This is a genomic window from Herbaspirillum sp. (assembly GCF_035644555.1).
GTDB lineage: Bacteria > Pseudomonadota > Gammaproteobacteria > Burkholderiales > Burkholderiaceae_D > Herbaspirillum.
In genome coordinates this window covers 57,672-115,342 of record NZ_DASQOH010000079.1, presented here as the reverse complement: position 1 = coordinate 115,342, position 57,671 = coordinate 57,672, and the positions used below count along the sequence as shown (strand labels likewise).

The following is a 57,671-nucleotide window of genomic DNA, read 5'->3' as shown; positions in this document are numbered from 1 at the left end:
GCAGCACCGACAATGCTGCAGTGGACGCCACGATGCCCTTGCTGCCCATGCCGGCCTCGGTCAGGCCCAGGTGCAGCGGATAGTCGCAGCGGCGGGCCAGTTCGCGATAGACCGCGATCAGGTCCTGCACACCGGAGACCTTGCAGGACAGGATGATCTTGTCGCCGGCCATGCCCAGCTCTTCTGCGCGCTGGGCGTTTTCGATGGCCGAGGTCACCAGCGCCTCGTACATCACCGCCTGCGCCGACCAGGGTTCGGCACGCCCGGCGTTCTCGTCCATGATGCGCGCCAGCAGGGCCTGGTCCAGGCTGCCCCAGTTGACGCCGATGCGCACTGGCTTGTCGTACTTGCAGGCCACCTCGATCATCTGGGCGAACTGGGTGTCGCGCTTGGCGCCCTTGCCGACGTTGCCGGGGTTGATGCGGTACTTGGACAATGCCTGGGCGCACTCCGGATAGTCGGTCAGCAGGGTGTGGCCGTTGTAGTGGAAATCGCCCACCAGCGGCACATCCACGCCCATGCGGTCGAGCTGCTCGCGGATGGCGGGGACGGCGGCGGCCGCCTCGGGTGTGTTGACGGTCAGGCGAACGATCTCGGAGCCGGCGCGGGCCAGGTCCTTGATCTGGATCGCCGTCCCGATGGCATCGGCGGTATCGGTGTTGGTCATGGATTGCACCATCACCGGTGCGCCGCCGCCGACAACGATTTCCCGCGCACCGTGGCTGATGACCACGCGGCGGCTGTTGCGGCGGGCCAGCGGCCCGGAAGCGATCGGGGAGGAAGACATGATAGGCAGACGGTTCAGTTCAGGTTCAGGCGCGCAACATTGCTGCCGCCCGGCGTTTTCAGGTCCAGCGCCTGACCGCGCAAGGTCGCATCCACCCCGGCGGCATTGCCGATGATCAGGGTGGTGGCGTCGGAGACGTCGAAGGTTTCGGTGGTCCCGGCCTTCAACAGGCGCGAGATCACGGTGCTCTTGTCGGCGCGGCGGATTTCGACCCACGAATCTTCACGGAAGGTCAGGCGCAGCAAGTCCTTGCTGTTGACGATGTTGAGGCCGCTTGGCACGGTCGTGGAAGCCATCTGGCCGGGCGGCACGGCGGCCGGGGCCGCGCTGGTCGCGGCCTGGGACACCGCCGATGCCGGCTGCGAGGCGGCCGGGGTGGCCGCTTCCACCGGAGCCGGCGACGCCGCTACCGGGGGCGCCGGTGTGGCTGCGACCGGGGCGGTTTCCTTGGTGGCCTCCTTGCTGCTCTCCTCGGCAGCCGGCGGCACGATGGTTTCCACCCGCGCATTGACCGGCGTATCGGCGGACGCCACTTCGGCACCCTGCGCGGCGGTTTCAGGCGCTGCCGCCTCGCTCTTGTGGGACTTCAGCCAGGCCAGTTGCGGCACGGCTGCGCCCAGGTCGGTCCAGCGCACTGCAGCCGCACCTGCCAGCAGCGCCACCACCACCACGCCGGCGATGACGGGCAAGGCCGAGCTGTTGCCCCGGGTACTCATCATCATGGCCGGCAGCGGGCCTTCCGAGAAGGGTGTGGACAGCGAATGCTGCGGCACGATGTGATCGCGCTGCGCCATCGCCGACTCCTGCGGCATGGCAGCCGTCATGACGTTGGCGTCCAGACCCAGCACCTTGGCATAGCTGCGCACGAAACCACGCGCCACGGCCAAGCCCGGCAGGGCAGCATAATTGTCGGCCTCGATGGCCTGGATCTGGCGCGGCGCCAGCTTGACCAGGCTGGCCACCTGCTCCACCGACCAGCCCTTCTTCTGACGTGCCGCAGCCAGCATGGCACCAGGCATGAGGGCGGTCTGGGACGGTTGACCGGCCTCTTGCGGTTGTTGCGACGACATTTCGTTCATTTGTTGATCACTCATCAAATGCTCCACATGGAAAAGCTTTTTTTAACCGGCCCGGGCCGGATTCTTCTGGAGCGTCCCTGCGCGACCCGTGTCGCGCCCCTCCCGGGAATTTCGACCGCGCCGGCCTGTCCTGACGATGCGTGACAAGGCCGGCGATCACTTCAACAAAAACACAAAAAGGACGTGCGATGCCTGCGCCCCAGCGCAACATCGACGCCCCTGCAACACATTCGAACAAAAGAGGTGCATCTGCCCTCGCCAAGCTGGCAAAGGCTGGTGTAACACGACCAGCAAGGGCATTCACGCACCCTGCCGTCACCCGGAGATCTCCACGATGCGGCCGAAATCGCGGCCGTACTTGTCCTGGTACTCCGCCATCTTCTGCATGCGCTCCTGCACGCGTGTGCGGTCCTTGACCTCGCCGGCCAGCTGCCCGCAGGCGGCATCGATGTCATCCCCGCGCGTCTTGCGGATGGTGGTGACGATGCCGGCATCCATCAGGATCTGCGCAAAGGCCTTGATGCGGGGATTGTGGGAGCGCTTCAGGCCCGACTCGGGGAAGGGATTGAAGGGAATCAGGTTGAACTTGCAGGGGATGGCGGTCTCGCCTTCCTTCACCAGCGCGACAAGTTCGCGGGCATGGGTGTCGGTGTCGTTGACGCCATCGAGCATGCAGTACTCGAAGGTGATGAAGTCGCGCGGCGCGAATTCGAGATAGCGCTTGCAGGCCAGCATCAGCTCGCGCAGGGGGTGCTTGCGATTCAGCGGGATCAGCGAATCACGCAGCGCGTCGTTGGAGGCATGCAGCGACACCGCCAGCGCCACCGGGCACTCCTGGGACAGCTTGTCGATCATCGGCACCACGCCGCTGGTGGACAAGGTCACGCGACGGCGCGACAGGCCATAGGCATTGTCGTCCAGCATCAGGCGCAAGGCGGTCACGGTCGGCTCGAAGTTGAGCAGCGGCTCGCCCATGCCCATCATCACGACGTTGGTAATCTGGCGCTCGCCCTTGGGACCGCCCTCGATACCCTTGGTCTTGCGCAATTCGAACTCCGCCATCCACAGCTGGCCGATGATCTCGGCGACCGTCAGATTGCGGTTGAAGCCCTGCTTGCCGGTGGAGCAGAAACGGCAGTTCACGGCACAGCCCGCCTGCGTGGAAACGCACAGCGTGCCGCGGTTTTCTTCTGGGATGAACACGGTTTCCACCGCATTGCCCTGGCCCACGTCGACCAGCCACTTGCGGGTGCCGTCGGTGGAGGTATGGTCGCTGATGATGGCCGGCGCACGGACTTCGGCGCGGGTCTTCAGCTTGTCGCGCAGCGATTTGGCCAGATCGGTCATCTGATCGAAATCAGACACGCCGAACTGGTGTATCCAACGCTGCAACTGCTTGGCACGAAACGGCTTCTCACCCAACTCGCCGCAGTAGGCGACGAGTTGCGCGGGATCCATATCCAGCAGATTGGTGAGAGCTGTAGTCATGATGCTTGCGGCCGGGACCAAGGCAGAAAGACGCTGCAGGGATTGCGACGCCGGTTTCCGCCCCGATCCGGAAGACCGATGAAAAACAGGAACAGATTAACGCGAATAAACGTTCAGTGCCGGGAAGAAGTAGCTGATTTCGACCTTGGCGGTTTCTTCAGCGTCCGAACCGTGCACGGCGTTGGCATCGATGGAGTCGGCGAAGTCGGCGCGGATGGTGCCCTTTTCAGCCTTCTTCGGATCGGTCGCGCCCATCAGGTCGCGATTCTTCAGGATCGCGCCTTCGCCTTCCAGCACCTGGATCATCACCGGGCCGGAGACCATGAAGTCCACCAGATCCTTGAAGAAGGGACGCTCGCGGTGCACGGCGTAGAAGCCTTCTGCCTCGGCGCGCGACAGTTGTGCCATGCGGGCGGCGATGACCTTCAGGCCAGCGTTTTCGAAACGGGTGTAGATCTGGCCGATCACGTTCTTGGCGACGGCGTCGGGCTTGATAATCGACAGGGTGCGTTCAATTGCCATGAGAAAAACTCCAATAAAAATAATGGCTTAAAGCCAAGAATTGATAATTCAATTAACCTTGTATTTTAGCATGAAACCATCAGATAACATCTCAATTCACCTCCTTTGACACGCCATACGCCCGAGTTTTGCGCAACGCACCACGCCGGAGCACGAACCGGCCAGAGCAAGCAGCGGCAGAATGTCGAACCAGAGCGAGGGAAGACTTGTCTTAGTGACGAGCCGCCGTGCTATTCTCTGGCTCGCATTCAACGCTTCGGAGGACATATGAACCAACTGGACACGACCTTCGGCCACTCGACCACGAGCCTGGCCACCCGCAACCGTGTGCTGCGCAATACCTACTGGCTGCTGGCGCTGTCGATGATCCCGACCGTGCTGGGCGCCTGGCTGGGCGTGCAGATGCACCTGAACCTCTTCGCCGCGAGCCCGATGATCGGCTTCGTGCTGTTCCTGGCCATCGCCTTCGGTTTCTTCTTTGCCATCGAGAAGACCAAGAACTCCGGCTGGGGCGTGGCCTTCCTGCTGGGCTTCACCTTCTTCATGGGCCTGATGCTGTCGCGCCTCATCGAGTTCACGCTGGGCTTTTCCAACGGCGCCGGTCTGATCATGACGGCCTTCGGCGGTACCGCCATCATCTTCTGCGGCATGGCCACCATCGCCACCGTCTCCAAGCGGGATTTCTCGGGCATGGGCAAGTTCCTGTTTGCAGGCGTGCTGGTGATCCTGGTGGCCTCGCTGGCCAACATGTTCCTGCACCTGCCGGCGCTGCAACTGACCATTTCGGTGGTGGCCATCGCCATCTTCTCGGCCTACATCCTGTTCGACGTGCAACAGGTGGTCAACGGCGGCGAGACCAACTACATCTCCGCAACGTTGGCGATCTATCTGGACGTCTACAACGTCTTTGCCAACCTCTTGTCCATCCTGGGCATCGTGGGCGGCAACCGCGACTGACGCAGTTGCATCCTGAGCAATCAAAAAAGCCGGCGCAAGCCGGCTTTTTCATTGATGGGCCCGATGCCTATTGCGGCAGGTCAAATACCGCAATCGACTCGACGTGAGCCGTGTGCGGGAACATGTTCACCACCCCGGCGTACTTGAGGGCGTAGCCGCCCAGATGCACCAACATGCCGGCGTCACGCGCCAGCGTAGCCGGATTGCAAGACACGTAGACGATACGCCTGGGCTTGAGGTGCTGTTGCTCCGGCGGCAACTCCACCAGGGCCTTGCAGACTTCCATGGCGCCTTCGCGCGGCGGGTCGATCAGCATGCGGTCGAACTTGCCCAGGGCGATAAAATCCTCGGGCTTGGCCTCGAACAGGTTGCGGCAGTAGAAGCTGGTCTTGGCATCCACGCCGTTGACCTTGGCGTTGTCCAGGGCGCGCTCGGTCAGCGCCGTGCTACCTTCGATCCCGACCACTTCGCGCGCCAGCGTGGCGATGGGCAGCGTGAAGTTGCCCAGACCGCAGAACAGGTCGGCCACGCGGTCTTGCGGCTGCACATCCAGCAGGCGCAGTGCACGCGCCACCAGCACGCGGTTGATCTGGTGGTTGACCTGGGTGAAATCGGTAGGCTTGAAGGGCATGCGGATGCCGAATTCAGGCAGTGTGTACTGCAGCTTCGACTGGGCCGGGTAATACGGGGCGGCGGTGTCCGGGCCCTTGGTCTGCAGCCACCACTCGATCTGGTGCTGATCCGCGAAGCTCTTGAGCAAGACCTCGTCGGCCGCAGACAAGGCTTCCATGATCCGCAGCACCAGCACGGTAACCTTGTTACCCGCATCACCCTCACCCACCGCCAACTCGATCTGCGGCATCCGGTCGCGGATGGACAGGGCCGCCACCAGCTCACGCAACGGCACCAGCATGGCCGAGACGTTGGCCGGCAGGATCTCGCAGGTCTTCATGTCGGCGATGAAGGAGGAGCGCTTTTCGTGGAAGCCCACCAGCACCCCGCCCTTCTTGGCCACATGGCGCACCGAAATGCGGGCGCGATAACGATACCCCCAGGTCGGGCCATAGATGGGCCGCAGCATCACCTCGGCCTTGGTCTTGCCGAGGTGCCAGAGATTGTCCTCCAGTACGCGCTGCTTCATGGCGACCTGGGCTGACGGCTCCAGATGCTGCATGGCGCAGCCGCCACAGGTGCCGAAATAATCGCAGCGCGGCTTCACGCGCAACGAGGATTCGCTATGTAGCGTCGTCATGACGCCCGCTTCCCACTTGGGCTTCTTGCGATAGGACTGGAAACCGACCCGTTCGCCCGGCAGCGCGCCTTCGACGAAGATGACCTTGCCTGGCGTGCCATCCTCGTTCTCGAGGTGACCAACGCCGCGCCCGTCCATGTCGAGCGACTTGATTTCAATGATGATGTCTTGTTGCATGAGGGAAACCACTGGATGGGACCGCAGTCCGCTGCCAAAAACAAAAGCGGTATTGTCCGCGATCCTTGCGCGCGAGGGAAGCGCATTGCACGGCCGGGTGAGGCGGGAACACGGGAAACCGCCCCCGAGCGGCGCTACTGCGCTGGCCCGGGCGCCGGCAGCGCCTCCGGAGGACTCAGAACAGGGCGTCGCGCCCCACTCCGCGCGCGGTCAGCAGGCGCTTGAGCTTGACCAGCGCTTCCTGTTGCACCTGGCGTACGCGCTCGCGGGTGATACCCATCTCGCCGGCCAACTGCTCCAGCGTGGACGGGTCGTCATTGTCCAGACCGAAGCGGCGCGCCACCACCACGCGTTGCTTTTCCGACAGGCTCTTCAACCATTCGCGGATCAGCACGGCCATTTCCTGGCTTTCGGCACGGGTATCGGGATGCTCCTCCACCGCGCTGGGCAGCAGGTCCATCAGACTGGCCTGGGGGTCATTGTCCAGCGGCGTATCGAGCGAGGCCGCATGCTCGGACAGGGCCAGCACGTCCTGCACCTCTTCCACCGGACGGTCCACCAGATGGGCGATGTCCTCGGCGCTGGCGTCGCGGCCGTCGCGCTGCTGTGCTTCCAGGTGATATTTGGCGCGCAGGATCTGGTTCAGCTCGCGCACCATGTGCACCGGCAGGCGCACCGTACGCGCCTGATTCATGATGGCGCGCTCGATGCTCTGGCGTATCCACCAGGTAGCATAGGTCGAAAAACGGAAACCGCGCTCAGGCTCGAACTTGTCGATGGCGCGCATGAGACCCAGATTGCCCTCCTCGATAAGGTCCAGCAGGGCCACGCCGCGGTTGATGTAGTGCTTGGCGATCGACACCACCAGCCGCAGGTTGTGCTCGATCATCTTCTGCCGCGCTACGAACTCGCCCTGCTTGGCCAGGGTGGCGAAATGCAGTTCCTCGGCCGCTGTCAGCAACGGCTTGGCGCCGATCTTGTTGAGGTAGTGCTGGGTGGTGTCGGTGGACAGCTCGGCGGCCAGCACCTTCTTGAGTTCGTCCACCCCTTCGGCTGGCGCCGCCTCCTGGGGAGCATCGGCCGCCGCATCGCCATCGATCACTTCCGGTTCATCGATCTCATCAATGGGATCGTCGATGTCCTCTTCGCGAGGGTCCTGGTCTGGCAAGTGATCGCGGCGATTGCTTGTCATACGCTAGCGTGGCGGTAAGTATTTGGAAGGATCAACAGGTTTGCCCTGTTGCCGGATCTCGAAGTGCAACTTGACGCTGTCGCTGTCGGATTTACCCATCTCAGCGATCTTCTGTCCCTTGGTCACGCTCTGGCCTTCCTTGACCAGGATGGTCTTGTTGTGGGCATAGGCCGACAGCAGGTTGTTGGTGTGCTTGATGATCACCAGGTTGCCATAGCCGCGAATGCCGCTGCCGGCATACATGACCTTGCCACCGGCTGCCGCCAGCACTGCCTGGCCATCCTTGCCGGCGATGTCCACGCCTTTCTTGCCGCCTTCGAAGGTGCCGACCACCTTGCCTTCGGCCGGCCACATCCACGAAACGCCTTCGTCATCACCCGCGGGCGCCGCGCTGCCTGCTGCCGGCTTCTCGACGGCATGCGGCGCTTCCGGCTTGGCCGTACCCGCCGCCGGGGTCGCCGGTGCCGGGGCACTGGCTGCCGGGCTGGCATCGGGCTTTTCCAGTTCGGCCAGGGCGCTGTCCGAATAGGCGCGCTTGTCGCCACGCGGACCTGTCTTGTTGCCACCCGAGGCCATCGGTGCCGCCGCCGGTGCGGAGCTGCCCGGCGCGCCCAGCGGCCTGACATCAAGCCCGGCACCCGGCGCGGCCACCACGGCCGCCGTCTGCGGCGCGCCGGCAGCGCGGTCGGGGGGAGCCACGCGCAATACCTGATCGACCTTGATGTCGTTCGGGTTGGTCAGGTTGTTCCAGGCCACGATGTCGCGCCAGTTCTGTCCGACGTCCAGGGCGATGCGATACAGGGTGTCGCCCTTCTTGACCGTGTAGTAGCCACGCCCGGACGGCACCGGCGCGGCCGGCACCACGGCATTGTCGACCGGCTTGACGGTGCTGGTGGTGCGCTCGACCACCGGCGCCGGCTGCTGATTCGGTGTCGAGCCGCAGGCGGCCAGCAAACTGACGACACTGCCCAATACAGCCAAACGAATTTTCTTCATGCTCTTACGTAAGATTTTGTACGACGCTAGTTGACATGCAGCCAGCGCCAGAAGTTCATCAGGGAAATGCGGCCCCCTTGCCTGCCCATCCGCTCTCTTCATCGACCCGCGGCTTGGATGCTTGTGCTTGTTGCCGCCCGTTCCCTGTTTCGATGATGCTTGGCGGATCCTGACACCCGCCGGTATTGCCTTGCTGCCCGTGGCCTACCGCCTTACACCGTTCCCGGTCGCAAGGGCACGAAATGGCACTGTTCCAGGGTACTGCGGCGCCAGTCGCGCTGGCCCACGCGTTCTATCAGTTCCAGAACCTGCTGCTTTTCGCCCACCGGGGCCACCAGCCTGCCGCCGATGGCCATCTGCTCCAGCAGGGCCTGCGGTACTTCCAGTCCGGCTGCCGCCAGAATGATGCCGTCGAAAGGCGCTACCTGCGGCAGGCCAAGCATACCATCTCCGTAATGCAAGCGGATGTTTGCAATCCGCAAGGGACGCAGATTGGTCTTGGCCAGCTCGTGCAGGGGCTTGATACGCTCGATCGAATACACCTCGCCGGCCACCCGCGATAGCACCGCAGCCTGGTAACCGCAGCCGGTGCCGATCTCCAGCACCCGGTCCAGGCGCCCGCCGTGACGGTTCTGGCGCATGATCTCGATCATGCGCGCCACGATGTAGGGCTGGGAAATGGTCTGGTGATGGCCGATCGGCAAGGAGGCATCGATATACGCCTGGCTGGCCAGTCCCGGCTCCACGAACATGTGGCGCGGCACTGCCTCCAGCGCGGCCAGCACCTTGACGTCGGCCACGCCCTGCTTGGCCACGCGCGCCACCATGGCCTTGCGCACGGCCTCCGAGGCCAGCGGGGAGGCGTGGTGGGAGTGGTTGGTCTGGGTCACCGTCATGACGTTCTTGATCGCCGTACGCGGCGCCGGTGCGGCGCTCAGCAGGCGCTGGGCCGGTGCGACCGGGGCACGTGGCGGCACCGGTGGCGGTCGCAAGGCCTGCGCCAGACCCTGCTGCACCGGCTTGAGCGCGGCCCGCTGCGACGACTGGGCGGCATTCTTGGCCGCCGTCTGGGTGGTCGCCTGCGGGCGGCCAGCCGCATCCCGCCCGGCGGACTTCTTCTTGTCGACCACCGAAGACAGGGAGAGCGGAAAGCGGCTGGACTTGTCGCTCATGCAAGCGCTTTCTTGAGGTTGTCCAGCTGGGTGGTGTGGGTCAGGTCGATCTGCAGCGGCGTGATCGAGACATAGCCATGGGCGGTGGCATGGAAGTCGGTACCCTCGCCGCCATCCCGTGCCGCACCGGCCGGGCCGATCCAGTACAGGTCGCGTCCATGCGGATCGGTCAGCTTGTGCACCGGCTCGGACATGTGACGCTTGCCCAGGCGCGTCGCCAGACTGCCCTTGATCTGCGCGTACGGCAGGTTGGGAATGTTGACGTTGAGCAGGTAGGGCTGTGGCAAGGCGTCGAAGCGGCGCTGCACGATCTCGCGGGCGATACGGGCCGCCGTGTCCAGCTCGGCCCAGCCTTTGTGCAGCTGCGAAAACGCGATCGACGGGATGCCGAACAGGAAACCCTCGGTCGCCGCCGCCACGGTGCCGGAATACAAGGTATCGTCCCCCATGTTCTGGCCCTGATTGATGCCCGAGACGATCAGGTCGGGCCGCTCCTTGAGCAGGCCGGTCAGGGCCACGTGCACGCAGTCCGACGGCGTGCCGTTGAGATAGTAAAAGCCGTTGGCCGCCTGCTCCACCCACAGCGGACGATCCAGGGTCAGGGAATTGGAGCTGCCGGAACGGTTGCTGTCCGGCGCGACGACGGTGATGTCGGCGATGGGGGCGAGCGCCTCGGCCAGGGCATTGATACCCGGCGCCAGGTAGCCGTCGTCGTTGCTGATGAGGATCTTCATGGCCTGAATTTTAACCGAAGCCGGGCCTTGGGCAGCCACCGCGAGCGACATTCTCAGCGCTGCGCACCCCCGCTACTCCTGCAGACTCCATTCCTGGTAGACATAGGCTGACAGGACCAGCCTGTCGCGCACGCTGAGCCCGGAAAATTCCACGCCGTACTGGTGGAAATCCGCCTCGCCCAGGGCCTCGACGGTGCGCAGCACCACCTGCAGGTCCACGCTCAATTGCTGGTCGGCGACGGCGGCCACGAAGCGCAAGCGCCCGGTCACGCCTTTTTGCGCGGCCACCCTGCCCGACAAGGACGTCGCTACCAGCGAAGCACCACCCAGGCTGAGGTCGATCACGCTGGCCGGCAGCGGCTGGGCGCCATCCAGCGTCAGGTAGCCCTCGGCCCCGACCGGCACCCGCATGGCCTGGCGGATCACGGTGGAGCGTACTTCCCGGGGCAGCGACAGATGCAGATAGACGAATGGCGTCTGCTGGTACTTCAGCAACTGGGCAGCGAAGGCGTAGGCGCGTCGTCCGGACAGCGCACGTACCACGAACGCCTGGCCATCGCGCACGAAGAGCTGCTTGCCCTCCTTCTGCGGCGCAGTCACCAGGATGCTGCGATTGGGCAGGCAGCCCACCAGGGATACGGCATAGCGCTGGGCGGCATCGTCGGCGAATTGCAGCCACAAGGTATCGCCGATCTGCCAGCGTACCTCGTCCAGGGTGATCACGCTTTCCTGGCCGCGCTTGACGGCGCTCGGCTTGGCAGGCTTCTTGCCACCGTGCTTGCGGCGCAGCACGTCGCGCGCCTGCGGCAGCGGTACCGATTCGGTATCGGGCTCGGCCACCCAGTGGGCATTGCGGTAGAGACCGTTCTCGATCAGGCCGGCCAGTTGATCCGGCGTGTCGATCAGGGTGCCACGCGCCAGCAGCAGCTTGCCGGCTTCGTTGTAGATGGGCCAGGGAGCGGGCTTGCCCAGCATCAGCGCCGAGGCGCGCACCGGCACCAGGGAGGTATGGTCGGCCATCTCAGGCCTCTCCGGCTGAGTCGCCCCCGCCTGCGGCTGCACGGCGCGCATCCTGCTCGCGGAAGAAGGCCTGCACCACTTCCAGCTCACGGGTGCGCTTGAACGGCGGCAGGCTCTGCCAGATGCGACGGCCGTAGTTCTTGGTGATCAGGCGGGGATCGCAGATCATCAGCACGCCGCGATCACCCTCATCGCGGATCAGGCGGCCGGCCCCCTGTTTCAGATTGATGATGGCGGCCGGCAGCTGGTGGTGTACGAAGCCGTTGAGGCCCTGCTTTTCCATCTCGCTGATCCGCGCTGCCAGCACCGGGTCGTCCGGCGGCGAGAACGGCAGCTTGTCGATGATCACCAGCGACAGCGCATCGCCACGGACATCCACGCCTTCCCAGAAGCTCTGGCTGCCGATCAGCACGCCATTGCCGGCGGCACGGAAACGGTCCAGCAACTCGGTACGGCCGGCCTCACCCTGCACGAACAGGGGGAAGGCATGGCCGCGCGCCTCGAATTCCGCCCGCAGCCGTTCGGCGGCGCGATTGACCGCGCGCAGCGTGGTGCACAGGAAGAAGCAGCGACCGCCAGCGGCTTCGATGGTGGGCAGCGCGGCATCGATGACGGCGTCGGTATAGTCGTAGGAGTTGGGCTGCGGCAGATTCTGCGGCACGTACAGGAGGCCCTGTTCGCCATAGTTGAACGGGCTGGGCCAGGACTGGGCCGGGGCATTCCACAGACCCATCTGGGCCGCATAGTGATTGAAATCCTTCTTCACCGCCAATGTGGCCGATGTAAAGATCCATGAGCGTGGGGTTCCTTCGCGCTGCTTGTTGAAGATGGGCGCGATCGACAGCGGTGTGCGATGCAACTGCAGCGACGACTGGAAAGCCTCGATCCACAATACGTAGAAGGGCTTCTGGACCGGCTGGGCATCGGGATCGCCCGCCGGCTCGCCGGCCTTGGGCGCGGCCGGCGCCTTGGCGGCCGCTTCCGCCTGTGCCTTGGCGATCTCATCGGGCGTTCCCCAGTTTTCCAGCTGGCGCAACAGTTCGTTGGCGCGGTCGCGGCACTGTTCGATGGTCTCGGCCCGCTCGGCCTGTTTTTCCAGCACGGCGATCATGTCGTCCATGCAGTCCTTGAGCGTATCGAGAGCCGGGAAGAAAGCACTGGAGGAAGCGATCTGGCTAAGCGCCAGGCGGATCGAATCTTCCGGAAAGGCCAGCCGCAAGTCGCGCGCGGCGCGCTCCACCGGCGCCACCAGACGCGCCCAGTCGGCACCGTCGCGGGCGTGAGCCAGTCCCTCGGCCAGCACGTCGCGGCACAACTCCAGGATCTGCGAGGTGGAGATGGTCTCGCCGAAGAACAGCGTGGCGGTATCCGGCAACTGGTGCGCCTCGTCGAAAATCACCGTATTGGCCGAGGGCAGCAGCTCGGCGATACCGGTGTCCTTCAGGGCGACGTCGGCGAAGAACAGGTGATGGTTCACCACCACCACGTCAGCCTGCTGCGCCTCCTTGCGCGCCTTCATGACGAAGCAGTCCTGGTAATACTGGCATTCCGCGCCGAAACAGGTATCCCGCGTCGAGGTCACCAGGTTCCATACCGAGGCGGTTTCCGGGACCTTGGTGAGTTCGGCCTTGTCGCCGGACGAGGTGGATTTCACGAAGCGCGATATCTCGCGCAGGTAACCGACATCCTCGCGCGCGGTCAGGCGGCCGTTCTGCAGGGTGCGCTCCAGGTGGAAATGGCATACGTAATTGCTGCGTCCCTTGAGCAGCGCCACCGACACCGGTGCATGCAACGCCTTGCGCACGGTTGGAATGTCGCGGTTGAACAGCTGGTCCTGCAGGGTCTTGGTGCCGGTGGAGACGATGGTCTTGCCGCCCCACAGCAAGGCCGGCACCAGGTAGGCGAAGGTCTTGCCGGTGCCGGTGCCGGCCTCGGCGATCAGCGTACCCTGTTCGGCAATGGCTGTGGCAATGGCCTTGGCCATCTCGGTCTGGGCGTGGCGCGGCCGGTAGCTGCCCACGGCACCACCCAGCGGGCCACCGGCACCGAAGAGACGATCGATCTCGGCATCGTGCACGCCGGGCGATGCGAGCGCCGCGTCCTGCCCGTCGGCGGGAAGCTGGCGGGCGTTGCTATCGACGATATCGGTGGGGGCTTCTGGGGCAGTCACTGCGGCAAACCTGTAGAAAAAAACGTGGAAGACAGGCTTGGCCGGCGCCTGCACCTTCTGCACGTCGATGGGAGGAAGCCGCTATTTTACGCGGACTCGGCTGGCTGGCTGGCACCGGCCCGATATCGTCGCTGCCGGGCACGCGACAATTCGAGGAAGAGCCCCGCCGGCCGGCGTGTGCAGCGCGGCGATGCGGCGATCAGGCGGGAATGTCCGGGACCAGCTGCATCTTCAGCAGGGCGATATGGTCCTTCAATTGCAGCTTGCGCTTCTTGAGGCGGCGCAATTGCAGGTCTTCGGAACGGGCATCGCGGATGAGCATGTCGATCACGCTGTCAAGATCGCGATGCTCGACTTCGAGTTCGATGATGCGGCGCTGGATGTCTTCGCGATGCGTACTGGTCATGATGGCGGACTGGTTGCTGATGTGCTTGCTAGTGTAATGCACCGGCCCGCGCGCGCCAATCGGCCCGCGCGGGCGGCACGTAAGCCGTGCCGGGCAGACTACCTGGCGGCCGGCGCAGTGGTCTGCGAATCCTGCTGGTTCTTCTTGCGCGCGGCCCGCTCGCGCTCGTTTTCAGCCTTCTTGCGCTCCACTTCCAGGCGGTGTTCCTCGGCCTCCTGGATGCGGCGCTGGCGCTGCGCGGCATTGGCGGCGCGCTCCGGCGCGCGGGCGGCCTCTTCGGCCTGCTGGCGCCGCACCTCGGCCTCATGCTGGCGCACACGATAATCGGCCGGCACATCCTTGTTCTGGTCGATGCGCTGCTGGACTTCCTGGTTCTTGGCGTTGCTCTCCTGCACCTTGCGGGCCGAACTGGCTTCCTTTTCCTTCTGCTCCTGCAGGCGACGGGCCGCATCCTGCTCGTCCTTGGCGCGCTGCTCGGCCAGCGAACGGTCGCGGTCGTCCACCGTGGTCTGGCGCTGGAACACCTTGGCTTCGTATTCCACCTGCTTGATACGCTTTTCGGCCAGACGCTTGCGGTCGCGCGCCGCCTCCAGGCAATCGGCTACCAGGAACTTGGGATAGCAGGCACGCTGGTCCAGGATGTAGCGCAGTTCCACGGCCTGGCGGTCTTCTGCGGCCTGGTCCAGCGCCTGTTGCGCCACCTCGTCGGACTTGATGGAGCCGGCCGGGAAACGGGTGGTAATCGGTGCGCGGGCTTCCAGTTCATCGAAACGCTCGCGGCTCATCGGCGCGGCTGTGGTGGCCGGAGCAGCCGGCGCGGTGGCGCCCGGCGTCGTGGTGGCCGCGACCGCCGACGGGGCGCCGGCAGTCGCCGTCCCCTGGGCCTGCGCGGCACAAGCGGCACTGGCCAGGGCCAGCATCAGGCCGCACAGGGATGAGGTGACGCCCTTGGCATCGGCGAAAAGACCTTGCATGTGGTTCTTGTCCATCAGGTGATTGTTCAGGAGAGGCTGTCGGCAATCGAGCGCCGGTCCGCGTCCAGGTATTCCTTCGATTGCATCTCAATGATACGTGAAACGGTACGGTGGAACTCGTTGGACAGGGTCCCCACCGTGTAAAGCTCGTCCGGCTCTACGGCCGCCGACATGATCAGCTTGACCTTGTGGTCGTAGAACACGTCGATCAGCCAGGTGAAGCGGCGCGCCTCGGAGGACATGGCCGCCGACATGCGCGGGATGCCCGAGAGGATCACGGTCTGGAAGCGGCTGGCCAGTTCCAGGTAATCGTTCTGCGAACGCGGACCGCCGCACAGGGTCGCGAAATCGAACCAGATGGCGCTGCCGGCGCGACGCAGGGCGCGGATCTCGCGCGCCTCGATATGCACCCGTGGATCTTCATCGGCCGCCTCGGCCACGGCCGCGAAGGCGGTGCGCAATTCCTCATCGGTCTTGGCGTTCAAGGGTGTGTGATAGACCTTGACCTGTTCCAGCACGCGCTTGCGGTAATCGATGCCGGCGTCGATGTTCATGACGTCCAGCTTTTCCTTGAGCAGCGCGATGGTGGGCAGCATGCGGTCGCGGTGCAGGCCGTCCGGATAGAGCGTGCCGGGCTCGTAATTGGAGGTCATGACGAAGGAGACGCCATGATCGAACAAGCCCTTGAGCAGGTTGTAGAGGATCATCGCATCGGCGATGTCGGAGACATGGAATTCGTCGAAGCAGATCAGGCGGTATTTCTTGGCGATGCGCTTGGCGACCTCGTCCAGCGGATCGGCGATGCCCTTGAGCTCATCCAGCTGACGATGCACATCGCGCATGAATTCGTGGAAGTGCAGGCGCGTCTTGCGCACCACCGGCACCACGGAGTAAAAGCTGTCCATCAGGAAGGACTTGCCGCGCCCCACCCCGCCCCACATGTAGACGCCGCGCGGCACGGCCGGGCGGCTGATCAGGCGCTTGAAGGCGGAGGCGCGCTGGGCCTTGTAGGCGACCCACTCCTCGTAGGCGCGCTGTAGGCGCTCGATGGCGCGCAATTGCGCCTCGTCGGGTTGATAACCGCGCTGGGACAGCGACTGTTCGTAGAATTGACGGACATCCATGGTGTGGTCTTGTAAAACGACAATGGGCGAGCCAGGCTCGCCCATTGGGTTGGCATCTCAATGCTCAATACGCGTGCAACACAAGCGTGGCAGGTGCGGGCGACGCGTATTGTCGCATTGATCGCGCATCAGAAGTTCAATGCGCGCTTGTCGACGGCCAGGGCCGCTTCCTTGGTCGCTTCGGACAGCGACGGGTGAGCGTGGCAGATGCGGGCGATGTCTTCCGACGAAGCACGGAATTCCATGGCCACCACGGCTTCGGAAATCAGCTCGGAAGCCATCGGACCAACGATGTGCACGCCCAGGATTTCGTCGGTCTTGGCGTCCGCCAGGAACTTGACCATGCCCGAGGTATCGCCCAGCGCGCGGGCGCGACCATTGGCCAGGAACGGGAAGGTACCGGCCTTGTACTGCACGCCATCGGCCTTCAGTTGCTGCTCGGTCTTGCCGACCCAGGCGATTTCCGGCGAGGTGTAGATGACCCAGGGAATGGTGTTGAAGTTGACGTGACCATGCTGACCGGCGATACGCTCGGCCACGGCAACGCCTTCTTCTTCGGCCTTGTGGGCCAGCATCGGGCCGCGCACCACGTCACCCACCGCCCACACATTGGGCAGGTTGGTCTTGCAGTCGCCGTCCACGGCGATGAAGCCGCGCTCGTCCAGCTTCAGGCCCACGCCTTCGGCGTTCAGGCCGATGGTGTTGGGGGTGCGGCCGATGGAGACGATCAGCTTGTCGAATTCGCCGGTGTGGGCTTCACCCTTGGCATCGGTGTATTCCACGGAGACGCTGTTCTTGCCTGCCTTGATGGTACCGATCTTCACACCCAGGTTCACGGCCAGACCCTGCTTGGTCAGCAGCTTCTGGGCTTCCTTGGCGATCTGCTCGTCCACTGCGCCCAGGAAGGTCGGCAGGGCTTCCAGCACGGTCACTTCCGCGCCCAGGCGACGCCAGACCGAACCCATTTCCAGACCGATCACGCCGGCACCGATCACGCCCAGCTTCTTGGGCACTTCGGAGATGGCCAGTGCACCGGTGTTGGAGAGGATCAGCTTTTCATCGAACTCGGCGCCCGGCAGTGCGCGGGCGTTGGAGCCGGTAGCGACGATGACGTGCTTGGCGATGATGGTTTCTTCGGCAGCGCCGGCAACCTTGATCTCGTAGCCGTTGGCATCACCCTTGACGAAGGAGCCGCGGCCGTGGAAGAAGGACACCTTGTTCTTCTTGAACAGGTACAGGATGCCGTCGTTGTTCTGCTTGACCACGGTGTTCTTGCGGCCCAGCATCTTGTCCAGGTTCAGGCCCAGACCCTTGACTTCGATGCCATGCTCGGCGAAGCCGTGGCTGGCATGTTCGTAGTGCTCGGACGATTGCAGCAGCGCCTTGGAGGGGATGCAGCCAACGTTGGTGCAGGTACCGCCCGGTGCCGGGCCGCCCTTTTCGTTCTTCCATTCGTCGATGCAGGCGGTGTTGAAACCCAGCTGGGCTGCGCGGATGGCGGCGATGTAGCCGCCGGGGCCGCCACCAATGACGACGACGTCAAAATTCTTGCTCATGTGTGTATTCCTGATTCGTTGTGCACATCCGCTTTGATCTCTTGATCCAAAACGGATGCAAAAAGGCGCTGAATGCCTGGGGGCCGTTCAGCGCCTCGCTCACGCCGTGATGGCCGGTTGCTTACAGATCCAACAGAAGACGAGCGGGATCTTCCAGCGCTTCCTTGATCGCGACCAGCGACAGGACGGCTTCACGGCCGTCGATGATGCGGTGGTCATAGGACAGCGCGAAGTAGTTGATCGGACGCACCACGACCTGGCCGTTTTCGACCACTGCACGTTCCTTGGTGGCGTGGATGCCCAGGATCGCCGATTGCGGCGGGTTGATGATCGGGGTCGACAGCATGGAACCGAAGGTGCCGCCATTGGAGACGGTGAAGGTACCGCCCGACAGTTCTTCGATGGACAGCTTGCCGTCCTTGGCTTTCTGGCCGAATTCACCGATCTTCTTTTCGATGTCGGCGATCGACATCTGGTCCGCATCACGCAGGATGGGCACCACCAGACCACGGGGCGAGCCGACGGCCACGCCGATGTCGAAGTAGCCGTGGTAGACGATGTCGTTACCGTCGACCGAGGCGTTGACGATCGGGTACTTCTTCAGGGCGTGCACGACGGCCTTGACGAAGAAGGACATGAAGCCCAGCTTGACGCCGTGTTCCTTCTCGAACTTGTCCTTGTACTTGTTGCGCAGGTCGATGACCGGCTGCATGTTGATTTCGTTGAAGGTGGTCAGGATGGCGTTGGTCGATTGCGATTGCACCAGACGCTCTGCCACGCGGGCACGCAGGCGGCTCATCGGCACGCGTTGTTCCGGACGGCTTTCCAGACCAGCCTTGACCGGTGCGGCAACGGCAGCCAGGGCCGGCTTGGCAGCGGCAGCAGGAGCGGCGGCGGGAGCCGACAGCGCGCCCAGCACATCGCCCTTGGTCACGCGGCCATCCTTGCCGGTGCCGGTGACTTGCGAGGTCGACAGGTTGTTGTCAGCCAGCAGCTTGGCGGCGGCGGGCATGGCGACGTCGCCCTTGGAAGCCAGCTCGGGAGCGGCCACCGGGGTCGGTTCGTTGGTCGCTTGCGGAGCGGGAGCAGCCTTGACTTCGGTCGGGGCCACTTGCGCGGAGGCGTCGGTGTCGAGAATGGCGATGACTTCGCCGGCCACGACGGTAGCACCGTCAGCCTTGATGATCTGGGTGATGACGCCGGCGTCCGGCGAGGGCAGTTCCAGCACGACCTTGTCGGTCTCGATGTCGATCAGGTTTTCATCACGGGCGACAGGTTCGCCGACCTTCTTGTGCCATTGCAGCAGGGTTGCTTCGGCAACGGATTCCGACAACTGCGGGACTTTTACTTCGATTTGAGCCATTTTCAGGATTCTCCGATTTTCGGGTGATTTCGTTCTTATGGAAACAGGGACGCACTGCCCTCGCAGCGCGTCCCGTTTGCATCGATGATTACTTGGTCAGCACAAAGCCCTTGAGCTTGGCGAAGGCGGTTTCGATCAGTGCCTTTTGCTGTGCATAGTGCTTGTCGTAGTAACCGACGGCCGGCGAGGCGCTGGCCGGGCGGCCTGCATAGGCCAGCTTCTGACCTTCGGAGAGATTCTCGAAGATGTTGTGCTGGATCTGCAGCCATGCGCCCTGATTCTGCGGCTCGTCCTGCGCCCACACCAGTTCGTTGAAGTTCGGGAACTGCTTCAGTGCAGCCGCGAACGCCTTGTGCGGGAACGGATACAGCTGTTCGACGCGGATGATGGCGGTATCGGTCTGACCGCGTTCCTTGCGGGCGTTGACCAGGTCGTAGTACACCTTGCCCGAGCAGGCGACGATGCGCTTGACCTTCTTGGCGTCGATGGTTTCATCGACTTCCGGGATCACGGTCTGGAACGAACCCTTGGCCAGGTCGGACAGGGGCGAGCCGGCATCCTTGTTACGCAGCAGCGACTTCGGGGTCATGATGATCAGCGGCTTGCGGAACAGGCGGATCATCTGGCGACGCAGCAGGTGGAAGATCTGCGCAGCGGTGGTGGGCTGCACGACCTGCATGTTGTTGTCGGCGCACAGCTGGAGGTAACGCTCGATACGTGCCGAGGAGTGTTCCGGACCCTGGCCTTCGTAACCGTGGGGCAGCATCTGCACCAGACCGGAGGCACGGCCCCACTTCACTTCGCCGGAGCTGATGAACTGGTCCATGACGACCTGGGCACCGTTGGCGAAGTCGCCGAACTGGGCTTCCCAGATGGTCAGGGTGTTCGGTTCAGCGGTCGAGTAACCGTATTCGAAGGCCAGCACGGCTTCTTCGGACAGCACGGAGTCGATCACGGTGAAGGTGGACTGGTTCTCAGCCACGTTCTGCAGCGGGATGAAGGTACCGGCATCCCAACGCTCGCGGTTCTGGTCGTGCAGCACGGCGTGACGGTGGGTGAAGGTACCACGGCCGGCATCCTGACCGGTCAGGCGCACGGCATAGCCGGAGGAAACCAGGCTGGCGTAGGCCAGGTGTTCGCCCATGCCCCAGTCCAGGTTCATCTCGCCACGACCCATGGTGGCGCGGTCGTTCAGGACCTTCTCGACCAGCGAGTGAACCTTGAAGCCTTCAGGGACGGTGGTGATCTTGGCGGCCAGGCGCTTCAACTCGGCCATCGGCACGGCGGTCTCGGCAGCGTCGGTCCACTTGCGGTTCAGGAACGGCAGCCAGTCGACGGCGTACTTGCTCTTGAAGTTGGTCAGCACCGGGTCGATGGCGTGCTTGCCGGCATCCATCGCGGCGCGATAGGCCTTGACCAGTTCTTCGCCGCCATCGGCGGGAATGGTCTGCTGGGTGACCAGCTTGTCGGCGTACAGCTTGCGGGTACCCGGGTGCTGGGCGATCTTCTTGTACATCAGCGGCTGGGTCAGAGCAGGCGTATCTTGCTCGTTGTGACCCAGCTTGCGGAAGCAGATGATGTCGACCACGATGTCCTTCTTGAACTTCATGCGGTAGTCGACAGCGATCTGGGTGGCGAACACGACGGCTTCCGGATCATCGCCGTTGACGTGCAGCACCGGGGCTTCGATCATCTTGACCACGTCCGAGCAGTACAGCGTCGAACGGGAGTCGCGCGGGTCGGAAGTGGTGAAGCCGATCTGGTTGTTGATGACGATGTGGACGGTACCACCGGTGCCGTAGCCACGGGTCTGGGCCAGGTTCAGGGTTTCCATCACCACGCCTTGGCCGGCGAAGGCGGCGTCACCGTGCACCAGGATCGGCAGCACTTGCGAACCATCCTTGTCGCCGCGGCGATCCATACGGGCCTTGACCGAACCTTCGACCACCGGGTTGACGATTTCCAGGTGGGAGGGGTTGAAGGCCAGCGACAGGTGGACCGGGCCGCCTGGGGTGGAGACGTCCGAGGAGAAGCCCTGGTGGTACTTGACGTCACCGGCCGGCAGGTCGTCGGCGTGACGGCCTTCGAACTCGGAGAACAGTTCCTGCGGGGTCTTGCCCAGGATGTTGACCAACACGTTCAGACGACCGCGGTGGGCCATGCCGATCACGATTTCCTGCACGCCCTTTTCACCGGCGCGCTGGATGGTTTCATCCAGGGAAGCGATGAAGGATTCGCCGCCTTCCAGCGAGAAGCGCTTCTGGCCGACGTACTTGGTGTGGAGGTAACGCTCCAGGCCTTCGGCAGCGGTCAGGCGCTCCAGGATGTGCTTCTTCTTGTCCGAAGAGAAGCTGGGCACGGCACGGGTCGGCTCCAAGCGCTCTTCCAGCCAGCGCACTTCGGACATGTCCGAGATGTAGGTGAACTCGGCACCGATGGAGCGCGTGTAGGTATCGCGCAGCATCTGCAGCAGGTCGCGCAGGGACGCGGTTTCCGGGCCGAAGTAGGTGTTGTTGATGTTGAACACGATGTCCATGTCGGCATCGGTGAAGCCGTAGAAGGAGGGATCGAGTTCAGGGATGTTGGGGCGTTCCTGGCGTTGCAGCGGGTCCAGGTTGGCGAAACGGGAGCCGAGGTCACGGTAGCCGGCGATCAGCTGGGTGACGGCGACGCGCTTGCGACCCATGTCGGAGTCGGCGGATGCGATGACGGTGCGGATGGGGCCTTGCTTGGCACGTTCGGCGAAGGATGCGATCACCGGAGCGTGGGCCACATCGGGACGGGTGGAGCCGTCGGTGGCGGGGACGTGTTGCACGGCGTCGAAATAAGCACGCCAGTTATCGGGGACAGAGCCGGGGTTGTTCAGGTAGGCTTCGTACAGTTCTTCGATGTACGGAGCATTCCCACCGAACAGGTAGGAGTTGATGTTGTATTGCTCGTAGAGCTTTGTCATTTGCTCACCTTTCTTCGCGCTTCGCGAGATTAGCGGGTTTCTACACCTTCCGCGACACGGCCTGACCGGTTAGCGGATTGCATCAAGTTGTGGGGGAAGGACCTTGTCTACCTGAACTTCTGTACGTCATCCAGTCAGCGCATCGGAATTATATCTCCTAATATCAAATAAAAAAGCGAATCCTCCGGGATTCGCTTTTTTATTTGAAACATGAAGCAAAAGGCGTTTCCAGCCACCAACGCCGGCCCGCAAAGCCTTGCTGCGCGGGCCTCGCCACCCTCCCCCCGTCAGTCCCGGGAGGCGGGAAGCGCGGCATTACGGCCACCGTTGTTGTCCATCCGACAAGGCGGACGGACAACATCCGGCGATCAGCGCTTGTCCATCGGCGGCACGTCGCGACGCGGCGAACCGACGAACAGCTGACGGGGACGGCCGATCTTCTGTTCCGGATCCGAGATCATTTCGTTCCACTGGGCGATCCAGCCGATGGTACGGGCCATGGCGAAGATGCAGGTGAACATGGAGGTCGGGATGCCCAGGGCGCGCTGCACGATGCCCGAGTAGAAGTCGACGTTCGGGTACAGCTTGCGGGAAACGAAGTAGTCGTCTTCCAGGGCGATCTTTTCCAGCTCCATGGCCAGCTTGAACAGCGGGTCGTCGTGCAGGCCCAGTTCGTTCAGGACTTCGTAGCAGGTTTCGCGCATCAGCTTGGCACGCGGGTCGTAGTTCTTGTAGACGCGGTGACCGAAGCCCATCAGCTTGACACCGGAGTTCTTGTCCTTCACCTGCTTGATGAACTCGGGGATCTTGTCGACGGAACCGATCTGTTCCAGCATGTTCAGTGCGGCTTCGTTGGCACCGCCGTGGGCAGGACCCCACAGGCAGGCGATACCGGCGGCGATACATGCGAACGGGTTGGCACCGGAGGAGCCGGCCAGACGCACGGTCGAGGTCGAGGCGTTCTGCTCGTGATCGGCGTGCAGGATCAGGATGCGGTCCAGCGCGCGGACCAGCACTTCATTGACCTTGTACTCTTCGCACGGGTTGGCGAACATCATGCGCATGAAGTTGGCGGTGTACGACAGGTCGTTGCGCGGGTAGACGAACGGCTGGCCGATGCTGTACTTGTAGGCCATGGCCACCAGGGTCGGCAACTTGGCGATCATGCGGATGGCCGACACTTCGCGGTGGTTGGCGTTGGAGATGTCCAGCGAGTCGTGGTAGAAGGCCGACAGCGCGCCGACCGAGCCGGTCAGTACGGCCATCGGGTGAGCATCGCGACGGAAACCACGGAAGAAGAAGTTCATCTGCTCGTGGACCATGGTGTGCTGGGTCACGGTGGTGACGAACTCAGCCTTCTGGTCGGCAGTGGGCAGCTCGCCGTGCAGCAGCAGGTAGCAGGATTCCAGGAAGTCGCAGTTCACCGCCAGCTGCTCGATCGGATAGCCACGGTACAGCAGCTCGCCCTTGTCGCCATCGATGTAGGTGATGGAGGAATTGCAGGAAGCGGTCGACATGAAGCCGGGGTCGTAGGTGAACTTGCCGGTGGCGCCGTACAGCTTGCGGATATCGATCACATCAGGACCGATGCTGCCCTTGTAGATAGGAAAATCTACGGACGGAGACCCGTCGGAGAACGACAGGGTAGCTTTGATATCGGTATTGGACATAGCTTTTCCTTTTGCTGGGATGGTGAAACCGTTAATCAAAAGCCGCGACCGCAAGCCGGGCGGCATCATGGTTCGGATGCGCCGGGTGGCGAGTTGGAACAGGCCGCGATCGAGCAAAATCGGTCTGGCTTGTGGCCAGGCGCAATATTCGTGCAACAGTCAGGCAGTACGCAGTTTCTTCAGCAACGCATGCACTTGGGGCAGATCAACCGCCGCTTCCGGCTCCTTGCGGGCCAGCAGCAGGTCCATCAGGTCGTTGTCGGTCAGGTCCATCAGGCGCGAGAAGGCATCGACCTCGTCGTCGCTCATCTGGGCCTCGTTGGCATCCAGATAGCGCGTCAGGATCAGGTCATTCTCCAGCAGCCCGCGGCGCGCGCGCCAGCGCAGTCTTGCTCGCTTGGCTGGATCATCCTGATGACGCTGTTCAGTCATGAACTCGCTCATTTCTTGTCTTTCCATTCACTTCAACCGGACCAAACCTGAAGGAACCGGTCGGGGAAGCCGCTTCCAGCCCAGCCTCCCCTCGCTGCAGCCCGCCATGCACGGCGGCTCTGGCAGGCATCACACCAACTCGGCTTACACCGAGCGACGGACCATCAGTTCCTTGATCTTGCCGATGGCTTTGTTGGGGTTCAGACCCTTGGGGCAGACATCGACGCAGTTCATGATCGAACGGCAACGGAACAGACGGTACGGATCTTCCAGGTTGTCCAGACGCGCGCCGGTGGCTTCGTCGCGGCTGTCGGCGATGAAGCGGTAGGCTTGCAGCAGGCCGGCGGGGCCGACGAACTTGTCCGGATTCCACCAGAACGACGGGCATGAGGTCGAGCAGCAGGCGCACAGGATGCACTCGTACACGCCATCGAGCTCTTCACGCTGCTCGGGCGACTGCAGGCGCTCCTTCTCGGGCGGGATGCTGTCGTTGATCAGGTAGGGCTTGATCGAATCGTACTGCTTGAAGAAGTTGGTCATGTCCACGATCAGGTCGCGGATCACCGGCAGGCCGGGCAGCGGCTTCAGAACGATGGGTTCGGTCAGCTCGTTCAGGTTGGTGATGCAGGCCAGGCCGTTCTTGCCGTTGATGTTCATGGCGTCGGAACCGCACACGCCTTCGCGGCAGGAGCGGCGCAGGGCCAGCGAATCGTCGACGTCGGACTTGATGCGCTGCAGGGCATCCAGCAGCATCTTGTCGGTGGGCTTCAGTTCCACCGTCAGGTCTTGCATGTACGGCTTGTCGTCCTTGTCCGGATCGTAACGATAGATCTTGAATTTCAGGGTGCGAGTCATGTTGCGACCTCTTAGAAAGTACGTGCTTTAGGTTTGAAAGTCTCGACGGTCAGCGGCTGCATGTTGACCGGCTTGTAGTCGAGACGATTCCCCTCGGAGAACCACAGCGTGTGCTTGAGCCAGTTCACGTCGTCGCGCTGCTCGTAGTCGCTGTGCGCGTGGGCGCCTCGCGATTCCTTGCGGGCAGCCGCCGAAGTGATGGTGGCCTTGGCCGTTTCGATCAGATTGTCCAGCTCCAGCGCTTCCACGCGGGCGGTGTTGAAGACCTTGGACTTGTCCTTGAAGGAGACGTGCTTGCGGCGCTCGTCCAGTTCCATGATCTTGGTATAGCCTTCCTGCAGCAGGGCGTCGGTACGGAACACGCCGCAGTACTTCTGCATGGTGGCGCGGATGTCGTTGGCCACATCCTGCACGCGCTCGGAACCGGTGCTGCTTTCCAGATGGGCGATGCGCTCCAGCGAACGGTCCAGGGCGCCAGCCGGGATAGGCTTGTGACTCTGGTCCTGCAGACGGCTGCCGACGATGTGGTTACCGGCGGCGCGACCGAAGACCACCAGGTCCAGCAGCGAGTTGGTACCCAGGCGGTTGGCGCCGTGCACCGAGACGCAGGCGCATTCGCCGATGGCGTACATGCCCTGCACCACTTCCTTCATGGAACCGCCCTTGGGCGCGACCACCTGGCCGTGGATGTTGGTGGGGATGCCACCCATCTGGTAGTGGATGGTCGGCACGACGGGAATCGGTTCCTTGGTCGCATCGACGTTGGCGAACTTGTGGGCGATTTCCAGGATCGAGGGCAGACGCTTCTTGATGGTATCGGCGCCGATGTGACGCAGATCCAGCAGCACGTGATCCTTGTGGGGACCGACGCCACGACCTTCCTTGATTTCCTGGTCCATCGAACGCGAGACGAAGTCACGCGGCGCCAGGTCCTTCAGGGTCGGCGCATAGCGCTCCATGAAGCGTTCGCCGTTGCTGTTGATCAGGATGCCGCCTTCGCCGCGCACGCCCTCGGTGATCAGCACGCCCGCGCCGGCCACGCCGGTCGGGTGGAATTGCCAGAATTCCATGTCCTGCAGCGGCAGGCCGGCACGTGCGGCCATGCCCATGCCGTCGCCGGTGTTGATGAAGGCGTTGGTCGATGCGGCCCAGATACGACCCGCGCCGCCGGTGGCGAACAGGGTGGTCTTGGCGTGCAGCATCATGATTTCGCCGGTTTCCATTTCCAGCGCCACCACGCCGAGGACATCGCCCTCTTCGTTGCGGATCACGTCCAGCGCCATCCACTCGACGAAGAAGTGGGTCTTGGCGCGCACGTTGCGCTGGTACAGGGTGTGCAGCAGTGCGTGACCGGTACGGTCGGCAGCAGCACAGGCGCGCTGCACCGGCTTTTCACCCAGGTTGGCGGTGTGGCCGCCGAACGGACGCTGATAGATGGTGCCATCAGGGTTGCGGTCGAAGGGCATGCCGAAGTGTTCCAGCTCGTAGACGGCCTTCGGTGCTTCGCGGCACATGAATTCGATGGCGTCCTGGTCACCCAGGTAGTCCGACCCCTTGACGGTGTCGAACATGTGCCAGTACCAGTTGTCTTCCGACATGTTGCCCAGCGAAGCGCCGATGCCGCCTTGGGCAGCCACGGTGTGCGAGCGGGTCGGGAAGACCTTGGACAGGACAGCGACGTTCAGACCGGCTTCGGCCAGTTGCAGCGAGGCGCGCATGCCGGAGCCACCGGCGCCGACGATGACCGCGTCAAAGCGGCGGGTAGTGATGGCGGATTTGATTGCAGCCACGATTAGTTTCTCCAGAGAATCTGCGCAGCATAGCCAGCGCAACCGATCAGCCACACGATGGTGGCAACTTGCAGGACCAGGCGAACGCCGACGGGCTTGACGTAGTCCATGAGCGCATCACGCACGCCAATCCAGGCGTGGAAGAACAGCGCCATGAACACGGCAAAGGTGGCAACCTTGAACCATTGATGCGAGAACAGAGCCGCCCAGCCCTGGTAGCTGAAGTTGGTCGAAGTGAAGAAGCACACCAGCAGGATCACGGTGTAGACCGCCATCACGACGGCAGTGGCGCGTTGCGCCAGCCAGTCGCGCAGGCCGTAGTGGGCGCCGACGACCAGGCGCTTGGGTCCGATGTTGTTATCAGCCATTTTCAGAATGCTCCGAACAGTTTCAATGCGACCAGGATCATCAGCGCGATGCTGACCACCAGGACAGTTGCCGAGGACTTGCGCGCGCTGTCCTTGTCCAGACCGATGTGGTTATCCATGATCAGGTGGCGGATGCCGGCGCAGAAGTGATGCAGATAGGCCCAGGACAGAGCCAGGATGACCAGCTTGACGAACCAGCCGGAAGTGAAGCCCTTGAGGTAGGCGAAGGTGCCTTCCGAGAGCAGGCTGCTGTCCAGGAGGTACAGAATGAAAGGCAGCATCAGGAACAGGAACAGACCGCTGATGCGGTGCATGATCGAGACCAGAGCGGCCAGGGGCATGCGGTAGCCGGCAATTTGGGTTAGGTGTATGTTACGAAATTGCGGCCGTTGTGGTTTAGCGGCTTCAGACATACAAGGTTCTCCTCAGATTAAAACAATCATGCAATTTTCGCCGATTTTCTAAATCACCATCAACTTTTATTGCGCTTCGCAGCATGTCCACCGGGACTTGACCCGGCTTTGAAGCCGCTCCCCGTCACCGCACAGGCCCGGCCCGTGGGCATCCTGGAAGGAAGCCACCGGCCCGCTCAGCTCAACTCGCTTTGGTAATGATGATTCGTCGTCAGGTACAGCCCGCGCCGCATTTCCACCGGCTTGTCGCCATAGGTGAATGAAGCCCGCTCCACACTCAGCAACGGCGTTTGGGGCGCTACGCCCAGAAACTCTGCCGCATCCGGATCCGCCCCGACGGCACGGATGCGCTCTTCGGCGCGGATCATGCGCGTGCCGAATTCCGACTCGAACAGGCCATACAGCGGCCCGCGGTATTCCACCAGGCGTTCGGCCGTCAGCCCCTTGAAGATGGCGCCGGGCAGCCAGATGTCTTCGAGGATGATGGGAACACCATTGAACGATTTTACCCGGCGGATGAAAATGACGGAGTCGCCCGACTTCATGTCGAGCTGACGGGCCACTTCGGCCGAGGCGCGTACGCGCTTGACTTCGATGATCTTGTTCTCGGGACGCTGCGGCTCGTCGCTGTCGGCCATCAACCGCAGGAAGCGGAACTGCGCCTGGGTCTCATGATGGGTCGCAACGAAGGTCCCCTTGCCCTGGCGGCGCACCACCAGGTTTTCGGCCGCCAGTTCGTCGATGGCCTTGCGCACCGTACCCTGACTGACCTTGAAGCGGCTACCCAGCTCCACTTCGCTGGGAATGAGCTCACCCGGCTTCCACTCACCGGCCTCCAGGCGCTGCATGATGAGCGCCTTGATCTGCTGATACAACGGACTGAAGGTGGGTGCAGGACTGGCAGCACCCGCCCCCGCGGCATGCGCGTCGGCGTTGTTCGAATTAGGCAGGATCGAGCTCATAACCTCGAATTTCACCACAAAATCCCTTCCGGCGTCCAGCAAAAACTAGGCAATAATATGTCTTATATAAGACATAAGATATTGATTGACAGCGCTCTTTCGCAGGCCTACACTCGCGAGCAACCTGAAGACCTGCAAGGCAGACCGGGTGCGATTTACAGGCCGGAGGGCGCTAACGAGAATCGCTCTCATCCAGACCCATCGAAGGCGGCGTTTTCATGCAGGCAGAGCACAAGTTTGACAGGTTTTTGATTTGTCGGCAGAGCCCGAACCGAAAGCAACTGACTCGCTGCGTTTTCGACGGTATCATGGCGGCCTAACAAGAATTCGAGGAAGTCGCGCAATTTCCTGCGCAAACCAGAAGCAAACGCAGACGGCCCTGCCGCGCTCTCCGCGACGCGACCGCAACGTGCGCTTCATGCAGTCTGAACGCTTTTTTTCATCACCTCTTTTGGAGATTCAACATGGCTAAAGCCCCCATGCGTGTTGCCGTCACCGGCGCCGCCGGTCAGATCGGTTACTCCCTGCTGTTCCGCATCGCCAACGGCGACCTGCTGGGCAAAGACCAGCCGGTCATCCTGCAACTGCTGGAAATCCCCGATGAGAAGGCTCAGAAGGCGTTGAAGGGCGTCATCATGGAAATCGATGACTGTGCCTTCCCGCTGCTGGCTGGCGTGACTGCCCACAGCGATCCGATGACCGCCTTCAAGGATGCCGACATCGCCCTGCTGGTGGGTGCCCGTCCCCGCGGCCCCGGCATGGAGCGCAAGGACCTGCTGGAAGCCAACGCCCAGATCTTCACCGTGCAGGGCAAGGCGCTGGACGCCGTCGCCTCGCGCAACGTCAAGGTCCTGGTGGTCGGCAACCCTGCCAACACCAACGCCTACATCGCCATGAAGTCGGCACCGAACCTGCCGGCCAAGAACTTCACCGCCATGCTGCGCCTGGACCACAACCGTGCGCTGTCGCAAGTGGCGGCCAAGATCGGCAAGCCGGTCTCGGCCATCGAAAAGCTGTGCGTGTGGGGCAACCACTCGCCGACCATGTACGCCGATTACCGTTTCGCTACCGCCGATGGCGCCTCCGTCAAGGACACCATCAACGACCAGGAATGGAACAAGAACGTGTTCCTGCCCACCGTCGGCAAGCGCGGCGCGGCCATCATCGAAGCCCGCGGCCTGTCCTCGGCAGCATCGGCAGCCAACGCAGCCATCGACCACGTGCGTGACTGGGTGCTGGGCACCAACGGCAAGTGGACCACCATGGGCATCCCCTCGGACGGTTCCTACGGCATCCCCGAAGGCACCATGTTCGGCTTCCCGGTGACCACCGAAAACGGCGAGTACAAGATCGTCCAGGGTCTGGAGATCGACGAGTTCTCGCAAGAGCGCATCAACATCACCCTCAAGGAGCTGATGGAAGAGCGTGAAGGCGTCAAGCATCTGGTCGGCTAATTGACCAGGGCGCGGCGGTCTTCAACCGCCGCGCCCGTCGTCTTACTGCAATACCGGCAATACCCGCAATATAGCAATACCGATCGATCCGACAACCTTACCCCAGTCCCATTCGCAGCAATGCATCCTTCCCAGGTCTTGTTCCCAGGTGCCCAGCAGCCGGTTTCGCTCCCGGTGTGCGATCACTACGCCGGCTCCGAAAAGCTGATGCGCAAGTCGATGGCCCTGCAGCAGGAACTCGGCCCCCTGTTCGACATCACCTTCGACTGCGAAGACGGCGCCGCCGCCGGCAATGAAGCCGCGCACGCCGAGCTGGTCGCCTCGCTCATCGCGGGAGCCGACAACGTCCACCGCCGCATCGGTGCGCGCCTGCATGACGTGGGCCATGCGCACTTCGAGCAGGACGTGGCCATCATCTGCGGCGCCGCTGCGCGCGAGCTGGCCTACGTGATGTTGCCCAAGCCGGAAGGCATTGCCGATGTGCTGCGCGCACTGGAGAGCATCAATCGCGCCGCCGGCAACGCCGGCCGTGCGCAACTGCCGGTGCAGGTGTTGATCGAGACCCACGGCGCGCTGGCCGATGCCGCACGCATCGCCGCCCTGCCCCAGGTCCAGTCGTTGTCGTTCGGGGTCATGGATTTCGTTTCGGCGCACTACGGCGCCATTCCCGGCAGCGCCATGCGCTCCCCCGGACAGTTCGACCACCCGCTGGTTCGCCGCGCCAAGCTGGAGATTGCCGCCGCCTGCCATGCGCACGGCAAGGTGCCGTCGCACAACGTGACCACCGATATCAAGAATCCCGCCGCCGTGGCCGACGATGCGCGCCGCGCGGCACAGGAATTCGGCTACACCCGGATGTGGAGCATCCATCCGGACCAGATCCGTCCCATCGTGCAGGCCATGTCGCCCTCGACCGACGAAGCCGAACTGGCGGCACAGATCTTGCTCAAGGCGCAATCGGTGCAATGGGGCCCGATCCAGCACCTGGGCAACCTGCACGACCGGGCCAGCTATCGCTATTACTGGAGTATCCTGCAACGCGCGCATGCCACCGGCGTGGCGCTGCCGCCGGAGACTGCAGCCTGGTTCGCCGCCGGCGACTCCCCTTCAACCACGCAGTAAGTACACGACCGTTTCGATCTACGAACATGAAAAAGCACCTGACCATCCTCGCCCTGCTGGGCAGCCTGTTCGCTGCTGCCGGCATCACCGCCGCGCAAGCCGAGACCACCACCACCAAGCCAGCCGCCAAGAAGAAGGTGGTCAAGAAGGCGCCGGCCAAGAAGGCTGCCGCTGCAGCCGCAGCCGCTGCTCCGGTAGCCAAGATGCCGTTCTCCTCGGATGCCGAGGATGACGACAGCGAGCCGGACCTGGGCGGCACGCTGTCGGCCGACTTCCAATGTGAAATGGGCCACAAGCTGACCATCTGGAAGAACGAGACCGACGATAAGCACATCGCCATCCGCTGGGACAAGCGCATCCACCGCCTGACCCGTGTAGCCACCACCACCGGTGCCAACCGCTTCGAGAACCGCAAGATGGGCCTGGTCTGGATCGGCATCCCCGCCAAGGGCCTGCTGCTGGACTCGAAGAAGGGCCAGCAGCTGGCCAACGAATGCAAGAACGCCGAACAGATGAAGGCCGCCGCAGCAGCACCGGCAGCCACCATTGCCGCGGCACCCCACCAGAACTGAGCCGGCAGGCAGCAGCGCCCGGCACAGCCAGTTTCAAGAAACGAAGCATCACAGAATCAGGCAGCACCCCGCAGTTCACCATTGCAGCGCAAACCGGATTCGACTAGCTAGCATCACTAAATTGCCAAATTAAGGAGAAGAGGCCATGTCTCGCAACACATTGAACACCCTGAAGGAATTCAAGATTTCCGGTTCCAAGAAGGGCAAGTTCTACTCCCTGCCCGCCCTGCAAAAATCGCTGGGCGTGAATATCTCGCGCCTGCCGGTGTCCATCCGTATCGTGCTGGAATCGGTGCTGCGCAACTGCGACGGCCAGAAGGTCACCGAAGAACACGTCAAGCAGCTGGCCAACTGGGGCGCCAAGGCCGCCCGCGTGGATGAGATCCCCTTCGTGGTGGCCCGCGTGGTGCTGCAGGACTTCACCGGCGTACCGCTGCTGGCCGACCTGGCCGCCATGCGCAATGTCGCCAGCAAGCTGGGCAAGAACCCCAAGAACATCGAGCCGCTGGTTCCGGTGGACCTGGTGGTGGACCACTCGGTGCAGATCGACCACTTCCGCGAGAAGAAGGCGCTGGACCTGAACATGAAGCTGGAATTCTCGCGCAACAACGAGCGCTACCAGTTCATGAAGTGGGGCATGCAAGCCTTCGATACCTTCGGTGTGGTGCCCCCGGGCTTCGGCATCGTCCACCAGGTCAACCTGGAATACCTGGCACGCGGCGTGCACAACAAGACCGGCGTCTACTACCCTGACACCCTGGTCGGCACCGACTCCCACACCACCATGATCAACGGCATCGGCGTGGTCGGCTGGGGCGTGGGCGGCATCGAAGCCGAAGCCGGCATGCTGGGCCAGCCGGTCTACTTCCTGACCCCGGACGTGGTCGGCGTGAACCTGACCGGCGCGCTGCGCGAAGGCGTCACCGCCACCGACCTGGTGCTGACCATCACCGAACTGCTGCGCCAGACCAAGGTCGTGGGCAAGTTCGTCGAATTCTTCGGTGAAGGCACCGAATCGCTGTCCCTGACCGACCGCGCCACCATCGCCAACATGGCTCCGGAATACGGCGCCACCATGGGCTTCTTCCCGGTTGACGATGCCACCATCGACTACTTCAAGGGCACCGGCCGTACCAAGGCCGAGATCGACGCCTTCGAAGCCTACTTCAAGGCACAGGGCCTGTACGGTGTGCCCAAGGCCGGCCAGATCGACTACACCCAGGAAGTCTCGCTGGACCTGGGTACCGTCGCTCCCTCGCTGGCAGGTCCCAAGCGCCCGCAGGACCGCATCGAGATCGGCAACGTCAAGTCCACCTTCTCCGACCTGTTCACCAAGCCGACTTCCGAGAACGGCTTCAACAAGAAGGCCGAAGACCTGACCGCGTCCTACAAGAACGCCGATGGTGTGGATCTGCACAACGGTGACGTGCTGATCGCCGCCATCACCTCCTGCACCAATACCTCCAACCCGAGCGTGCTGCTGGCCGCTGGCCTGCTGGCCAAGAAGGCGGTCGAAGCCGGCCTGAAGGTCGCGCCGCACATCAAGACCTCGCTGGCCCCTGGCTCGCGCGTGGTGACCAAGTACCTGGAAGCGGCTGGCCTGCTGCCCTACCTGGAAAAGCTGGGCTTTGGCGTGACCGCCTACGGTTGCACCACTTGCATCGGCAACGCCGGTGACCTGACTGCGGCCATGAACGAAGCCATCGTCAAGAACGACGTCGTGGCGGCCGCCGTGCTGTCGGGCAACCGTAACTTCGAAGCCCGTATCCACCCGAACATCCGCGCCAACTTCCTGGCTTCGCCGCCGCTGGTGGTGGCCTACGCGATCGCCGGCAATGTCACCCGTGACCTGATGACCGAACCGGTCGGCAAGGGCAAGGGCGGCAAGGATATCTACCTGGGCGACATCTGGCCGACCTCGCAAGAGATCGAAAAGCTGCTCAAGTTCGCCATGAACGCCAAGACCTTCAAGGAGAACTACGCCGACGTGAAGGGTGCTCCGGGCAAGCTGTGGGAAGCCATCAAGGGCGTCGCCAAGGGCGAAGTCTACAACTGGCCGACCTCGACCTACATCGCCGAGCCGCCGTTCTTCGAGAACTTCAGCGAAGAGCCCAAGATGGCAGCGGCCGGCATCACCGGTGCTCGCGCCCTGGGCGTGTTCGGCGACTCGATCACCACCGACCACATCTCCCCGGCCGGTTCGATCAAGGAATCCAGCCCGGCCGGCAAGTGGCTGCAGGCCAACGGCGTGCTCAAGGCTGACTTCAACTCCTACGGCTCGCGCCGCGGCAACCACGAGATCATGATGCGCGGCACCTTCGCCAACGTGCGTATCAAGAACCTGATGATCCCGGCCAAGCCCGACGGCTCGCGCGTGGAAGGTGGCATCACCCTGCACCAGCCGACCGGCGAAGAAATGTCGATCTATGACGCCGCCATGAAGTACGTGGCCGAAGGCACCCCGACCATGGTGTTCGGTGGCGAAGAGTACGGTACTGGCTCCTCCCGTGACTGGGCCGCCAAGGGCACCCAGCTGCTGGGCGTGAAGGCCGTGATCGCACGTTCCTTCGAGCGCATCCACCGTTCCAACCTGGTCGGCATGGGTGTGCTGCCGCTGCAGTTCCTGGGTAGCGACAGCGTGCAGACGCTGGGCATCACCGGTGACGAAACCTTCGACCTGAAGGGCCTGGACGGCGAAATCAAGCCGCAACAGGAAGCCACCCTGGTGGTCCACCGCAAGAACGGCGAGACCAAGGAAGTCAAGCTGCTGCTGCGCATCGATACCCCGATCGAAGTGGACTACTACAAGCATGGCGGCATCCTGCCGTTCGTGCTGCGTCAACTGCTGGCAGCCTAAGCAGGACGGGCAGCGCGGCACTGCTCGGTGCCGCTGCTGCCATGCAGTCTGCACGTTCGCAGAAACGAGGAACGCCGGATTCGTCCGGCGTTTTTTATTTTGCCTCTGCCGCAAGCCGTCCTCTGGAATCAGGTCAGCAGTCTGAGACGGATACGGCCGCCAAATCATCTACAATAGGCGGTTTCGTTTCCACAGATTACAGATAGCCTACATGCGTCGTCCTGCTAAACGTTCCTCCTCCAAGCTCTCTGCCGACAGCCAGCATCTGGTCACCTATGCGCAAGCCATCGCGCAGGCGTCCAGCCGGCTCGAAGAGCGCGCCTGGCTGAAACCCCTGGACGCCCTGCTCAACAAGCTCCTGCGCGCCGGCAACCAGGGCCTGATCGACACCGCGCTGGACCACCTCTTCAAGGCCGACCTGGACGCCTACGATGTCCTGATCGAGGCCGTCGAAGCCGGCAGCGAGGCCACCACCCTGGAACACGACGGCCAGGACTACGACGTGCAGCTGCTGGTATTGCCGGTATTGGCCTGGACCCGCTTCGCTATCGCGTCGGGTGCCATCGCCGGCGACCTGCAGAACGCCATCGCGGCGCATCTGCACGCGCACATCCTGGCCAAGGATGCGCGCCTGGCGCTGGCGCCCAACCTGTTCTCCATCGAACAGCTGCCGCGCGTGCATGCCGATGTGTTCGCCCTGACCCGCCAGATGGGCCAGAGCGCGCTCAAGAATGCCCCGGTGCAGCTGCGCGGCGAACAGCCACCCACCGCCGCGTTCCTGGCCGATACCCGCTACGCCATCGCGGCTGTGGTGGTGCCGGCCGGCGGCGCCCTGTTCCACTGGCAGGAAAGCGAACAACAGAGCCACTTCTCGGCCAACAAGAGCGCCGCCTTCGAGGCTTGGACGCAGCAGGCCACCCCGATCTTCACGCGCCTGCTGCCGGGCTGCAATGTCGAGCTGCTGCTGCCGCAAGCCTATTTCTTCGGTTGCCGCGAAGCCGACAAGCACATCCGCCCCGCCTCGATCCGCGCCGCCGATTATTTCCTCACGCAGACACTGGACATCGCCTCCTCCGAGCTGCATGCCAGCATCGGCGGCTTTTCCGAAGACATCAACGGCCAGATCGACGAATACCGCATCGGCTTTTCCATCGGCAGCGATCCCACCGTGGTCTATGGCACCGTCTGGCCCCTGTATGAGCAGGAAAACGGCGAAGACCTGCCGCTGATGATCCCGGCCGGCGCCGGCCTGCTGGAAGGCCTTCCGACCAGCCCGCTGCAACAGATCCTGACTGTCCTGCGCGAATGCGGCATCGTCCACATCAAGCACCATGCCGAGCGCTTCACCATGGAGTTTTGCGATGACTGCGGCGCGCCGCTGTTCCCCGACCGCGAAGGGGAACTGGTGCATGCCGAGATGCCGGAAGACACTCCGCCCCCGGTCGAGCATTTCCACTGAGCGCCACCCTGGCAGCGCGCCCTGCGGTGCCTCGCACGGACAATAAAAAAGGCATCCACCTCAGAGGCGGATGCCTTTTTCTCTTCTGCATCGGGCTATGATGCCCGCTTTCCCTGCGTTGCCGGGTGACGAACGACGTCAGGTCCGGACTGCGTCTCCTCCGGATCCCGAATGACAGGCCTGAGGGCGATCAGGCAGCCAGTTTTTCGATCAGGCCCATTTCAGCGCTGGACATCAGCTTGTCGATGTCCACCAGGATCAGCATGCGCTGTTCCAGGGTACCCAGACCGATCAGGTAGTCGGAGTCGAAGGTGGTGCCCATTTCCGGGGCCGGCTTGATCTGTTCCTGGGTCAGGGTGATCACGTCGGAGACGCTGTCGACCACCATACCCACCACGCGACCACCGATATTGAGGATGATCACCACGGTGAACTGGTCGTAGGTCGGCTCGCCCAGCTGGAACTTGATGCGCATATCGACGATGGGGACGATGATGCCGCGCAGGTTGACCACGCCCTTGATGAAGTCGGGCGAGTTGGCGATGCGGGTCACGGCTTCGTAGCCGCGGATTTCCTGAACCTTCAGAATATCGATACCGTATTCTTCCTTACCCAGGGTGAAGGCAAGAAATTCGTTTCCATTGCTGTCGGTTTTTTCGCCGAAGCCGGAAAGATTCTTGGTTGCAGTGTCAGACATGGTGTGGCCCTTTAAATATCAGGAAAATACAGATTCGTCGTTCAGTTGGCGGCTGGATCGCAGCAAGGCTGCCACATCGACAATCAGGGCGACGCCGCCGTCGCCCAGAATGGTAGCACCGGAAATGCCAGCCACCTTCCGGTAGTTGGATTCCAGATTCTTGACAACGATCTGCTGTTGTCCGATCAGGTCATCCACGAAAAGTGCTGCCTTTTTCCCGTCCGACTCCAGAATGACCACCAATCCTTGAGAGGGATCGGTGAAGGAGGGTTCGATGTTGAAAATCTGATACAGCGGGATCAGTGGCAGATATTCGCCGCGCACGCGCAGCACCTGGCCCTGGCCAGAGATTTCCTTGATATCTTGCGCCAATGGCTGCAAAGATTCAACCACGTATCCCAGCGGCAATATGTAAACTTCTTCACCGATGCGAATCGACATCCCGTCCAGGATGGCCAGTGTCAGCGGCAGGGAGATCGAAATGGTGGTGCCAAAGCCCTTGCTGGAGCGGATATCGACCGCGCCGCCCATGGCCAGGATGTTGCGTTTGACCACATCCATGCCCACGCCGCGGCCGGAGACATCGGTCACCTGCTCGGCAGTGGAGAAGCCCGGTTCGAAGATCAGCTGCCAGACCTCGGCATCCGACAGGTTGTCGGTCACCGGCATGCCCTGCTGCTTGGCCTTGGCCAGGATCTTGTCGCGGTTGAGGCCACCGCCATCGTCGGTGACTTCGATGATGATGTTGCCGCCCTGGTGCTCGGCCGACAGCGACAGTACGCCGGCTTCGCTCTTGCCGGCGCTACGCCGCGCCTCGGGCAGTTCGATGCCATGGTCGATGCTGTTGCGCACCAGGTGGGTGAGCGGGTCGACGATGCGTTCGATCAGGCCCTTGTCCAGCTCGGTCGCGGCGCCATGGGTGACGAATTCGACCTGTTTGCCCAGCTTGTGCGCCAGGTCCCGCACCATGCGCGGGAAACGCGAAAAGACATAATCCATGGGCATCATGCGGATCGACATCACCGATTCCTGCAGATCCCGGGTATTGCGGCTCAACTGGCTGACGCTGTTGAGCAGGTGTTCATGCAGCATCGGGTCGAGCTTGCCGACGCGCTGCTCGATCATGGCCTGGGTGATCACCAGCTCGCCCACCAGGTTGATCAGCTGGTCGACCTTTTCGATGCTCACGCGGATCGAGGAAGATTCCGGCCCCTGGCCGGCGCCGCCCTTGGCGGACTTCTTCTCCGCGGAACCATGCTCGCCATGCAGATGGGCGTCGTCGTGATGACCGTTGGTGACGGCATGGACCGGCGCCTGGCTTTCCGCCTCCGGCTTCCTGGCGCTGATGTCGAGCGGCACGAAGGGGGCAAAGAAGCCGTAACCCTGCTCGCGCTCCTTGTCTTCCAGCGTGGTGTGGTTGTCGAAGAAGCCGTAACCCTGGGCGCGTTCGCGGTCTTCCTGGGTCACGAAGTTATCGAAGAAGCCATAGCCACGCTCTTCATCACTGGCCTGGCCCGATTCGACCGCCTGCGAAATCTTCAGATCGGCGACATTGACGATGAAGGCGCAGATGGCGACCACGTCATCGATCGGTTCGGCCGTATCAAGGATGAAGACCCAGTTGCCCTCGGCCGACTTGGCCTTTTCGATCTTGCCCAGCATGGCCAGTTCATCGGCCAGGGCTTCGGCATCCTTGTCGGCAATGACCGGCATTTCCAGCCGGTAGCGGCGTACGCCACCGGGGCCGACCACGGCACCGGCCGGGGCTGACACGGCTGTCCTGGGTGCTGCCGCGCTGGAACTCTTGCCCTGCGACAGGGCTTCGAGCAGCATGCGAACGTCACCCACGGCATCCTGGTCCACCTCGGCACCGTGCTTGTGGCCGTCGAGCATGGACTTCAACACATCCTTGGCGGCCAGGAAGGCATCCACGTGTTCCGAGGTCAGGGCCATCTGCCCCTGGCGGATGCGATCCAGCAGGGATTCCAGCACGTGCGTGACTTCGGCGATGTCGGTCAGGCCGAAGGTGGAGGAACCGCCCTTGATGGAATGCGCTGCCCGGAACACGGCATTGAGGTCCTCCGGGTCGGGCGAGGCCACATTGACGGCCAACAACAGCTTTTCCATTTCGGCGAGCCCTTCCTCGGCCTCGTCGAAAAAGACCTGGAAAAACTGGCTCATATCAATGCTCATGCCTGGGCTCCATGCTGGATGCGGTTGCTATCGTTCTTGTTATCCCGGCAAGTTCAGCCGATTACCTTGCGCACCACCTCGGTCAGGCGCTGCGGATCGAAGGGCTTGACCAGCCAGCCATTGGCGCCGGCCGCCTTGCCCTTGGCCTTCATTTCGTCGCTGAACTCGGTGGTCAGCATCAGGATCGGCACCTTGGCATAGCTGGTCAGCTCGCGCAGTGAGCGGATCAGGGTCAGGCCATCCATGCGCGGCATGTTCTGGTCGGTCAGGACCAGGTCGAAGGTATGCGTCTTGGCCTTTTCCAGCGCGTCCACACCGTCCACCGCCTCGGTGACGTTGTAACCCGCAGCCTTCAGACTGAATACCACCATCTGGCGCAGTGACCCGGAATCATCTACTGCGAGAATCGTTTTGGACATCGTTACTCCCTGTTTCTTCAATAAGGCTCATGCGCGTATGCATTATGCCGCAGCTCTTGTCTCCGACCTATTGCCCTGCCTCGGCCGGAATGACCTAGTTCAATCTTGTCCCACTCAGTCCCTGAGGCACTCAGAACAACTCGATGTCGCCGCTTTCCATGCGGGTCTGGCGCACCGCCTTCCACAGGCCGCTATCGAGTACGGTCAGCCGTTCTTCCATCGCCTGCACGGTACTGGCCAGCAGCTCCTTGAGTTCTTCGTCGGTCTGCCCCTGCTCCGGCACGATCTCGAAGCTGTTGGCGCTCAATACGCCCAGGGCTTCGCGCAACCCGATCACACGCCGCACGATACGCTCCAGCAGCTGGCTGGTCATGTCCTGGAACTGCAGGCCGGTCACCGCGGCGTTGACATGGTGGCTGACCTGGGCCTGGGTGGCCTTGAGCTGATCGATGCTCTCGCTGTCGAACTCGCCCGTGCCGTTCATCAGGCCCTCCAGGATGGTCTGCTGGGCCTGCACCGAGCGGTGCAGTTCCATGAAGCTGGTGCCCAGCTTGCCGATGGCTTCGCCCAGCAGGATGTTGGTCTGGACCAGGTCCGACTCCACCTCCGTCAATTGGCGGCTGCCGCCGCTGGCAGTATCGAGCAACAAACGCTTGAGCTCCTGCAGCATGGTCTTGGTCGGCATATCCAGCTCTCTTCCCCTGTTCAGTTGGAACACTTCTGCTTCAATGGCAAATCCCTGCCCGTCACGCCGGCCTCAGTTCTTGGGCGGCGCGGTCAAACCCTGCTGAATCTCGTCGTCGCTGGCATCGGTGGGCACGTTCAGCGAGCCGCTGTCCTTCTCCACCAGTTCCTCGGCCTTCTTGTTCATGACGATGATGCTGATGCGACGGTTGATGGGGTTGAACGGATCTTCCTTGTCCAGCAGCACCGCCGAGGACAAGCCCACCACCCGCAGCACCTTGGATTCGTCCATCCCCCCGATGATCAGCTCGCGGCGCGATGCATTGGCGCGGTCGGCCGATAGCTCCCAGTTGCTGTAGCCCTTCTCGCCACGGGAATACGGCGTGGCATCGGTGTGACCGGACAGGCTGATCTTGTTGGGCACGTCGTTCAGGGTGCGCCCGATCTCGTGCAGGATTTCCTTGGTATAGGGCTGCAGCTGCGCGCTGGCCAGTGCAAACATCGGGCGGTTCTTCTCGTCCACGATCTGGATGCGCAAGCCTTCCGAGGTGATGTCGATCAACAGCTGGTTCTTGAACTGCTTGAGCGTCGGATTGGAATCGATGGCCTTCTCCAGCCGCGACTTCAATTGTTCCAGACGCGAACGCTCGGCCCGTTCCAGTTCCTGCTGGGCCTGCTTGAGGGTCTGCTTGCGCGACACCACGTCGTTCTCGCCCTTGCGTAACTGACCATCCTGGCGGGTCAGGTCCTTGCCGCCACCCGGCAGCACCGTATTGGCGTCGCCGCTGCCGGAGCCGCCCGCCATGGCCACCTTCAGCGGTGTCTTGAAATATTCGGCAATGCCGTTGAGGTCGCCCTTGGCGGTCGAACCCAGCAGCCACATCAGCAGGAAGAACGCCATCATCGCGGTCACGAAGTCGGCGTACGCGATCTTCCAGGCACCGCCGTGGTGACCGCCGCCGCCCTTCTTGATCCGCTTAACGATTATGGGACGTAGCCCTTCGTCGGCCATGCCTTACTCCTGCTCAATGCTGATGTCTGTGTGAACCGAACTGCCTACCCCCGCCCGAGGCAGGATCACTTGCCCTTGGCCTGCTTGACGTGTTCTTCCAGTTCGAGGAAGGTCGGGCGCTCGGTCGAGAACAGGACCTTGCGGCCGAATTCGATCGACAGCGCCGGCGCATAGCCATTCAGGCTGGCCAGCAGCGTCACCTTCACGCACTGGTAGATCTTGGTCGATTCGTGCAGCTTCTGCTCCAGCAGGCTGGAGAGCGGGCCCACGAAACCGTAGGCCAGCAGAATACCGAGGAAGGTACCCACCAGCGCGTGCGCGATGAGCATACCCAGTTCGGACGGCGGGATACCCACCGATTCCATGGTGTGCACCACCCCCATCACCGCGGCCACGATACCGAAGGCCGGCATGCCGTCACCCAGCTTGGCGATGCAATGCACCGGAATCTCACCCTCGTGGTGGTGGGTCTCGATTTCGTTATCCATCAGGTTTTCGATCTGGAAGGCATCCATGTTGCCCGACACCATCAGACGCAGGTAGTCGGTCATGAACTCGATGAGATGGTGGTCGGCCAGCACGCCGGGATACTTGCTGAAGATGGGGCTGCTTTCCGGCTCTTCGATGTCCCCTTCGATGGACATCAGGCCTTCCTTGCGGGACTTGGTGAGGATCTCGAACAGCAGCGCCATCAACTCCATGTACAGCGCTTTAGTGTAGGTCGAGCCCTTGAGGACGGTCGGCAAGGCCTTCATCGTGGCCTTGATCGCCTTGCCGTTATTGCCGACCAGGAATGCACCACCAGCGGCGCCGCCGATCATCAGCAGTTCGAGTGGCTGGAACAGCGCCCCGAGGTGGCCGCCCGACAGGGCAAAGCCGCCGAAGACGGAGCCCATGACAATGACATATCCGATTATGACTAACAAAGTGCCTACTCCCGTCCCAGTGGCGTTGCATGTATTTTCACGTTCGTCAGATTACAGGTATTCCAATCAAGCAAATGAGGGAATACATATCCGAAAAACGCCCTTCCTTTTCGATTTACGGCGCAATCCCGGCAAACTTGATACGTCGCGTCTCGCAGTTCGCCGTTTTGTGCTTTCACATGCGCCAGCCATGCAGCACCGGCCCGCCTCCCTCCGGCTGTATCACCAGGTCCGGCGTACTGCCCGGAATATGGAATTCGTAACTCAATAGCAGACTGCCCGGACGCATCTCGGCGCGGGCCTTGTGCCACAGGGCGAGCATGGCGGCCGGCGAAAGATAGGCGAATACCACGTCGTAGTCGGCGAAATCGAGCAGCAGGTAATCACCGCGCACGAAACGGCAGCGGTTGCCCGCCAGCGCCGCCCGTACCCGGCTCACCAGCCACGGCAAGGGCGCAATCTCGATGCCGGTGAAGATGCTGTCGGGACGGCGTCGCGAAAGATCCAGCACGGCACCGCCCAGACCGCTGCCGATATCCATGAAGCGAACCGGACGTCCCTCGGGCAGCAACGCAGCCACGGCATCCCAGGCACTGCGTCCGGACGGATAGAACGGCACCTGGCTGCGGAAAGTGGACCAGAACAGCACCAGCATGAACAGGAAAACCGCCAGGAACAGCCAGGGCGGCAACTGCAGCCGTGCGACCAGCAGGGCCGCCAGCGGGAACACCAGAAGGATCAGCGACCACCAGACGGCCATGCGCCGCAGGCGTGCCAGCAGCGCGGCGATCACGCCGTGCAGCAGGGAAGTTTGCCAGGGGGACAGGGAAGAAAAGCCGGCGCGCTGCCACAGCACGTCGATCACGTTGGCGGCCACCAGGGCCAGCACGAACAGCACCAGGGCCTGGATCGCCGGCGCCTGCAGCAGTGGCCTGCGGCGTGCGCCGGGGTGGTTCTCTAGGTCAGACATCTAGGCAAGCGGCCCCATTTTCCTGGCTCGGCAAACGGTCGCGCTCCCGCGACCGATCCGCCGGGCCGTTACCGCATCGGCAGCGACTGCACGCATGGGGTCGGTCAGGCGACCGCCGCCAGCGCCGGCACGGCGGCCACCGGCGCCGCCGCTGCCACCGGCAGGGTCTCGACCAGGCCCATGACGATGGCGTCCTTGGCCTTCTTGGTCTTGCCAGCACGGGAAGGCATATGGCACAGACCGCACAGGTAGTCCTGATGCAGGTCCAGGCGATGCACCACGAAGTGGCCGCCACACTTGCAGCAGGGCGTGGTCATGAGCATCTTGCTTTCGAAGAAGCGCACCAGCGTCCAGGCACGGGTGAGCGAGAGCACCGGCTCACCGGCATCGCCTTGACCGACCTGCTCCAGATAGAGCTTGTAGGCCTTCATCACGGCTTCGATGCCGTTGATGCGGGCGTGCTCCACCAGATAGCGATGGATGTTGATGAACAGCGAAGAATGGATGTTCGGCTGCCAGGTGATGAACCAGTCCGTGGAGAACGGCAGCATGCCCTTGGGCGGCGAGACCCCCTTCAACTCCTTGTACAACTTCAGCAGGCGCTCGCGCGACAGCGAAGTTTCCGATTCCAGCAGCTGGAGGCGTGCCCCCAGATTGATCAATTCAATGGCCAACTGAATTTCCTGCGCCTCTGTGACAACGCTCTTCTTAGCCATGGTGCTACCCCCCGGTGATTTCGTAGTGACACTGCCTGACCCCGGTCCATCTGCACAAGCAGAAGGACATCAGGCTGCGAATCCAAGACACAAACTGATTAGTGATACCAAACGTCTTCCCCTCCGGCGCATCGACTTCCCCTGGGCACGCCGGCCCTGCATTTGTCTTGTTGTTTTACGAAATTTGTTCGCTGGGCTGACAGGCCATCAGAATGGCCGCATGCGACTGGGCCAGACTCTTGTCCTTGTTGTAGTTGGTGAGCATACCGAGGATGGCACCGTCGTCGAAACGGAAACGCGTCAACATCATGTTGGTCGCGGCCAGTTTCATGATCTGGGCATTGGACAGGCCTTCGATCAGATCGGCGATCTCGGCACTGATACCCAGGCGGAAGATGGCGGTCGGCTTGTCCTGACGGACCATCTGCTGGGCCAGCATCAGATAGCTCAGATTGGCATCGCGGATTTCCGCCATCATGTCGTTGGTATTCATTTGCACCCCCACCTCGATAAGAACCCCATACTGCTCCGTGCTGCGCGTAGCGGCATTGAGCTGCTTACAATCGCTTACATTTACTTGACTGCAAGCCAATTCTGAGGGGGGGCGGACAGGCGGGAAATTAGACTTGCTCGGTATTTTTCGTCCGAGACGCGCACAATCGATCTGTAGGACTTTGTCTTACACGATGCGCCTTTTTTCCTACAGATTCAAGGAAAAAAAGGTGAACAGCCAGAGTCCTTGCGACTTCCAGCGACAATCAGGAATTTCCTGATCAAAAGATTTCTTGACCGAAATGCGTCAACAAAATTGACATCAAAGCAATAAAATTAATTGTAAATTTTGGCGATTTTGTTGTGCCTTGTTGCTGTAGGACGACTAGCTCAGCCGCATTTCGTCCAGGAAGAGACAAATGCGACTGTAGTTTCCTTCGTGACCGGACCATCAAGAAATTGCAATGATTTACACCGCTTCACCGTTTTTACGCAACATTGCGAGGCCGGCTCGACAATGGGGCAATTTTATGACGCGTCCTTCCGCGCCAAAACGCGAAACAGACGCGACATTTACCTTTATTCAATTTCTTCGAAGCAAATCCCACGACAGCGCCATCGCCGGAGCGGCGATCAAAGGTGTGCCAGGGCCTGTTCGATATCGGCGATGAGATCCTCGGGAGTCTCCAGTCCGATATTGAAGCGCACCAGCTGCCCTTCTCGCTGCCACTGGCCGCGCATGCCCCGCATGCGGTACGGCACGCACAGGCTGTGGGCCCCACCCCAGCTGTAGCCGATCTTGAACAGGCGCAGATTGTCCACGAAGCGATCGGTCTGCAGCTCGTCGTAGCGCGGATCGAAGATCACCGAGAACAGCCCTCCGGCGCCGGTGAAATCGCGCTTCCAGTGCGCATGACCGGGGCAATCCTCGAAGGCCGGATGCAGCACCGACACGATTTCGGGACGCTGCTTGAGCCAGGTCGCCACCTGGCGCGCAGCAGCGTCGTGAGCCTCGAAGCGCAGGCGCATCGAAGACAGGCTGCGCAGCACCAGATAGACATCATCCATGCCCACGCCGAAGCCCAGGCGCATGTGGGCCATCTCCAGCTTTTCATTGAGCGCCTGGTCGCGCACAATGACCGCCCCCATCAGCACGTCCGAGCCGCCGGACTGGTATTTGGTGACCGCCTGCATGACGATGTCCACACCGTGTTCGAAGGCCTTGAAGGCGATGCCGGCGGACCAGGTGTTGTCGATGGCCACCAGCACCCCCCTGGCGTGCGCGGCGCGGCACAGGGCCGGGATGTCCGGCACTTCCATCGATACCGAGCCGGGCGCCTCGGTCCAGACCAGCCGGGTGTTGGGCTGGATCAGCTCGGCCAGGCCCTCCCCTATCATCGGGTCGTAGAAGCGCGCCGTGATCTGGAAATCGCGCTCCAGCCACTGACCCAGGTCCTTGCTGGGACCATAGACGTTGTCGGGCAGAAGTACATCGTCGCCGCTCCTGAGGAAGGCGAAGTTGACCATGGCGATGGCGGCCAGGCCGCTGGGCGTGACGCGGCAATAGTTGCCCCCCTCGATCTCGGCCAGGCGTGCCTCCAGCACGAAGCTGGTCGGCGTGCCGTGCAGGCCGTAGGTGTAGCCCAGCTTTTCGCGCCAGTCGCGCGAACGCATGGCTTCCACATTGGGGAACAGCACCGTCGAAGCGTGATGGATGCCCACCGGGAAAGCCTCGAAGCCGCCGGGGGCGCGATAGCTGCTGTGGACCAGGGAAGTTTGCGGCGTGGGAGAAGTCTGTTTGGAATCGGACACGGTTCTGCCTCTGAAAACGAGCCGCGCAGCAAGGCGCTACGCGCAAAGGCATCACTATACGCGCAGCCTGCCGGCACCGAAAGCGTGCACCCGGCAATGCGCAGCGATCAGAGCAGTCTCAGGGCAGTTGCAGCGCGAATGGCTTGGTGACCGCACCGTCGGCGCTGGACCAGGTGCCGGTAATGGACTGGCCCTGGCGATGACCTTCCCACTGGCCCGAGACATCCTTGCCGTTGATCGACTCTTCCATGATGAAGTCGTCGCCCTCGACCTCGCCGGCCACCAGGATCTCGGGAGAGCCGCCGAAGAAGAAATAGCGCCCTTCCAGGCCATCCTCGTTCTTCTTGGGTTGTAGCGACAGCTGGATATCGCGGCCATCGATCTGGCCGCGCAGCACCAGGGCATGCGTCATCAGCAGTTGCTGCAGCGAGCCCTCGGGCGCGTCGGCCGCCGGCCCGGTGCGGGCCGCCAGGGATGGCGCCACCAGCGAGCAGGTCAGCAGCGCGGCCAGCAGGCCGCGCCCCAGCAAACGCCCCGCCCTCACTCTGCCGCGCCCCACAGGTCGTGGGCATCGGCAGCGGTGATGCGCACATCGACGAACTGGCCGACTTCCAGCTTGCGATGCGGCTCGAAGGGCGGCTTCACGTAAACCACGCCATCGATTTCCGGCGCATCGGAATAGGTGCGGCCGGTACCGCCGTTGCGATCCACCTCGTCGATCAGCACGCGCAGGGTCTTGCCGACCTTGGCCTGCAGGCGCTTCTTGGAAATCTCTTCCTGCAGTTGCATGACGCGGCCGCGACGTTCCTCGCGCACTTCTTCCGGCACCGGGTTGGCGATCTCGTTGGCGGTCGCGCCTTCCACCGGGGAATAGGCGAAGCAGCCCAGGCGGTCGATCTCGGCTTCCCTGAGGAAATCCAGCAGGTATTCGAACTCGGCCTCAGTCTCGCCGGGGAAGCCGGCGATGAAGGTGGAGCGGATCGTGATATCCGGGCACAAGGCACGCCAGGCCTGGATGCGCTCGATGTTCTTTTCGCCATTGGCCGGGCGCTTCATGCGCTTGAGCACATCCGGGTGGGCGTGCTGCAGCGGCACATCCAGGTAGGGCAGGATCTTGCCTTCGGCCATCAGCGGGATGATCTGATCCACGTGCGGATACGGATAGACATAGTGCAGGCGCACCCAGGCACCGTACTGCTGGGCCAGTTCACCCAGCGCACCCACCAGCTGGGTCATGTGGGTCTTGATCGGCTTGCCGTTCCAGAAGCCGGTACGGAATTTCACATCCACGCCATAGGCACTGGTGTCCTGGGAGATCACCAGCAATTCCTTCACACCGGCCTTGAACAGGTTCTCGGCCTCCAGCATCACGTCGGCGATGGGGCGCGAGACCAGATCGCCGCGCATGGAGGGAATGATGCAGAAGCTGCAGCGGTGGTTGCAGCCTTCGGAAATCTTCAGGTAGGCGAAGTGCTTGGGGGTGAGCTTGACACCCTGCGGCGGGACCAGGTCGATGAAGGGAGCATGTGGCTTGGGCAGGTGCTTGTGCACCGCCTGCATCACCTCGCCCACCGCGTGCGGACCGGTCACTTCCAAGACCTTGGGGTGGATCTTCTGGATGATGTCGTCACCCTCGGCGTCCTTCTTGGCGCCCAGGCAGCCGGTGACGATGACCTTGCCGTTTTCGTTCAGGGCCTCGCCAATGGCGTCCAGCGACTCCTGCACGGCGGCATCGATGAAGCCGCAGGTGTTGACGATCACCAGATCGGCGCCGTCGTAGGACTTGGCAGTATCGTAGCCTTCGGCGCGCAACTGGGTCAGGATCTGTTCGGAATCGACCAGTGCCTTGGGGCAGCCGAGGGAGACGAAACCGACCTTGGGCAGGGCCGGGGTGACGGGAGAAGATGGGTTGGACATGGCAGGAGGCTCAGTGAGACGGGCCGGAAACGGCCGAAAATACGGGAAAAAGCGAAAAATGCTTTAAAAATCAGGGCGCTATTGTACATCGTCCGCCCGCTTTCGCCTGTTTTCGGGCGCGACGTGCTGTGGCACAGCAGCAAAACAAAACGGCCCACGCGGGGCCGTCGGGTCAGGCAAGCAGTTGCCGGCCAGTGGCCGGCGCCGGATTACTTCTTCTGATCTGGCGGATTACCGGTGCCGCCGAAGGGGAAGGTGCCGAACATGTTCTTGGTCTGGCTCTGCATCTGCTCCTGCATCTGGATGAACAGGTTCTTGCTCTGTTCGATGTAGTTGCTCATCATGCCCTGCATCATCGGCCCCTGCACGTTCATGAACTGGGTCCACATCTCCGGGCTGAAGGGCTTGCCTTCGTAGAAGCCCTTGGAATTTTCCGCCAGCTTGTTCTGGATGTCGATGAAGGTCTGGATGTTCTTTTCCAGATAGTTGCCCATCATGCCCTGCATGGCATGGCCGTAGTAGCGGATGATCTGCGACAGGGCGCCGCTGGAGAACATCGGGACACCGTGCGACTCTTCTTCCAGGATGATCTGCAGCAGGATGCTGCGGGTGAGGTCGTCGCCGCTCTTGGCATCGACCACGGTGAATTCCTCATTGTCCAGCACCAGTTGCTTGACGTCGGTCAAGGTGATGTAGGAACTGGTCTGGGTGTCGTAAAGACGGCGATTGGGGTATTTCTTGATCAAGCGATCTGCCGAATTTTTTGCAGTAGTCATCTGAAGTCCAGTCTCTCTCATTGCAGCCGTTGGCCGGCCTTGGTTTGCAGCGGTGCGGGCCGCTTCGATGCGTTCCCGACCCGCGGGCGTCCGGGACATGATGCTGTCCTCTCCTTGCTTCTTCTACTGTGGTGCAGCCTGCGTCGTCCTCGCGACGCGGTCGCGCCCTGCTTTTGCAGGGCAGCAACGCAAGCCATTATAGGGGGGAAGACGGACAATGGGGAGCCCGATCGTGCAGTGCGGAGAAATTCTCCGCCAGCTGCAGCAAAGGACATCAGCCCATGTACAGGCCGCCGTTGAGGGAGAAGTCCGAACCGGTGGCGTAACCGCCCTCGGACGAGGCGATCCAGGCCACGATGGAGGCGATTTCCTCCGGTTCGCCCAGGCGCTTGACGGGGATGCCGGAGACGATCTTCTCCAGCACTTCCGGACGGATGGCGCGCACCATGTCGGTACCGACATAGCCCGGCGAGACGGTGTTGACGGTCACGCCCTTGGTCGCCACTTCCTGCGCCAGTGCCATGGTGAAGCCGTGGATGCCGGCCTTGGCGGTGGAATAGTTGGTCTGGCCGAACTGGCCCTTCTGGCCGTTGACCGACGAGATGTTGATGATGCGACCGAAACCGCGCTCGCACATGCCCTCGATGACCTGCTTGGTGACGTTGAAGAGCGAATTCAGGTTGGTGTCGATCACCGCGTCCCAGTCGGCCTTGCTCATCTTGCGGAACTGGCCGTCGCGGGTGATGCCGGCGTTGTTGACCAGCACGTCCACTTCGCCGATTTCGGCGCGCACCTTCTCGAAGGCGGCCTTGGTGGATTCCCAGTCGGACACGTTGCCCTCGGAAGCGTGGATGTCGAAGCCATGGCCACGCATGGTCGCCAGCCAGGAATCCTTGCGGGTGGAATTGGGGCCGCAACCGGCCACCACGGTATAGCCGTCCTTGCACAGACGGGTGCAGATGGCGGTCCCGATGCCGCCCATGCCACCGGTCACATATGCGATACGCTTGCTCATTTGCTGCCTCCTATTGGATGGTGATTATCGGGGTGCGATGCTGCACCCCTGTTTCGCGTCTGCTTTGCGCCGCATTGGTCGGGAGGCCGAGTGTCGACTGGCTTCCCTGTATTGGTCCGACCTGCGCCGCCGCGGATGCGACGCCGGCCGTCTCTCTCTGTCGGCGGTCCCGGCCTGCCGGATCACCGCCCTCTTTTCATCACCGCCGCCGGCTTCTCTGCCCTTCCCTGGCCGGCTGACTGATTCCTCAGGCCGCCGGCTGGTCGGCCTTGACCTTGACGTACCGTCCCGGTGCCGGCTCGATGTGCTTGTAGCGGGTGGAACCCGGCGCCTTGGGTGCGGCCACCTTGCGTCCCCCATGCTTGGCCAGGAAGGCCGCCCACTCGCCCCACCAGCTGCCCGGATGCTCGGTGGCACCGGCCAGCCAGGTATCGGCATCGCTGCCGGCGCGGGCCTTGTCGTTGGTCCAGTAATTGCGCTTGTTCTTGGAGGCCGGGTTGATCACGCCGGCAATGTGTCCCGACGCACCCAGCACGAAACGGTTGTTGCTGCGCTTGCCGGCATTGACCAGGTCCAGCGAGGCATAGGCCGACTTCCAGGGCACGATGTGGTCATCGCGCGAGGCATAGATGAAGGCCGGCGCGCTGATCTTGCGCAGGTCGATCTTCTCGCCGCCCACCGTCAGGCGGCCCGGCTCCTTGAGCGCATTCTCCAGGTACATGTGCCGCAGGTAATAGCAGAACATCGGACCGGGCAGGTTGGTGCTGTCGGCGTTCCAGTACAGCAGGTCGAAGGCGCTGGGCTTCTCGCCCTTGAGGTAATTGGATTCGACGTAGTTCCACAGCAGGTCGTTGGGGCGCAGGCTGGAGAAGGCGCTGGCGAAATCGCGTCCCGCCATCAGGCCGCGCTGGCCGATCATCTGCTCGCGCAGGGCCAGCTGCATCTCGTCGATATAGACGTCGATGGCACCGGTGTCGGAAAAATCGAGGAAGGTGGTCAACAGCGTCAGGCTGGCCACCGGATCTTCTCCACGCGCAGCCAGCAGCGCCAGCGCACAGGACAGGATGGTGCCGCCCACGCAAAAGCCGAGGGCATTGATCTGCGGTTGCTTGCTGATCTCCTGGACGATATGGATGGCGCGCACCACGGCATCGTCCACATAGTTGTCCCAGGTAGCGGCCTCGACCGCAGCATCGGCATTGCGCCAGGAAATCAGGAATACCGTATGTCCCTGCTCCACCGTATAGCGCACCAGCGAATTCTGCGGCTGGAGGTCGAGGATGTAGAACTTGTTGATGCAGGGCGGCACGATCAGGAGCGGCACCGCATGCACGGTCTTGGTCAGCGGCTTGTACTGGATCAGCTGGAACAGCTCGTTCTCGAAGACCACCGAGCCTTCGCTGGCACCGACGTCGCGTCCCACTTCGAAGGCGCTCTCATCGGTCTGCGACACATGCCCCTTCTGCAGATCGGCCAGCAATTGCGCGATGCCCTTGGTCAGGCTTTCGCCGCGGGTCTCGATGATCTTCTGCTGAGCCACCGGATTGGTCGCCAGGAAGTTGGCGGGCGACATCGCATCGATCATCTGCTGCACCGCAAAACGCAACTTGTGACGCACCTTCTCGGTGCCCTTGACCGCATCGGCCAGGGCCAGCAGGAAGCGCGAATTGAGCTGGTAGGCAGCGGCCTGGAATGCGAAGTAAGGATGTTCCTGCCAGGCTGGTGCCGACAGGCGGCGATCGGTGATGGCCGGCGACTTGGCTGCCAGCATCGACTGCCACAATTCACCGAATTCACGGGTGTAGTCCTGCTGCAGACGCATCATGTCGGCCGGGTCCAGCGTGGCGCCCATGTCGCCGAGCTGTCTGACCAGCACCGTGGGGTCGATCTGCCCGGCACCCGGCGGCATGCCAGGCATGCCAGCCATGTTGGGCATGGGCGGCAAATGCGACCTGAATTGCTCGAACTGGGATTGGAACTGGGACTGCAGCGAGGTCCAGAACTTCGGATCGGACATCTGTGCCAGCCACGCGGATACATCGGGAGAGGGTTGCTGCGGATTCTGCTTGTTCATGCTCGGATCTGCAATTTTCGCGTATCTTTACGGTTTGTCTCGAAGCGCCATCTCACCATGTATATCGTCGCTATCGCATGGCTCTACGTCGTCTTCATGATGTCGGTCACCGAACAGTCGGCGATCGCTGGCGTCGCCACTTTCCTGCTGTACGGGATAATTCCCCTGACCGTTGTTTTATACCTGATGGGTACGCCGCAACGCAAGCGGAATCGTCAAAACATGAAGAAATTGACAGCTGCCCGCAAGGAAGACAGGGAAGATGACAGTTCCATGAAACGCGAGCTACGCATCGATGAAGAAGAACCGCGCAGTCATTGAGAGCGGCCTTCAGCCCATCCGCATGCAGCGTCCAAAAACTTAGAAACCGCCATCCACGCGCACCATCATCGTGAAGCGCGGAGCCACATCGCAGACCAGTTTGCGCACTGCATCATGCACTCTGGCCCGCATGAAAATCTCATTCCTGCCGCTCAGCGGCGCGGTGTCCGGCGCAGCCTGATCGAGCGGTAACGCGGTTTGAGCACGGCAAGCATGTCGCGCAGCACGGTCGAGCCGCGCCAGGGTGGCGAGACATAGGCCATACGTAACTGCAGCCCCTCCCTGTCACGTAACTGACAATCAAGCATGGCGATCATGCAGCCATCCAGCCAGGCATAGACATGCACTTCGTCAGGCTGCCGTTGGCGCGGCCCCTCGATCTGCCAGCCGCGATCCATGAAAGAGGACGGCCTCATCACCACCACGCCGTGATCTGCCAGGCCAGGTGCAGCCCCAGCAGCAACAGGCCGAAGAAGAAGGCACGACGGAAGGTGATGGCGCGCACCCGGGCCCGCACCCGTGTGCCGATGGCCATGCCCAGCAATGCCGGCACCAGCACCAGCACCGATGCCCAGCCTACGCCTGCGCTGAAGGCACCACCCTGCCCCAGGTTCACCGCCAGCGCCAGCGTGGAGACCGTAAACGACAGGCCCAGCGCCTGGATCAGCTGGTCGCGCTGCAAGCCCAGCGCCTGCAGGTAGGGAACGGCGGGGATCACGAACACGCCGGTGGCGGCCGTCACCAATCCAGTCAGCAGGCCCACTACCGGCGACCACCAGCGCTCCCGTTCCGGCCGTACACGGGGCGTCCACGCCGCCAGCCCGGCGATGGCATACAGCATCAGCGCCAGGCCCAGCACGACGATGGCATGACGACCACCATCGGCGCCCATGAAGCCGCTGCCGGCCAGGGTCCCCAGCACGATACCCGCCAGCATGGCCCACAGGCGCCGTGCCAGCGCCAGGAAAGCGCCACCGGTGGCCAGTTGCCAGCCATTGGTGACCATCGACGGCACGATCAGCAAGGCGGCCGCCTGCACCGGCGGCATCACCAGGCTCAGCAGCCCCACCGCCACGGTCGGCAGGCCCAGGCCGATGACGCCCTTGACGAAACCGGCCAGCAGGAATACCGCCAGACTCGCGGTCAGGACAGTGGCATTCATGTCGATAAAGGAAAACAGGCTGGGCATGGCGGGCGACGGGAAAAATGACGGAAGGGATGTGATCCGGGCTGCAAGGGATACCAGTCTGCCAGTCCAGACACGGACTGGAAATGTGGAATACACTTAGGCAGCCTTCGGTCCAGCCGAAGGCAGAATGCCTTGCCCTCCGCCCCCGACCTCCGAGCCGCCATGAGCAACCGATTCGAACTCTCCGACCTGCGCCTGTTCCTGCACGTGGTGGAAAGCGGCAGCATCACCGCCGGCGCCAGCCGCGCCCACATGGCCCTGGCCTCGGCCAGCGCACGCATCCGCAACATGGAAGATGCCCTGGGAACGGCACTGCTGGAGCGTGGCCGACGCGGCGTACAGACCACCGATGCCGGACGCGCCTTGGCGCATCACGCGCGCATGATGGCGCAGCAGATGGAACAGCTGCGCGACGAACTGGGCCAGTACGCGCACGGCCTCAAGGGCCATATCCGGCTCCTGTGCAATACCTCCGCCATGACGGAATTCCTGCCGGAAGTGCTGGCGCGCTTCCTGGCCAGGCATCCGCACACCGATATCGAACTGGAAGAAAAACTGAGCTATGAAGTGGTGCAGGCGGTGGTGGATGGCGTGGCCGATGTGGGCATCATCGCCGATTCCACCGACAGTGGTCCGCTGCAGACCTTTCCCTTCCGCCAGGACCATCTGGTGGCGGTGCTCTCGAAGAAGCACCCCCTGGCGCGGCGCAAGTCGCTGGCCTTCAGCGAACTTCTGGGGGAGGATTTCGTCGGCCTGTCCGGCGACAGCGCGTTGCAGCAACACCTGTCGGGCCACGCCACACGCGCCGGCAGGCGGCTGCAATACCGGGTGAGGCTGCGCAGCTTCGAGGGCATCTGCCGCATGGTCGAGCATCAGGTGGGCGTGGCGGTGATGCCGGAAACGGCCGCCATGACCAGTGCCGGTCACATGGAGATCCGCGCCATCCCGCTCGCCGACGGCTGGAGCCGCCGCCAGCTGCTGATCTGCGTGCGCGGCCTGGAAGGCATGCCGGGTCACACGCGCGAACTGATCCAGGCCTTGCAGCGCCATCCCTGACGCCACGCACCCCGGCTTGGCCGGTCTACTTGAGCCAGATCAGCGAAGCCATGCGACCGGTAGTCCTGTCGCGCCGGTAGGAATAGAAGCGATGATCCGCCACCGTGCACAGGCCGCCACCACTGACATCGTGCACACCGACCGCGGCCAGGCGTTGCCGTGCCAGCTGGTAGATATCGGCCAGGTACTTGCCGGGACGGCCGGGATAGGCGCGAAACGCGGCGTCGGCCTCGGCCTGCCGCGTCACGAAGGCTTCGCGCACCTCGCCGCCGACCTCGAAACGATCGGGGCCGATGGCCGGACCCAGCCAGGCCAGGAGATCGACCGCGCCGCGCTCGCGCATGGCGGCCACCGTGCGCTCCAGCACACCGGCTGCCAACCCGCGCCAGCCGGCGTGTGCCGCGCCGACCACGCTGCCGGCCCGGTCGCAGAACAGCACCGGCAGGCAATCGGCAGTCATCATCACGCACACGGCCCCAGGCGTGGTACTGATGCAGGCATCGGCCTCCGGCTCGGCCGGGAGGGCCGCGGCATCCAGCACCGTCACCCCGTGCACCTGGCTCAGCCAGGCCGGCTCCTGGGGCAACACACGGCGCAGCAGCGCACGGTTGCGCGCCACCAGCAGCGGGTCATCGGCCACGTGCGCACCCAGGTTCAGGCCGCCACCGCCCTGCCCGTCGTCATAGGGAACGGGACTGTAGCCGCCGGCGCGCAAGGTGGTCAGCGCGCCGATGGCGGCCGGTGCCGGCCAATCGGGAATCAGCAGTTCCATGCGGGACCCCGTGCGCTCGGATCAATAGTCATCGTCGTCATCATCGTAGTCGCCGGCCACCGGATCGGGCTGCTCATCCATCTCGGGAATCACCGCCAGGGCCGGATCGATGCCAGCACGCTGCAACAGCGCCGCCAGATCGGCCGGCAACGGAGCCGCCCACTGGCGGAACTTGCCGCTGCCCGGATGCACCAGCCCCAGGCGTCCGGCCAGCAGGGCCTGGCGCGGGAAGATCGAGGCCAGGTGCTGCTTGCCGTACAACGCATCGCCCACCAGCGCAAAGCCCAGTGACTGCAGGTGTACCCGGATCTGGTGGGTGCGACCGGTTTCCAGACGGCAATGCACCAGACTCACCGGCTTGCGGTCGATCTCGCCGGTCGCCAGGCGCCGGTAGTGGGTCACCGCCGGCTTGGCGCGCATGCTCTGCGAGACCGCCATCTTGATGCGGTCGCGCGGATGTCGCGCCATCGGCGCATCGATGGTGCCGGACAATTGCGGCAGGCCCCACACCAGGGCCAGATACTGGCGCTTCATGCTGCGCGCCTGCAACTGGCGCACCAGATCGGTCTGGGCCGCCAGGGTCTTGGCGACTACCATCAGGCCGCTGGTCTCCTTGTCCAGCCGGTGCACGATGCCGGCGCGCGGCACCGCGGCCAGCGCCGGGCAATGGTGCAGCAGGCCGTTGAGCAGCGTGCCGCTCCAGTTGCCGGCGGCCGGGTGCACCACGAGGCCGGCCGGCTTGTCGAGGACGATGATGGACTTGTCTTCGTGCAGGATGTCCAACGCCATGGCTTCAGGCGCATAGGGCTGCTCGGAGGGCACCGATTGCGGTGCCACCGCCACCAGCTCATCGCCCAGCATGGTCATCTTGCCCTTGGCCGGGGCGCCATCGACGGTCACGTGACCGTCTTCTATCCACTGCTGGATGCGGCTGCGCGAGAATTCGGGCATCAGGCCGGACAGGACCTTGTCCAGTCGCTGGCCGACGACCTCGTCATCCAGGCGGAAAGTCAGGGGCTCCAGGCCGGAGGCGTTTTCGTCGGCGGCTTGCTCGCCGTCATCGAAATCGTCCTCCAGCGGGAGGTCGGTCTTTACAGGCACATCGCCATTTGTAATCGGAAGGGGTTTCTTACGTGACATCAGCTATAATCGCCGGATCGGGTTGATTGTATTTCGGGTATCGATGCAGCCGGCTCGGTAAGGCGCACAGCGCCATGCACAACTGATAAGTCCCAGACAAGCACACAAGAGTCATGCACAAAATCTTATTGAAGTTCTTCATCATCGGTTTTGCCCTCTCGCTCACCGCCTGCGGCCTCTTGCCGGAACAAAAGGACGAGACGGTCGGCTGGTCTGCCTCGAAATTATACTCGGAAGCCAAGGACGAACTGAATGCCGGTGGCTACGAGAAGGCCATCAAGTACTTCGAGAAGCTGGAATCGCGCTACCCCTTCGGTACCTATGCGCAACAGGCGCAGATGGACATCGCCTACGCCTACTACCGCCAGAACGAGCAGGCGCAGGGCCTGGCGGCGGTGGACCGCTTCATCAAGCTGCACCCCAACCATCCCAACGTCGACTACATGTACTACCTGCGTGGCCTGATCAACTTCAATGATCGCACCAGCATCTTCGACACCTTCACCGACCAGGACAACACCGAGCGCGATCCCAAGGCCATGCGTGACGCCTTCGACTCGTTCAAGCTGCTGGCCGAACGTTTCCCGGACAGCAAGTACACCCCGGACGCCATTGCCCGCATGAAATATCTGGTCAATGCCATGTCGCAGTATGACGTCCACGTGGCCAACTACTACTACCGCCGCGGAGCCTACGTCTCGGCCGCCAACCGCGCCCAGGCCGCCATCAAGCAATACCCCGACTCGCCGGCCAACGAAGAGGCGCTGTTCATCCTGATGCGCTCCTATGAAGCCCTGGGGCAGACCAAGCTGAAGGAAGACACCGAACGCGTGATCCAGGCCACCTACCCCAACAGTGCCTGGTACCACGGCGGCCCCAAGCAGAAGTCCAAGCCCTGGTGGAAAGTCTGGTAAGCAGACACCTTCCTGCCCGCGCCGACAAGCCGGGCGGCACCAAGAAAAAACCCTCGCCATGCAGATGGCGAGGGTTTTTTCTTGGCTTTCGTGCAGGTCGCATGCCGGCGCAACACCGGCGGCCGGTGGTCAGCCTTCCAGCCGGCGGCGGAATACCCAGCTGTGCTCGCTGGACGCTTCCGGGGCATAGGCATAGCCTTCCAGATCGAAGGCCTTCAGCTTTTCCGGCTGGCTGAGGTTCTTCTGCGCGGCATAGCGCGCCATCAGGCCACGCGCACGCTTGGCATAGAAGGAAATGATCTTGTACTTGCCGCCCTTCCAGTCCTCGAACACCGGCGAGATCACCTGTGCCTTGAGCAGCTTGGGCTTGACCACCTTGAAATATTCGTCCGAGGCCAGGTTCACCAGCACCGGCGCCTTCTGCGCCGCCAGTTCGGCATTGAGCGCCTCGGTGATCTCGTTACCCCAGAAGGCATAGAGATCCTTGCCGCCCGGATTGGCCAGCTTGGTCCCCATTTCCAGGCGATAGGGCTGCATCAGGTCCAGCGGACGCAACATGCCGTACAGGCCAGAGAGGATGCGCACATGGCCCTGCAGGTAGTCCAGTTGCTTGGCGTTGAGCGAAGCCGCATCCAGGCCTTCGTAGACATCGCCATTGAAGGCCAGCACCGCCTGCTTGGCATTCTTGGTCGAAAACTTG

The 57,671-nt window shown here is 62.8% G+C and carries 53 protein-coding genes (2 of these 53 cut by a window edge); 9 read left to right on the top strand and 44 right to left on the bottom strand.

What is annotated here, in order from left to right; genetic code table 11:
* From ispG to ndk, 4 genes are all read right to left on the bottom strand, one after another.
* Positions 1-787, bottom strand: the 5' portion of a protein-coding gene (gene ispG, locus VE092_RS22575; protein WP_324880138.1) for a flavodoxin-dependent (E)-4-hydroxy-3-methylbut-2-enyl-diphosphate synthase. The gene continues 476 nt to the left of window position 1, outside the view; 787 of the gene's 1,263 nt are visible here — the first part of the coding sequence; its start codon is at positions 785-787; its stop codon lies beyond the left edge, outside the window.
* 14 nt (positions 788-801) lie between these two features.
* On the bottom strand, positions 802-1,881 hold the full coding sequence (locus tag VE092_RS22570; RefSeq protein ID WP_324880137.1) for a RodZ domain-containing protein: 1,080 nt from the start codon (positions 1,879-1,881) through the stop codon (positions 802-804).
* 300 nt (positions 1,882-2,181) lie between these two features.
* Complete coding sequence (gene rlmN, locus VE092_RS22565) at positions 2,182-3,354, bottom strand: 23S rRNA (adenine(2503)-C(2))-methyltransferase RlmN (protein WP_039875259.1); 1,173 nt, start codon at positions 3,352-3,354, stop codon at positions 2,182-2,184.
* Positions 3,355-3,450: 96 nt separating this feature from the next.
* Entirely contained in the window at positions 3,451-3,876 is a 426-nt protein-coding gene (gene ndk, locus VE092_RS22560; RefSeq protein WP_008329884.1) for a nucleoside-diphosphate kinase, read from the bottom strand.
* Positions 3,877-4,143: 267 nt separating this feature from the next.
* On the opposite strand from ndk, the gene VE092_RS22555 reads away from it, so the two are divergent.
* The gene (locus tag VE092_RS22555) at positions 4,144-4,833 is read left to right on the top strand and encodes a Bax inhibitor-1/YccA family protein (protein WP_324880136.1); all 690 of its coding nucleotides are present in this window, start codon (positions 4,144-4,146) and stop codon (positions 4,831-4,833) included.
* A 67-nt stretch (positions 4,834-4,900) separates the two neighbouring features.
* On the opposite strand, the gene rlmD is transcribed toward VE092_RS22555, so the two are convergent.
* The 20 genes from rlmD to VE092_RS22455 all read right to left on the bottom strand — a co-directional run bounded on the left by rlmD (position 4,901) and on the right by VE092_RS22455 (position 28,412).
* A complete protein-coding gene (gene rlmD / locus VE092_RS22550) occupies positions 4,901-6,262 on the bottom strand; it encodes a 23S rRNA (uracil(1939)-C(5))-methyltransferase RlmD (protein WP_324880135.1) in 1,362 nt (453 codons plus the stop codon).
* 175 nt (positions 6,263-6,437) lie between these two features.
* Positions 6,438-7,454, bottom strand: a complete 1,017-nt coding sequence (gene rpoS / locus VE092_RS22545; RefSeq protein WP_324880134.1) for an RNA polymerase sigma factor RpoS — start codon at positions 7,452-7,454, stop codon at positions 6,438-6,440.
* A 3-nt stretch (positions 7,455-7,457) separates the two neighbouring features.
* A complete protein-coding gene (locus VE092_RS22540) occupies positions 7,458-8,450 on the bottom strand; it encodes a peptidoglycan DD-metalloendopeptidase family protein (RefSeq protein WP_324880133.1) in 993 nt (330 codons plus the stop codon).
* Positions 8,451-8,662: 212 nt separating this feature from the next.
* Positions 8,663-9,622, bottom strand: a complete 960-nt coding sequence (locus VE092_RS22535) for a protein-L-isoaspartate(D-aspartate) O-methyltransferase (RefSeq protein ID WP_324880132.1) — start codon at positions 9,620-9,622, stop codon at positions 8,663-8,665.
* Positions 9,619-10,356, bottom strand: a complete 738-nt coding sequence (gene surE, locus VE092_RS22530; protein WP_324880131.1) for a 5'/3'-nucleotidase SurE — start codon at positions 10,354-10,356, stop codon at positions 9,619-9,621. Before surE ends, VE092_RS22535 begins: the two co-directional genes overlap by 4 nt.
* A 72-nt stretch (positions 10,357-10,428) precedes the next feature.
* Entirely contained in the window at positions 10,429-11,376 is a 948-nt protein-coding gene (locus VE092_RS22525) for a flagellar brake protein (RefSeq protein WP_324880130.1), read from the bottom strand.
* Between the two features lies 1 nt (position 11,377).
* Positions 11,378-13,519, bottom strand: a complete 2,142-nt coding sequence (locus VE092_RS22520) for an ATP-dependent DNA helicase (RefSeq protein ID WP_324880142.1) — start codon at positions 13,517-13,519, stop codon at positions 11,378-11,380.
* A gap of 226 nt (positions 13,520-13,745) precedes the next feature.
* On the bottom strand, positions 13,746-13,952 hold the full coding sequence (locus tag VE092_RS22515; protein WP_006463294.1) for a YdcH family protein: 207 nt from the start codon (positions 13,950-13,952) through the stop codon (positions 13,746-13,748).
* A gap of 98 nt (positions 13,953-14,050) precedes the next feature.
* A complete protein-coding gene (locus tag VE092_RS22510) occupies positions 14,051-14,941 on the bottom strand; it encodes a hypothetical protein (protein ID WP_324880129.1) in 891 nt (296 codons plus the stop codon).
* Positions 14,942-14,952: 11 nt separating this feature from the next.
* Positions 14,953-16,050: a cell division protein ZapE gene (gene zapE / locus VE092_RS22505; RefSeq protein ID WP_324880128.1), complete on the bottom strand. Its 1,098-nt coding sequence runs from the start codon at positions 16,048-16,050 to the stop codon at positions 14,953-14,955.
* A gap of 128 nt (positions 16,051-16,178) precedes the next feature.
* Positions 16,179-17,606 (bottom strand): dihydrolipoyl dehydrogenase, encoded by a 1,428-nt coding sequence (gene lpdA / locus VE092_RS22500; protein WP_324880127.1) that lies wholly within the window; start codon positions 17,604-17,606, stop codon positions 16,179-16,181.
* 121 nt (positions 17,607-17,727) lie between these two features.
* Entirely contained in the window at positions 17,728-18,969 is a 1,242-nt protein-coding gene (odhB, locus tag VE092_RS22495) for a 2-oxoglutarate dehydrogenase complex dihydrolipoyllysine-residue succinyltransferase (protein ID WP_324880126.1), read from the bottom strand.
* 88 nt (positions 18,970-19,057) lie between these two features.
* Positions 19,058-21,922 (bottom strand): 2-oxoglutarate dehydrogenase E1 component, encoded by a 2,865-nt coding sequence (locus tag VE092_RS22490; RefSeq protein WP_175344325.1) that lies wholly within the window; start codon positions 21,920-21,922, stop codon positions 19,058-19,060.
* A 368-nt stretch (positions 21,923-22,290) separates the two neighbouring features.
* Positions 22,291-23,592, bottom strand: coding sequence for a citrate synthase (gene gltA, locus VE092_RS22485; RefSeq protein WP_324880125.1), 1,302 nt, complete (start codon positions 23,590-23,592; stop codon positions 22,291-22,293).
* 159 nt (positions 23,593-23,751) lie between these two features.
* Positions 23,752-24,036 carry a succinate dehydrogenase assembly factor 2 gene (locus VE092_RS22480; protein WP_008329929.1) on the bottom strand — a complete coding sequence of 95 codons (285 nt, stop codon included), beginning with the start codon at positions 24,034-24,036 and terminating at the stop codon, positions 23,752-23,754.
* Positions 24,037-24,168: 132 nt separating this feature from the next.
* On the bottom strand, positions 24,169-24,879 hold the full coding sequence (locus VE092_RS22475; RefSeq protein WP_006463281.1) for a succinate dehydrogenase iron-sulfur subunit: 711 nt from the start codon (positions 24,877-24,879) through the stop codon (positions 24,169-24,171).
* Between the two features lie 11 nt (positions 24,880-24,890).
* On the bottom strand, positions 24,891-26,669 hold the full coding sequence (sdhA, locus tag VE092_RS22470; RefSeq protein WP_286866073.1) for a succinate dehydrogenase flavoprotein subunit: 1,779 nt from the start codon (positions 26,667-26,669) through the stop codon (positions 24,891-24,893).
* Positions 26,670-26,671: 2 nt separating this feature from the next.
* A complete protein-coding gene (gene sdhD / locus VE092_RS22465; protein ID WP_041310935.1) occupies positions 26,672-27,037 on the bottom strand; it encodes a succinate dehydrogenase, hydrophobic membrane anchor protein in 366 nt (121 codons plus the stop codon).
* 2 nt (positions 27,038-27,039) lie between these two features.
* Positions 27,040-27,450, bottom strand: a complete 411-nt coding sequence (gene sdhC / locus VE092_RS22460) for a succinate dehydrogenase, cytochrome b556 subunit (protein WP_324880124.1) — start codon at positions 27,448-27,450, stop codon at positions 27,040-27,042.
* A 176-nt stretch (positions 27,451-27,626) separates the two neighbouring features.
* Entirely contained in the window at positions 27,627-28,412 is a 786-nt protein-coding gene (locus VE092_RS22455; RefSeq protein ID WP_324880141.1) for a GntR family transcriptional regulator, read from the bottom strand.
* Between the two features lie 464 nt (positions 28,413-28,876).
* Between VE092_RS22455 and VE092_RS22450 the strand changes: the two genes are divergently transcribed.
* From VE092_RS22450 to VE092_RS22430, 5 genes are all read left to right on the top strand, one after another.
* Positions 28,877-29,866, top strand: coding sequence for a malate dehydrogenase (locus VE092_RS22450; protein WP_017451784.1), 990 nt, complete (start codon positions 28,877-28,879; stop codon positions 29,864-29,866).
* Between the two features lie 120 nt (positions 29,867-29,986).
* Positions 29,987-30,988, top strand: a complete 1,002-nt coding sequence (locus tag VE092_RS22445; protein WP_324880123.1) for an HpcH/HpaI aldolase/citrate lyase family protein — start codon at positions 29,987-29,989, stop codon at positions 30,986-30,988.
* Between the two features lie 26 nt (positions 30,989-31,014).
* Positions 31,015-31,560 carry a hypothetical protein gene (locus VE092_RS22440; protein WP_324880122.1) on the top strand — a complete coding sequence of 182 codons (546 nt, stop codon included), beginning with the start codon at positions 31,015-31,017 and terminating at the stop codon, positions 31,558-31,560.
* Between the two features lie 145 nt (positions 31,561-31,705).
* Complete coding sequence (acnA, locus tag VE092_RS22435) at positions 31,706-34,417, top strand: aconitate hydratase AcnA (RefSeq protein WP_324880121.1); 2,712 nt, start codon at positions 31,706-31,708, stop codon at positions 34,415-34,417.
* Positions 34,418-34,628: 211 nt separating this feature from the next.
* Positions 34,629-35,876: a DUF2863 family protein gene (locus tag VE092_RS22430; RefSeq protein WP_324880120.1), complete on the top strand. Its 1,248-nt coding sequence runs from the start codon at positions 34,629-34,631 to the stop codon at positions 35,874-35,876.
* 190 nt (positions 35,877-36,066) lie between these two features.
* On the opposite strand, the gene VE092_RS22425 is transcribed toward VE092_RS22430, so the two are convergent.
* The 15 genes from VE092_RS22425 to phaC all read right to left on the bottom strand — a co-directional run bounded on the left by VE092_RS22425 (position 36,067) and on the right by phaC (position 51,579).
* Entirely contained in the window at positions 36,067-36,573 is a 507-nt protein-coding gene (locus VE092_RS22425) for a chemotaxis protein CheW (protein WP_006463271.1), read from the bottom strand.
* 18 nt (positions 36,574-36,591) lie between these two features.
* Positions 36,592-38,766, bottom strand: coding sequence for a chemotaxis protein CheA (gene cheA, locus VE092_RS22420; protein WP_324880119.1), 2,175 nt, complete (start codon positions 38,764-38,766; stop codon positions 36,592-36,594).
* A gap of 53 nt (positions 38,767-38,819) precedes the next feature.
* Positions 38,820-39,185, bottom strand: coding sequence for a response regulator (locus VE092_RS22415; protein WP_324880118.1), 366 nt, complete (start codon positions 39,183-39,185; stop codon positions 38,820-38,822).
* A 130-nt stretch (positions 39,186-39,315) separates the two neighbouring features.
* A complete protein-coding gene (locus VE092_RS22410) occupies positions 39,316-39,870 on the bottom strand; it encodes a chemotaxis protein (RefSeq protein ID WP_324880117.1) in 555 nt (184 codons plus the stop codon).
* Positions 39,871-39,942: 72 nt separating this feature from the next.
* Complete coding sequence (gene motB / locus VE092_RS22405) at positions 39,943-40,881, bottom strand: flagellar motor protein MotB (protein ID WP_324880116.1); 939 nt, start codon at positions 40,879-40,881, stop codon at positions 39,943-39,945.
* A 65-nt stretch (positions 40,882-40,946) separates the two neighbouring features.
* Entirely contained in the window at positions 40,947-41,807 is an 861-nt protein-coding gene (gene motA / locus VE092_RS22400; RefSeq protein ID WP_324880115.1) for a flagellar motor stator protein MotA, read from the bottom strand.
* A gap of 175 nt (positions 41,808-41,982) precedes the next feature.
* Positions 41,983-42,777, bottom strand: coding sequence for a class I SAM-dependent methyltransferase (locus VE092_RS22395; protein ID WP_324880114.1), 795 nt, complete (start codon positions 42,775-42,777; stop codon positions 41,983-41,985).
* A 104-nt stretch (positions 42,778-42,881) separates the two neighbouring features.
* Positions 42,882-43,493, bottom strand: coding sequence for a flagellar transcriptional regulator FlhC (flhC, locus tag VE092_RS22390; RefSeq protein WP_324880113.1), 612 nt, complete (start codon positions 43,491-43,493; stop codon positions 42,882-42,884).
* 175 nt (positions 43,494-43,668) lie between these two features.
* Positions 43,669-43,986: a flagellar transcriptional regulator FlhD gene (gene flhD, locus VE092_RS22385; protein ID WP_324880112.1), complete on the bottom strand. Its 318-nt coding sequence runs from the start codon at positions 43,984-43,986 to the stop codon at positions 43,669-43,671.
* A gap of 632 nt (positions 43,987-44,618) precedes the next feature.
* Positions 44,619-45,797, bottom strand: a complete 1,179-nt coding sequence (locus VE092_RS22380) for a cystathionine beta-lyase (RefSeq protein ID WP_324880111.1) — start codon at positions 45,795-45,797, stop codon at positions 44,619-44,621.
* A gap of 118 nt (positions 45,798-45,915) precedes the next feature.
* Positions 45,916-46,326, bottom strand: a complete 411-nt coding sequence (locus tag VE092_RS22375; protein WP_324880110.1) for a hypothetical protein — start codon at positions 46,324-46,326, stop codon at positions 45,916-45,918.
* A gap of 11 nt (positions 46,327-46,337) precedes the next feature.
* Positions 46,338-47,714: a 30S ribosomal protein S12 methylthiotransferase RimO gene (gene rimO, locus VE092_RS22370; protein ID WP_324880109.1), complete on the bottom strand. Its 1,377-nt coding sequence runs from the start codon at positions 47,712-47,714 to the stop codon at positions 46,338-46,340.
* Between the two features lie 209 nt (positions 47,715-47,923).
* The gene (gene phaR / locus VE092_RS22365; RefSeq protein WP_324880108.1) at positions 47,924-48,490 is read right to left on the bottom strand and encodes a polyhydroxyalkanoate synthesis repressor PhaR; all 567 of its coding nucleotides are present in this window, start codon (positions 48,488-48,490) and stop codon (positions 47,924-47,926) included.
* Between the two features lie 274 nt (positions 48,491-48,764).
* Positions 48,765-49,505, bottom strand: a complete 741-nt coding sequence (locus tag VE092_RS22360) for a 3-ketoacyl-ACP reductase (RefSeq protein WP_324880107.1) — start codon at positions 49,503-49,505, stop codon at positions 48,765-48,767.
* Positions 49,506-49,752: 247 nt separating this feature from the next.
* Positions 49,753-51,579: a class I poly(R)-hydroxyalkanoic acid synthase gene (gene phaC, locus VE092_RS22355; protein ID WP_324880106.1), complete on the bottom strand. Its 1,827-nt coding sequence runs from the start codon at positions 51,577-51,579 to the stop codon at positions 49,753-49,755.
* A 57-nt stretch (positions 51,580-51,636) separates the two neighbouring features.
* Between phaC and VE092_RS22350 the strand changes: the two genes are divergently transcribed.
* Positions 51,637-51,900, top strand: a complete 264-nt coding sequence (locus VE092_RS22350; protein ID WP_324880105.1) for a hypothetical protein — start codon at positions 51,637-51,639, stop codon at positions 51,898-51,900.
* Between the two features lie 152 nt (positions 51,901-52,052).
* Here the strand turns inward: VE092_RS22350 and VE092_RS22345 are convergent, their stop codons facing one another.
* Positions 52,053-52,316 carry a hypothetical protein gene (locus VE092_RS22345; RefSeq protein WP_324880104.1) on the bottom strand — a complete coding sequence of 88 codons (264 nt, stop codon included), beginning with the start codon at positions 52,314-52,316 and terminating at the stop codon, positions 52,053-52,055.
* Positions 52,316-53,089 (bottom strand): sulfite exporter TauE/SafE family protein, encoded by a 774-nt coding sequence (locus tag VE092_RS22340; RefSeq protein ID WP_324880103.1) that lies wholly within the window; start codon positions 53,087-53,089, stop codon positions 52,316-52,318. Before VE092_RS22340 ends, VE092_RS22345 begins: the two co-directional genes overlap by 1 nt.
* Before the next feature lie 162 nt (positions 53,090-53,251).
* Here VE092_RS22340 and VE092_RS22335 point away from each other — a divergent pair, with 162 nt between their 5' ends.
* On the top strand, positions 53,252-54,145 hold the full coding sequence (locus VE092_RS22335; RefSeq protein WP_324880102.1) for a LysR substrate-binding domain-containing protein: 894 nt from the start codon (positions 53,252-53,254) through the stop codon (positions 54,143-54,145).
* A gap of 25 nt (positions 54,146-54,170) precedes the next feature.
* Here VE092_RS22335 and pgeF read toward each other — a convergent pair whose 3' ends face one another.
* The gene (gene pgeF, locus VE092_RS22330; protein WP_324880101.1) at positions 54,171-54,917 is read right to left on the bottom strand and encodes a peptidoglycan editing factor PgeF; all 747 of its coding nucleotides are present in this window, start codon (positions 54,915-54,917) and stop codon (positions 54,171-54,173) included.
* A gap of 21 nt (positions 54,918-54,938) precedes the next feature.
* Entirely contained in the window at positions 54,939-56,057 is a 1,119-nt protein-coding gene (locus tag VE092_RS22325; protein ID WP_324880100.1) for an RluA family pseudouridine synthase, read from the bottom strand.
* Positions 56,058-56,170: 113 nt separating this feature from the next.
* On the opposite strand from VE092_RS22325, the gene VE092_RS22320 reads away from it, so the two are divergent.
* Entirely contained in the window at positions 56,171-56,971 is an 801-nt protein-coding gene (locus VE092_RS22320; protein WP_324880099.1) for an outer membrane protein assembly factor BamD, read from the top strand.
* Positions 56,972-57,100: 129 nt separating this feature from the next.
* Here the strand turns inward: VE092_RS22320 and yaaA are convergent, their stop codons facing one another.
* A protein-coding gene (gene yaaA, locus VE092_RS22315) for a peroxide stress protein YaaA (protein WP_324880098.1) crosses the window boundary here: on the bottom strand, positions 57,101-57,671 show its 3' portion. The gene runs 206 nt beyond the window's last position; the window shows 571 of its 777 coding nt (coding positions 207-777); the start codon falls outside the window, past its right edge; it ends in the stop codon at positions 57,101-57,103.

Excerpts from the sequence above, each read along its gene's own strand:
- VE092_RS22570 (WP_324880137.1), bottom strand. The coding sequence starts at position 1,881 with ATGAGTGATCAACAAATGAACGAAATGTCGTCGCAACAACCGCAAGAG.
- rlmN (WP_039875259.1), bottom strand. The coding sequence starts at position 3,354 with ATGACTACAGCTCTCACCAATCTGCTGGATATGGATCCCGCGCAACTC.
- ndk (WP_008329884.1), bottom strand. The coding sequence starts at position 3,876 with ATGGCAATTGAACGCACCCTGTCGATTATCAAGCCCGACGCCGTCGCC.
- VE092_RS22555 (WP_324880136.1), top strand. The coding sequence starts at position 4,144 with ATGAACCAACTGGACACGACCTTCGGCCACTCGACCACGAGCCTGGCC.
- rlmD (WP_324880135.1), bottom strand. The coding sequence starts at position 6,262 with ATGCAACAAGACATCATCATTGAAATCAAGTCGCTCGACATGGACGGG.
- rpoS (WP_324880134.1), bottom strand. The coding sequence starts at position 7,454 with ATGACAAGCAATCGCCGCGATCACTTGCCAGACCAGGACCCTCGCGAA.
- VE092_RS22540 (WP_324880133.1), bottom strand. The coding sequence starts at position 8,450 with ATGAAGAAAATTCGTTTGGCTGTATTGGGCAGTGTCGTCAGTTTGCTG.
- VE092_RS22535 (WP_324880132.1), bottom strand. The coding sequence starts at position 9,622 with ATGAGCGACAAGTCCAGCCGCTTTCCGCTCTCCCTGTCTTCGGTGGTC.
- surE (WP_324880131.1), bottom strand. The coding sequence starts at position 10,356 with ATGAAGATCCTCATCAGCAACGACGACGGCTACCTGGCGCCGGGTATC.
- VE092_RS22525 (WP_324880130.1), bottom strand. The coding sequence starts at position 11,376 with ATGGCCGACCATACCTCCCTGGTGCCGGTGCGCGCCTCGGCGCTGATG.
- VE092_RS22515 (WP_006463294.1), bottom strand. The coding sequence starts at position 13,952 with ATGACCAGTACGCATCGCGAAGACATCCAGCGCCGCATCATCGAACTC.
- VE092_RS22510 (WP_324880129.1), bottom strand. The coding sequence starts at position 14,941 with ATGGACAAGAACCACATGCAAGGTCTTTTCGCCGATGCCAAGGGCGTC.
- zapE (WP_324880128.1), bottom strand. The coding sequence starts at position 16,050 with ATGGATGTCCGTCAATTCTACGAACAGTCGCTGTCCCAGCGCGGTTAT.
- lpdA (WP_324880127.1), bottom strand. The coding sequence starts at position 17,606 with ATGAGCAAGAATTTTGACGTCGTCGTCATTGGTGGCGGCCCCGGCGGC.
- odhB (WP_324880126.1), bottom strand. The coding sequence starts at position 18,969 with ATGGCTCAAATCGAAGTAAAAGTCCCGCAGTTGTCGGAATCCGTTGCC.
- VE092_RS22490 (WP_175344325.1), bottom strand. The coding sequence starts at position 21,922 with ATGACAAAGCTCTACGAGCAATACAACATCAACTCCTACCTGTTCGGT.
- gltA (WP_324880125.1), bottom strand. The coding sequence starts at position 23,592 with ATGTCCAATACCGATATCAAAGCTACCCTGTCGTTCTCCGACGGGTCT.
- VE092_RS22480 (WP_008329929.1), bottom strand. The coding sequence starts at position 24,036 with ATGAGCGAGTTCATGACTGAACAGCGTCATCAGGATGATCCAGCCAAG.
- VE092_RS22475 (WP_006463281.1), bottom strand. The coding sequence starts at position 24,879 with ATGACTCGCACCCTGAAATTCAAGATCTATCGTTACGATCCGGACAAG.
- sdhD (WP_041310935.1), bottom strand. The coding sequence starts at position 27,037 with ATGGCTGATAACAACATCGGACCCAAGCGCCTGGTCGTCGGCGCCCAC.
- sdhC (WP_324880124.1), bottom strand. The coding sequence starts at position 27,450 with ATGTCTGAAGCCGCTAAACCACAACGGCCGCAATTTCGTAACATACAC.
- VE092_RS22455 (WP_324880141.1), bottom strand. The coding sequence starts at position 28,412 with ATGAGCTCGATCCTGCCTAATTCGAACAACGCCGACGCGCATGCCGCG.
- VE092_RS22450 (WP_017451784.1), top strand. The coding sequence starts at position 28,877 with ATGGCTAAAGCCCCCATGCGTGTTGCCGTCACCGGCGCCGCCGGTCAG.
- VE092_RS22445 (WP_324880123.1), top strand. The coding sequence starts at position 29,987 with ATGCATCCTTCCCAGGTCTTGTTCCCAGGTGCCCAGCAGCCGGTTTCG.
- VE092_RS22440 (WP_324880122.1), top strand. The coding sequence starts at position 31,015 with ATGAAAAAGCACCTGACCATCCTCGCCCTGCTGGGCAGCCTGTTCGCT.
- acnA (WP_324880121.1), top strand. The coding sequence starts at position 31,706 with ATGTCTCGCAACACATTGAACACCCTGAAGGAATTCAAGATTTCCGGT.
- VE092_RS22430 (WP_324880120.1), top strand. The coding sequence starts at position 34,629 with ATGCGTCGTCCTGCTAAACGTTCCTCCTCCAAGCTCTCTGCCGACAGC.
- VE092_RS22425 (WP_006463271.1), bottom strand. The coding sequence starts at position 36,573 with ATGTCTGACACTGCAACCAAGAATCTTTCCGGCTTCGGCGAAAAAACC.
- cheA (WP_324880119.1), bottom strand. The coding sequence starts at position 38,766 with ATGAGCATTGATATGAGCCAGTTTTTCCAGGTCTTTTTCGACGAGGCC.
- VE092_RS22415 (WP_324880118.1), bottom strand. The coding sequence starts at position 39,185 with ATGTCCAAAACGATTCTCGCAGTAGATGATTCCGGGTCACTGCGCCAG.
- VE092_RS22410 (WP_324880117.1), bottom strand. The coding sequence starts at position 39,870 with ATGCCGACCAAGACCATGCTGCAGGAGCTCAAGCGTTTGTTGCTCGAT.
- motB (WP_324880116.1), bottom strand. The coding sequence starts at position 40,881 with ATGGCCGACGAAGGGCTACGTCCCATAATCGTTAAGCGGATCAAGAAG.
- VE092_RS22395 (WP_324880114.1), bottom strand. The coding sequence starts at position 42,777 with ATGTCTGACCTAGAGAACCACCCCGGCGCACGCCGCAGGCCACTGCTG.
- flhC (WP_324880113.1), bottom strand. The coding sequence starts at position 43,493 with ATGGCTAAGAAGAGCGTTGTCACAGAGGCGCAGGAAATTCAGTTGGCC.
- flhD (WP_324880112.1), bottom strand. The coding sequence starts at position 43,986 with ATGAATACCAACGACATGATGGCGGAAATCCGCGATGCCAATCTGAGC.
- rimO (WP_324880109.1), bottom strand. The coding sequence starts at position 47,714 with ATGTCCAACCCATCTTCTCCCGTCACCCCGGCCCTGCCCAAGGTCGGT.
- phaR (WP_324880108.1), bottom strand. The coding sequence starts at position 48,490 with ATGACTACTGCAAAAAATTCGGCAGATCGCTTGATCAAGAAATACCCC.
- VE092_RS22360 (WP_324880107.1), bottom strand. The coding sequence starts at position 49,505 with ATGAGCAAGCGTATCGCATATGTGACCGGTGGCATGGGCGGCATCGGG.
- phaC (WP_324880106.1), bottom strand. The coding sequence starts at position 51,579 with ATGAACAAGCAGAATCCGCAGCAACCCTCTCCCGATGTATCCGCGTGG.
- VE092_RS22350 (WP_324880105.1), top strand. The coding sequence starts at position 51,637 with ATGTATATCGTCGCTATCGCATGGCTCTACGTCGTCTTCATGATGTCG.
- VE092_RS22345 (WP_324880104.1), bottom strand. The coding sequence starts at position 52,316 with ATGAGGCCGTCCTCTTTCATGGATCGCGGCTGGCAGATCGAGGGGCCG.
- VE092_RS22340 (WP_324880103.1), bottom strand. The coding sequence starts at position 53,089 with ATGCCCAGCCTGTTTTCCTTTATCGACATGAATGCCACTGTCCTGACC.
- VE092_RS22335 (WP_324880102.1), top strand. The coding sequence starts at position 53,252 with ATGAGCAACCGATTCGAACTCTCCGACCTGCGCCTGTTCCTGCACGTG.
- pgeF (WP_324880101.1), bottom strand. The coding sequence starts at position 54,917 with ATGGAACTGCTGATTCCCGATTGGCCGGCACCGGCCGCCATCGGCGCG.
- VE092_RS22325 (WP_324880100.1), bottom strand. The coding sequence starts at position 56,057 with ATGTCACGTAAGAAACCCCTTCCGATTACAAATGGCGATGTGCCTGTA.
- VE092_RS22320 (WP_324880099.1), top strand. The coding sequence starts at position 56,171 with ATGCACAAAATCTTATTGAAGTTCTTCATCATCGGTTTTGCCCTCTCG.